The organism is Adlercreutzia sp. ZJ154, assembly GCF_011039055.1.
Lineage (GTDB): Bacteria > Actinomycetota > Coriobacteriia > Coriobacteriales > Eggerthellaceae > Adlercreutzia_A.
On record NZ_JAAKEF010000015.1, the window covers coordinates 1 to 52,764 of the forward strand.

At 46.2% G+C, this 52,764-nt stretch carries 47 protein-coding genes and 1 tRNA gene; 42 read left to right on the plus strand and 6 right to left on the minus strand.

Features of this window, described 5'->3' with window-relative positions; all coding sequences use genetic code 11:
- The first annotated feature begins 204 nt into the window (after positions 1–204).
- Genes G7Y37_RS06590 through G7Y37_RS06600 form a run of 3 tightly spaced genes read left to right on the plus strand, consistent with a single transcriptional unit; the run spans position 205 to position 1,709 of the window.
- Positions 205–633 (plus strand): hypothetical protein, encoded by a 429-nt coding sequence (locus tag G7Y37_RS06590; protein ID WP_241156044.1) that lies wholly within the window; start codon positions 205–207, stop codon positions 631–633.
- Positions 626–1,069, plus strand: coding sequence for a DUF4405 domain-containing protein (locus G7Y37_RS06595; protein ID WP_165062683.1), 444 nt, complete (start codon positions 626–628; stop codon positions 1,067–1,069). Before G7Y37_RS06590 ends, G7Y37_RS06595 begins: the two co-directional genes overlap by 8 nt.
- Positions 1,062–1,709: a molecular chaperone gene (locus G7Y37_RS06600; protein ID WP_165062684.1), complete on the plus strand. Its 648-nt coding sequence runs from the start codon at positions 1,062–1,064 to the stop codon at positions 1,707–1,709. The genes G7Y37_RS06595 and G7Y37_RS06600 overlap by 8 nt, the downstream gene beginning before the upstream one ends.
- Positions 1,710–1,808: 99 nt before the next feature.
- Here G7Y37_RS06600 and G7Y37_RS06605 read toward each other — a convergent pair whose 3' ends face one another.
- Positions 1,809–3,191 carry a sodium-dependent transporter gene (locus G7Y37_RS06605; protein ID WP_165062685.1) on the minus strand — a complete coding sequence of 461 codons (1,383 nt, stop codon included), beginning with the start codon at positions 3,189–3,191 and terminating at the stop codon, positions 1,809–1,811.
- Between the two features lie 237 nt (positions 3,192–3,428).
- Here G7Y37_RS06605 and G7Y37_RS06610 point away from each other — a divergent pair, with 237 nt between their 5' ends.
- The 7 genes from G7Y37_RS06610 to G7Y37_RS06640 all read left to right on the plus strand — a co-directional run bounded on the left by G7Y37_RS06610 (position 3,429) and on the right by G7Y37_RS06640 (position 11,727).
- Entirely contained in the window at positions 3,429–4,355 is a 927-nt protein-coding gene (locus G7Y37_RS06610) for a LysR family transcriptional regulator (RefSeq protein WP_165062686.1), read from the plus strand.
- On the plus strand, positions 4,336–6,582 hold the full coding sequence (locus G7Y37_RS06615; RefSeq protein ID WP_241156045.1) for a UvrD-helicase domain-containing protein: 2,247 nt from the start codon (positions 4,336–4,338) through the stop codon (positions 6,580–6,582). The genes G7Y37_RS06610 and G7Y37_RS06615 overlap by 20 nt, the downstream gene beginning before the upstream one ends.
- A 108-nt stretch (positions 6,583–6,690) precedes the next feature.
- Positions 6,691–7,629, plus strand: a complete 939-nt coding sequence (cysK, locus tag G7Y37_RS06620) for a cysteine synthase A (RefSeq protein WP_277424174.1) — start codon at positions 6,691–6,693, stop codon at positions 7,627–7,629.
- Positions 7,630–7,640: 11 nt separating this feature from the next.
- Entirely contained in the window at positions 7,641–8,885 is a 1,245-nt protein-coding gene (rlmD, locus tag G7Y37_RS06625; protein ID WP_165062688.1) for a 23S rRNA (uracil(1939)-C(5))-methyltransferase RlmD, read from the plus strand.
- Positions 8,886–9,014: 129 nt separating this feature from the next.
- Positions 9,015–9,836, plus strand: coding sequence for a hypothetical protein (locus G7Y37_RS06630; protein ID WP_165062689.1), 822 nt, complete (start codon positions 9,015–9,017; stop codon positions 9,834–9,836).
- A 306-nt stretch (positions 9,837–10,142) separates the two neighbouring features.
- Positions 10,143–10,568, plus strand: coding sequence for a Fic family protein (locus G7Y37_RS06635; RefSeq protein ID WP_255463962.1), 426 nt, complete (start codon positions 10,143–10,145; stop codon positions 10,566–10,568).
- A gap of 601 nt (positions 10,569–11,169) precedes the next feature.
- The gene (locus tag G7Y37_RS06640; protein ID WP_165062690.1) at positions 11,170–11,727 is read left to right on the plus strand and encodes a GNAT family N-acetyltransferase; all 558 of its coding nucleotides are present in this window, start codon (positions 11,170–11,172) and stop codon (positions 11,725–11,727) included.
- A 519-nt stretch (positions 11,728–12,246) separates the two neighbouring features.
- Here G7Y37_RS06640 and G7Y37_RS06645 read toward each other — a convergent pair.
- Positions 12,247–12,333: transfer RNA gene (locus G7Y37_RS06645), tRNA-Leu, on the minus strand.
- A gap of 147 nt (positions 12,334–12,480) precedes the next feature.
- Between G7Y37_RS06645 and G7Y37_RS06650 the strand changes: the two genes are divergently transcribed.
- The 5 genes from G7Y37_RS06650 to rhaD are packed head-to-tail and all read left to right on the plus strand — an operon-like array spanning position 12,481 to position 16,800.
- Positions 12,481–13,614: an alanine:cation symporter family protein gene (locus G7Y37_RS06650; protein WP_165062691.1), complete on the plus strand. Its 1,134-nt coding sequence runs from the start codon at positions 12,481–12,483 to the stop codon at positions 13,612–13,614.
- The gene (gene larE / locus G7Y37_RS06655; RefSeq protein WP_165062692.1) at positions 13,607–14,521 is read left to right on the plus strand and encodes an ATP-dependent sacrificial sulfur transferase LarE; all 915 of its coding nucleotides are present in this window, start codon (positions 13,607–13,609) and stop codon (positions 14,519–14,521) included. Before G7Y37_RS06650 ends, larE begins: the two co-directional genes overlap by 8 nt.
- Positions 14,502–15,284, plus strand: coding sequence for a nickel pincer cofactor biosynthesis protein LarB (gene larB, locus G7Y37_RS06660; protein ID WP_206214124.1), 783 nt, complete (start codon positions 14,502–14,504; stop codon positions 15,282–15,284). Before larE ends, larB begins: the two co-directional genes overlap by 20 nt.
- A gap of 2 nt (positions 15,285–15,286) precedes the next feature.
- Positions 15,287–15,979 (plus strand): nickel insertion protein, encoded by a 693-nt coding sequence (larC, locus tag G7Y37_RS06665; protein WP_165062694.1) that lies wholly within the window; start codon positions 15,287–15,289, stop codon positions 15,977–15,979.
- Positions 15,973–16,800 (plus strand): rhamnulose-1-phosphate aldolase, encoded by an 828-nt coding sequence (gene rhaD, locus G7Y37_RS06670; protein WP_165062695.1) that lies wholly within the window; start codon positions 15,973–15,975, stop codon positions 16,798–16,800. The genes larC and rhaD overlap by 7 nt, the downstream gene beginning before the upstream one ends.
- On the opposite strand, the gene cydC is transcribed toward rhaD, so the two are convergent.
- Together cydC and cydD are read right to left on the minus strand one after the other, a co-directional pair.
- On the minus strand, positions 16,783–18,600 hold the full coding sequence (cydC, locus tag G7Y37_RS06675) for a thiol reductant ABC exporter subunit CydC (RefSeq protein WP_206214125.1): 1,818 nt from the start codon (positions 18,598–18,600) through the stop codon (positions 16,783–16,785). The two genes, rhaD and cydC, sit on opposite strands and share 18 nt — an antisense overlap.
- A complete protein-coding gene (gene cydD / locus G7Y37_RS06680) occupies positions 18,578–20,134 on the minus strand; it encodes a thiol reductant ABC exporter subunit CydD (RefSeq protein ID WP_165062697.1) in 1,557 nt (518 codons plus the stop codon). Before cydD ends, cydC begins: the two co-directional genes overlap by 23 nt.
- Positions 20,135–20,334: 200 nt before the next feature.
- On the opposite strand from cydD, the gene G7Y37_RS06685 reads away from it, so the two are divergent.
- The 22 genes from G7Y37_RS06685 to G7Y37_RS06790 all read left to right on the plus strand — a co-directional run bounded on the left by G7Y37_RS06685 (position 20,335) and on the right by G7Y37_RS06790 (position 44,665).
- Complete coding sequence (locus tag G7Y37_RS06685; RefSeq protein WP_165062698.1) at positions 20,335–21,837, plus strand: cytochrome ubiquinol oxidase subunit I; 1,503 nt, start codon at positions 20,335–20,337, stop codon at positions 21,835–21,837.
- Positions 21,838–21,839: 2 nt separating this feature from the next.
- The gene (gene cydB / locus G7Y37_RS06690) at positions 21,840–22,883 is read left to right on the plus strand and encodes a cytochrome d ubiquinol oxidase subunit II (RefSeq protein WP_165062699.1); all 1,044 of its coding nucleotides are present in this window, start codon (positions 21,840–21,842) and stop codon (positions 22,881–22,883) included.
- Between the two features lie 24 nt (positions 22,884–22,907).
- Positions 22,908–24,953 carry an ABC transporter ATP-binding protein gene (locus G7Y37_RS06695; RefSeq protein WP_165062700.1) on the plus strand — a complete coding sequence of 682 codons (2,046 nt, stop codon included), beginning with the start codon at positions 22,908–22,910 and terminating at the stop codon, positions 24,951–24,953.
- A 17-nt stretch (positions 24,954–24,970) separates the two neighbouring features.
- Positions 24,971–26,836, plus strand: coding sequence for an ABC transporter ATP-binding protein (locus G7Y37_RS06700; RefSeq protein WP_206214126.1), 1,866 nt, complete (start codon positions 24,971–24,973; stop codon positions 26,834–26,836).
- 1 nt (position 26,837) lies between these two features.
- Complete coding sequence (locus tag G7Y37_RS06705) at positions 26,838–27,692, plus strand: HAD family phosphatase (RefSeq protein ID WP_165062702.1); 855 nt, start codon at positions 26,838–26,840, stop codon at positions 27,690–27,692.
- A gap of 134 nt (positions 27,693–27,826) precedes the next feature.
- Positions 27,827–28,171, plus strand: a complete 345-nt coding sequence (locus tag G7Y37_RS06710; RefSeq protein WP_165062703.1) for a Veg family protein — start codon at positions 27,827–27,829, stop codon at positions 28,169–28,171.
- A 198-nt stretch (positions 28,172–28,369) separates the two neighbouring features.
- On the plus strand, positions 28,370–28,987 hold the full coding sequence (locus tag G7Y37_RS06715) for a hypothetical protein (RefSeq protein WP_165062704.1): 618 nt from the start codon (positions 28,370–28,372) through the stop codon (positions 28,985–28,987).
- Between the two features lie 272 nt (positions 28,988–29,259).
- Complete coding sequence (locus G7Y37_RS06720) at positions 29,260–30,138, plus strand: class B sortase (protein WP_165062705.1); 879 nt, start codon at positions 29,260–29,262, stop codon at positions 30,136–30,138.
- Complete coding sequence (locus G7Y37_RS06725) at positions 30,119–31,324, plus strand: LCP family protein (RefSeq protein WP_165062706.1); 1,206 nt, start codon at positions 30,119–30,121, stop codon at positions 31,322–31,324. Before G7Y37_RS06720 ends, G7Y37_RS06725 begins: the two co-directional genes overlap by 20 nt.
- 38 nt (positions 31,325–31,362) lie before the next feature.
- Positions 31,363–32,028 (plus strand): YveK family protein, encoded by a 666-nt coding sequence (locus tag G7Y37_RS06730; protein WP_165062707.1) that lies wholly within the window; start codon positions 31,363–31,365, stop codon positions 32,026–32,028.
- Positions 32,028–33,137 (plus strand): CpsD/CapB family tyrosine-protein kinase, encoded by a 1,110-nt coding sequence (locus tag G7Y37_RS09150; protein ID WP_206214127.1) that lies wholly within the window; start codon positions 32,028–32,030, stop codon positions 33,135–33,137. The genes G7Y37_RS06730 and G7Y37_RS09150 overlap by 1 nt, the downstream gene beginning before the upstream one ends.
- A gap of 2 nt (positions 33,138–33,139) precedes the next feature.
- Positions 33,140–33,772, plus strand: coding sequence for a tyrosine-protein phosphatase (locus G7Y37_RS06740; protein ID WP_165062708.1), 633 nt, complete (start codon positions 33,140–33,142; stop codon positions 33,770–33,772).
- Positions 33,773–34,070: 298 nt separating this feature from the next.
- Positions 34,071–34,610 carry an antiterminator LoaP gene (gene loaP, locus G7Y37_RS06745; protein ID WP_241156046.1) on the plus strand — a complete coding sequence of 180 codons (540 nt, stop codon included), beginning with the start codon at positions 34,071–34,073 and terminating at the stop codon, positions 34,608–34,610.
- 111 nt (positions 34,611–34,721) lie between these two features.
- Positions 34,722–36,632: a nucleoside-diphosphate sugar epimerase/dehydratase gene (locus G7Y37_RS06750; RefSeq protein ID WP_241156047.1), complete on the plus strand. Its 1,911-nt coding sequence runs from the start codon at positions 34,722–34,724 to the stop codon at positions 36,630–36,632.
- Between the two features lie 20 nt (positions 36,633–36,652).
- Complete coding sequence (locus tag G7Y37_RS06755) at positions 36,653–37,867, plus strand: DegT/DnrJ/EryC1/StrS aminotransferase family protein (RefSeq protein WP_165062710.1); 1,215 nt, start codon at positions 36,653–36,655, stop codon at positions 37,865–37,867.
- On the plus strand, positions 37,864–38,580 hold the full coding sequence (locus tag G7Y37_RS06760; protein ID WP_165062711.1) for a sugar transferase: 717 nt from the start codon (positions 37,864–37,866) through the stop codon (positions 38,578–38,580). The genes G7Y37_RS06755 and G7Y37_RS06760 overlap by 4 nt, the downstream gene beginning before the upstream one ends.
- Positions 38,573–39,187: an N-acetyltransferase gene (locus G7Y37_RS06765; RefSeq protein WP_165062712.1), complete on the plus strand. Its 615-nt coding sequence runs from the start codon at positions 38,573–38,575 to the stop codon at positions 39,185–39,187. The genes G7Y37_RS06760 and G7Y37_RS06765 overlap by 8 nt, the downstream gene beginning before the upstream one ends.
- Positions 39,188–39,302: 115 nt before the next feature.
- On the plus strand, positions 39,303–40,334 hold the full coding sequence (locus G7Y37_RS06770) for a glycosyltransferase family 4 protein (RefSeq protein ID WP_165062713.1): 1,032 nt from the start codon (positions 39,303–39,305) through the stop codon (positions 40,332–40,334).
- Between the two features lie 28 nt (positions 40,335–40,362).
- On the plus strand, positions 40,363–41,490 hold the full coding sequence (locus tag G7Y37_RS06775) for a glycosyltransferase (protein ID WP_165062714.1): 1,128 nt from the start codon (positions 40,363–40,365) through the stop codon (positions 41,488–41,490).
- Entirely contained in the window at positions 41,435–42,673 is a 1,239-nt protein-coding gene (locus tag G7Y37_RS06780) for a hypothetical protein (RefSeq protein ID WP_165062715.1), read from the plus strand. The genes G7Y37_RS06775 and G7Y37_RS06780 overlap by 56 nt, the downstream gene beginning before the upstream one ends.
- The gene (locus G7Y37_RS06785) at positions 42,670–43,971 is read left to right on the plus strand and encodes a glycosyltransferase (RefSeq protein WP_206214128.1); all 1,302 of its coding nucleotides are present in this window, start codon (positions 42,670–42,672) and stop codon (positions 43,969–43,971) included. The genes G7Y37_RS06780 and G7Y37_RS06785 overlap by 4 nt, the downstream gene beginning before the upstream one ends.
- 217 nt (positions 43,972–44,188) lie before the next feature.
- Complete coding sequence (locus G7Y37_RS06790) at positions 44,189–44,665, plus strand: acyltransferase (protein ID WP_241156048.1); 477 nt, start codon at positions 44,189–44,191, stop codon at positions 44,663–44,665.
- 310 nt (positions 44,666–44,975) lie between these two features.
- Here the strand turns inward: G7Y37_RS06790 and G7Y37_RS06795 are convergent, their stop codons facing one another.
- Positions 44,976–45,455 carry a transposase gene (locus tag G7Y37_RS06795; protein WP_165062718.1) on the minus strand — a complete coding sequence of 160 codons (480 nt, stop codon included), beginning with the start codon at positions 45,453–45,455 and terminating at the stop codon, positions 44,976–44,978.
- A 106-nt stretch (positions 45,456–45,561) separates the two neighbouring features.
- On the opposite strand from G7Y37_RS06795, the gene G7Y37_RS06800 reads away from it, so the two are divergent.
- From G7Y37_RS06800 to G7Y37_RS06815, 4 genes are read left to right on the plus strand one after another with little or no spacing between them, the layout of a single operon-like run.
- Positions 45,562–46,782, plus strand: a complete 1,221-nt coding sequence (locus G7Y37_RS06800) for a nucleotide sugar dehydrogenase (protein ID WP_165062725.1) — start codon at positions 45,562–45,564, stop codon at positions 46,780–46,782.
- A gap of 49 nt (positions 46,783–46,831) precedes the next feature.
- Positions 46,832–48,280, plus strand: coding sequence for an oligosaccharide flippase family protein (locus G7Y37_RS06805; RefSeq protein ID WP_165062719.1), 1,449 nt, complete (start codon positions 46,832–46,834; stop codon positions 48,278–48,280).
- Between the two features lie 13 nt (positions 48,281–48,293).
- Positions 48,294–49,007 (plus strand): DUF2334 domain-containing protein, encoded by a 714-nt coding sequence (locus tag G7Y37_RS06810; protein WP_165062720.1) that lies wholly within the window; start codon positions 48,294–48,296, stop codon positions 49,005–49,007.
- 5 nt (positions 49,008–49,012) lie between these two features.
- A complete protein-coding gene (locus G7Y37_RS06815; RefSeq protein WP_165062721.1) occupies positions 49,013–50,146 on the plus strand; it encodes a biotin carboxylase in 1,134 nt (377 codons plus the stop codon).
- Between the two features lie 156 nt (positions 50,147–50,302).
- On the opposite strand, the gene G7Y37_RS06820 is transcribed toward G7Y37_RS06815, so the two are convergent.
- Positions 50,303–50,788, minus strand: coding sequence for a transposase (locus tag G7Y37_RS06820; RefSeq protein WP_165062722.1), 486 nt, complete (start codon positions 50,786–50,788; stop codon positions 50,303–50,305).
- A gap of 429 nt (positions 50,789–51,217) precedes the next feature.
- On the opposite strand from G7Y37_RS06820, the gene wecB reads away from it, so the two are divergent.
- Positions 51,218–52,354, plus strand: coding sequence for a non-hydrolyzing UDP-N-acetylglucosamine 2-epimerase (wecB, locus tag G7Y37_RS06825; RefSeq protein ID WP_241156049.1), 1,137 nt, complete (start codon positions 51,218–51,220; stop codon positions 52,352–52,354).
- Positions 52,355–52,764: the final 410 nt, after the last annotated feature.

The window sequence follows — 52,764 nt, forward strand, 5'->3', positions numbered from 1 at the left end:
GCAATTCTTATATTCCTTTTAGGTGTGAAGTATCTGCCCTTAAAAGATAAGACTGAATAGGCACTATATAACTGACAACTTTCTCTCTCCTGTCATCCCGGCTGCCTACCCCTCTAGGGCAGCCGGGGTGTGCATATTCAATATATACGCAATTGAAATAAGCAACAAAAGTCATACGCTTTCTAAATTTAAGGAACAATGCAGATGAAGAAGACTCTTATTACAGTTGTCGTGCTGCTTGTTTTTGGCATGGGCGTGTTGGGTGTTAGCTTTGCTGTGGAACCCGAGAGTGGCATCTATCCCATAACTGAAACGTCTCCATGTCCTGTTGTCGGATGTGCCTCGGGCACTTGTCATGGTTTTGCAGACGTGCCGCAACCGGACGGCGTGCATGAAATGGTTTGTCCCGAGGCGGCATGTGCTTCGCTAGAATGCCATGCTTGGGATACCCTTTTTACGCGATATCACCAAGCAAGTGATGCGTCTCTTAACATATGGATACTAATGCCTGTAGTACTTGTTGTAGTTTTGGTAGCTATTACGCGCTTGCTATCGAAGAGCAACGGCTTACAGCATCAAAATGCGCAAGATGTGCGCGTTTCGTCAAATAGAGAAGAGGATACCCATGAATAGGTGGTTTATTGTATTGGATGTATTTCTTCTCGCGCTCTATGTGCTTTCGGCATTTCCTGCAATTTTCGGCATTCCGGCTCATGAATGGATAGGGATTTTTGCAACTTTAGCTCTTGTGGTGCATTGTGCTGCACATAATATAACTGCTAAAGGAATGCTGAAAAGCGGGATAAAAACAGCCAGATTTGCTTTAAATATCATCATTTTGGCAAGTCTTGCTATTTGTGCGGTGTCGGGAATTATGGTTTCGGGCACAGTCCTGCCAACATTTGGGTTTTATGCTGGCGGATATTATTTCTGGGATCCGCTGCATGCCATATCAGCTAAGGTTCTTATGGCGGTATTGTTTGTGCATATAGTATTGAATATTAAGGTGGCGTATTGTTCTTGGAAGGCGGAGCCTCACGCATCAAAAAGGGAGGAATCAAATGCCTAACACAACTAAGATGTGGCATGTGCGTGCTGCACTATATGAACTTCTTGCATTTAGTTTTCGCTATCCCGATACGGCGCTTTCGCAAGCAGTTGTAAGCGGGGAATGGCTTGATGCTGCTAAAGAGATAACAAAAGCACTAGACCTAGATTGGGAATGTGCTACCTGTTCGGAAAACAGCAATGATGCTGAAGCTTTTCTGCATGCGTTGCGCGCAGAAGCTACTTATTTGTTTATTGGAGCACCCGATCCAGCTGTGTCTCCATATGAGGGAATATGGCGGGCAGAAGACGACGGCGTACAAGGGCTTTTGTTTGTGAATCCGCATTCTATGGATGTGGAGCGGTTTTGCAACGCATGTGGGCTTGGTCAACCCGAAGGCACGAACGAGCCGCTAGACTATGTAGCAACCGAGCTGGAACTTCTCCAATATCTTGCCATGCTTGCATCTGGTGTTGATGCAAGCCAAACGGCTGTTTCGCTTGAGGATTTGCCGGGTGGCACGCCTGAAGCTGCTTTCCAGCAGTTCATGGATAATCATGTTCAAACTTGGATGCCTCGTTTTGCAGATAAGGTATGCGAACAAGCTCGCATTCCTTTCTACAGAAACGCAGCATCACTTTTGAAGTGCACGCTAAGTTAGCGCCTTGCCTTTGAAGCGCGTGCTAAGTGCATAGCCGCTATGCAGCGCGCGAAGTGCATAGTCGCTATGTAGCGCGCGAAGTGCTAGGTAAGCGAAGTGCTAGGTAAACCAGCTTTGAACAATTGGGATGTATCCAGCAACCATTACTATCAGAACAAGGATAGGCAGCACATATTTTAAATAAGGTTTAATTGCTTTGGGGTAATGGATTCCTTTACCTGTGTTTGCCTCGCTAAGAAATGCATCCCAGCCCCAGCCTTGTTTACGTGTGCAGAATAGCAAAAATACAAGTGCGCCCAGTGGAAGCAGATTATTCGACACTATAAAGTCTTCAATTGCCTGAATGTTGCCAATACCCGGTATTTGAACGCCCGACCATACGCTAAATCCAAGCACGCAGGGCATAGATAGTATGGCTAGCGCCACTCCATTTATGGTGCAAGATTTCTTTCTTGACCATCCCCACTGGTCCATTCCAAAACTCATGATGTTTTCAAAAACCGCTATAACTGTAGAAAGTGCGGCGAAACTCATAAATACAAAAAATAATGCACCCCAAAGATTACCTAGTGGTATCTGGTTAAACACGCTGGGTAGGGTTATGAATACAAGACCGGGTCCGCTGCCGGGTTCTACTCCGAATGCGAAACAGGCTGGAAATATTATCAGACCAGCCATAATGGCTACAAGCGTATCTAGTCCAGCAATGCGCAGCGCTTCTCCGGTAAGGGTGTAGCTTTTGTTTATATAGCTGCCAAATATCGACATAGAGCCAATACCAACCGACACTGTAAAAAACGCTTGTCCCATGGCGGCTAGCATAGCGTCAAAGAAAGTGCTGGGCTCTGCGAACAGTCTGCCGAAATCGGGCATAAGGTAAAACATCAATCCATCGGCTGCGCCCGGCAGCGTTACGGCGCGTATAACTAGCACAAGAAGCACCACGAACAAAGCGCCCATCATAAATTTCGTGATACGCTCTACTCCATTGCGAACGCCCGCGCGCGTTACAAGCACGCCAATTAGAACAGTTATTAGTGTGTATGCGCTCATTTCAAGCGGATTTCCCATAAGCGCATTGAAAACGCCTCCAACTTGTGTGGCATCCATTCCGCTGAATGTGCCCATAGCGCTTTTCACCATGAAAGCCAACATCCAACCACATACGGCTGTATAAAACATCATAAGCAGGTAGTTACCGCATAGTGCCACCCATTTGAACCGGTGCCATTTTGTGCCGGGCGGTTCTAGCTTATCGAAGCTGCGCGCCACGCCAAGTTGACTTGCGCGCCCAACGGCAAATTCCATAACCAAAATGGGCAGCGCAAATATAACAAGAAACACCAAAAACATAACCACAAACGCAGCGCCGCCGTATTGACCGGTTATATAAGGAAAACGCCATACATTTCCAAGACCTATGGCACAGCCTGCACTAATTAGAATGAATCCCAATCGGCTTTTGAACTGCTCGCGCTCCATGTAGTAGCCTTTCATTGGGATGCTTAGTGCTCCCGAATAGGGGATATGTTGTCTTTCCTGAATTATATCTACATATAAGCTAGGCAAAAAGACTGGTTTCGGGCAACGTGGAGGATATAATTACGTTCTCTTGGATTTGATTAAAAGTGCGCATTGGGAGCATGTGCCAAAAATGCGTACTCAAGCGCGAAATTGTAGTTTGTTTTATACGGCGAATTTGCAAGGTGAAGGTGAATTGTGACTCTTCAACAATTGAGGTACCTTATAGAGATAGCTGCATGCGGTTCAATTAGTCAAGCAGCACATAACCTATATACTTCGCAAAGTAGTTTATCGGTTGCCGTGAAAGATGTAGAAGCGGAAATGGGCGTTACTATTTTTGAGCGCTCAAATAGGGGCATTACTGTTACGCGCGAAGGGATGGAATTTTTAGGTTATGCGCGCCAAGTTGTAGAACAAGCGAATTTGCTAGAACAGCGCTACGCCCGCGATGCCGAGCCAGCAGAGCAGCATTTATCGGTTAGCAGCCAGCATTACACGTTTTGCGTAGAGTCGTTTTTGGAGTTTGTTGACGAATACGAAGGATCGGGTTACACATTCACGCTGCGCGAGTGTAGAACGTCCGAAATAATTAACGACGTGCGCGACTTCCGCAGCGATGTGGGCATTTTATTTATGTCGTCGTTTAACCAGCAAGTAATAGGGCGTGCACTAGAAGATGCTAACTGTGCGTTTGCAAAGCTGTTTACTGCAAAGCCGCACATTTTCGTAAATTCGAACCATCCGTTGGCTGCGCAAAAAATAGTAACGCTAGACGATTTGACCGAATATCCGCGCTATACATTCGAGCAGGGCAATTCCAATTCGTTCTATTATTCGGAAGAGCCATTTGCCGAGCTGCCTGCGTCTAAGCGCGTAATAATAAGCGATCGCGGAACGCTTTCTAATTTGCTTACGCATCATATGGGCTATATCGTGTCCACTGGCGTTATGTCAAGCGAAATGAGTAGCGGTGTGGTGGCGGTGCCCATAGACACAAAAGAAATAATGACAGTGGGATATATCGTTCATAACGAACGCCAGCTTTCCAGTTTGGCGGCAAGATACATAGAGAAGTTACAACTATTTATAGAGGAGTATCAGGTTGGTTATTCCGGACTCTAATGATGCAGGTATCAATAACACTAGCAATGTGGGTAATGTAAACAGTGTAAATAATGTGAGCGATCCTGTTTTTAGTGCGGAACAGGCACATTTAAGTGAAGTTTATTCCGATCTTTTACGTATGCAAGATGGTTTAGCGCACAAGATAAGCCAGATAGACTTTAATGCGGCGGCAGATAAAGATGCAATGGCAGAAGAACTTACTCTGAACGCCACATCGTTTGATGAAGCGCTTGAGACATATGCTGCTTTTGCTACAGCTAACAGTGTTATCGACAGTTACAACATTGCCTCCGAAGCGGCAGTACGTAAATTACGCGATGTGCAGCTACTGTTGAAGCAGCCATATTTTGCGAAGATAGAACTGCAATATGGTTTTGCGGTGGCTTCGTCTGCTGCGGATAACGCGAATGCGGGTGTAGGTGCTGATGGCGTTGCCGACGGTGTGCGCGAGCTCTACATTGGTGCGGCGGGAGTTTCCGATGAAGACTACAAACGCTTAGTGGTTGACTGGCGAAGTCCTGTTGCCGAGGTGTATTACAACCAGCAAATGGGCGATACGTCTTATGTGGCGAATGGTCGCAAGATAAATGTCAATTTGAAGCTGCGGCGGCAATTCGATATAGAACGCGATTGCTTGCGTGCGTATTTCGACACTTCGGTTGCCATAGAAGATCCGCTTTTATTGCGATCGCTTTCAGATGCGCGTACACCACATATGAAAGCGATAACCACCACCATACAACGGGAACAGAATACGGTTATTCGTCATGAAGATGTTCCGGCGCTGCTTGTGTCGGGTGTGGCTGGTAGTGGCAAGACATCGGTTTTGCTGCAGCGTATAGCGTATTTGTTCTATCGGCATCGCGAAGATTTGCGCCCCGATCAGGTGTATTTGATAACTCCAAATTCTGTATTTCGTACATATATAGAAAACGTGCTGCCAGAGATGGGGGAAAGCAATCCGCAGGCGCAAACTTGGGATGAATTGGCTGCGCGCTTGCTTCCGCACGATATGAAGCCGGGCAAGGGTGTATGCGATATTGAGCGCTTGCAAACAATAGAGCGCGGAATTGCGAACCTGCACCTAACCCAAGCCGATTTTCGCGAAATACGCAGTGGGAAAGTGCGTTTTATTTCCACGAATCAGATAGACGGGCTTATGCATAAGCATAGCAATGTAGCAATGGGACCAAGGCGCATAACGCTTGTCCGCGAGGGAATACTGAAGCGTGCGGAGCAGCGTTTGCGTCGCATGGCGGCAAGCGATGATGCGCTAGATGAGCTTGATGCTCTTAGCGTAGAGGAGCAACTGCGCATATTCCGCGAAACTATTAGCCCGCAGACCGAGGCTGAGGCGCGCGAGCTTGCTTTGCGCATGTTGCGCGACAAGCATGCCGCGGCGCTTGATGCTATAGAAAATGACGAATGGCTGCGAATTGATCGCATAGGTATGCGTCTGCTTGATGCTAGTGGTGTGGCACCTGTTGAATGGTTGTATACGAAGATGGCTTTGTGCGGTTTATCGCAACCTGATGCGCGGTATGTGATGATTGATGAAGTGCAGGATTATTCGGCGGCGCAGCTTATGGTGATGGCGAAATATTTTCGTCGGGCGCACTTTATGTTGTTGGGCGATGAAAATCAGTCTATTGGCGAGACGGCAACATCTTTTGCCTGCGTGCAGCATATATTTGAACAAGCATGCGGCAGTTGTTGTAGATGCGATCTTATGATTAGCTACAGGTCTACTCCGCAGATAACACATGTGTTTGCAAAGTTGGCAACCTTAAATAACATGCAGATAGAGTCGGTACATCCCAATGGCAGCGAACCGCATATTGAGGAATACGCAAGCGAGGAAGAGTACATATCGGCGCTTCGCCAAGCTGTTAAACAAAAAGCCGATAGCGATGAGTTGACCGCCATAATTGTGCCGTGGAAAGCACAATTGCGCCTAGTGCAAAATCTTATTGGAGATAGTCTTTTAGTAGTGAATGCGCGCGATAGTTTGCCAGCAAATGGAGTGTTTGCAACAACGTTAAAACTAGCGAAGGGGCTTGAATTCGATAATGTAATCATTCCCGATGCTAGTGCGAAGACGTTTCCCGAAAATGATGTATCGCGGCGCAGGTTGTATACTGCTATTTCGCGTGCTACCTGCAATATTGATATTCTTTCGCGCGGACCAATAAGCCCGTGGCTATCGGAAAAATATATGGCATGAGCAGCTATCGAAAATCGCTATAACTCAGTTTCTAGATTATTTCCTCTTTGATGGATAGGATGCAAGCTATTAACTAAAGACATCGTTGCGCTACTGACTCGGGAGGAAATGATGGCTATTTATAAAAATACAGCAGAGCTTATAGGCAATACTCCACTTGTAGAGTTGACTAACTATGAGAAAAATCATCAGCTGAAAGCAAGGCTAATAGGGAAAGTGGAATACTTCAATCCTGCCGGCTCGGTGAAGGACAGGGTTGCCAAAGCCATGATAGAAGATGCTGTTGCCTCTGGAAAAATAAATGATGAAACTGTGCTAATAGAACCCACTTCGGGAAATACCGGGATTGGGCTTGCTGCAATAGCAGCTGTGCGTGGGAATCGCCTGATAATAACTATGCCAGAAACTATGTCAGTAGAGCGTCGTAATTTAATGCGCGCATACGGTGCTGAACTGGTGCTGACCGATGGCACGAAAGGCATGAAGGGTGCCATTGCTCGCGCTGAAGAACTGGCTGCAGAAATTCCGAATTCTTTCATTCCGTCGCAGTTTACAAATCTTGCAAATCCGGCTATTCACTATAAAACTACCGGTCCTGAAATATGGAATGCCACAGATGGTAAGGTGGATATTTTAGTAGCGGGTGTTGGAACCGGAGGCACTGTGTCGGGTGCTGGCGCGTATTTGAAGGAGCAGAATGCGAACATACAGGTAATTGCTGTAGAGCCTGCTGGGTCGCCGGTGTTGTCTAGTGGGTGCGCTGGCTCGCATAAGATTCAAGGCATTGGTGCAGGTTTTGTTCCCGATACGCTTGATACTGAAGTTTACGACGAAGTTATAACCATTCAAGATGAAGAAGCGTTTGAAGTTGGTCGTGAACTTGCTGCTAATGATGGGCTTTTGGTAGGCATATCTTCGGGCGCTGCTGTTGCCGCCGCCACAAGTGTGGCTAAGCGACCTCAGAATGCGGGTAAGAATATTGTGGTAATTCTTCCCGATACTGGAGAGCGCTATTTGACCACTGCAATGTTTGCCTTCTCGGAGTAAATGCTTCGCTTGTGAATAAATCTAGGAAACAAAAATACCCACAGAAGCACCCCGCATCGGACGTTTCTGCATGTGCGGTTAGTGCGCGCTGCGGTGCCTGCACCATGATAGACATTCCCTATGATGAGCAATTAGCTAAAAAGCAGGCTTACATTGAGGAATTGTTTGCCGGATTGGCTAGCCCAAAGTGCGTGCGTCCCATAATAGGCATGCAGACCCCGTATCATTATCGCAACAAAGTTGTGTCGCCGTTTGCGCCTGCGCGCGGTGCAAGACCGGGTGCGTTTGCGGTTGCCACTGGAATGTATGCGCAGGGTACGCATAAGCTTGTGCCAACGGATGGCTGTCTTATTGAAAACGAAACCGGCAAGCGCGTGGTACAGGCTGTGCGCAGTCTTATGTTGAAGTGGAAAATTGCGCCTTACAACGAAGATACAGGAGAGGGTTTTCTTCGCCATGCTGTTGTGCGGGTGGGTCAATTTAGTGGAGAAGTTCTGGTAACGCTTGTAACCAACAGCGATCAATTTCCATTTTCAAAATCGTTTTGTCGCGAATTAGTGCGGCGTGTTCCTGAAATAACAACTGTGGTACAGAACGTGAATACGCGTCAGACGAATGTGATACTAGGTGAAACTGAGCGCGTGCTTTACGGACCGGGTTTTATACTGGACGGGCTTTGTGGGCTTACTTTTCGCATATCGTCGCAGTCTTTCTATCAGGTAAATGTATGTCAAACTGAAGCGTTGTATACCGCGGCCATTGATGCTGCGAAGCTGAACGGCACGCAAACCGTAATAGATGCATATTGCGGAACCGGAACTATAGGGCTTGTGGCGGCTGCGCGTGGTGCTGCGCGCGTGCTTGGGCTAGACTGCGTAGAGTCTGCTATACGCGATGCGCGCCAAAACGCTAAGCACAACGGCATAACAAATGCGGAATTTTTCGTCGAAGATGCAACCGATTTTCTTGTTAGGGCTGCACGGTGCGGCATAGATGGGGCAAAAAGCGAAAATATGGTGCTTATGATGGATCCGCCACGAAGTGGGTCTACGCCACAATTTCTAAATGCGGCTTGTGCGCTGGCGCCGTCGCGCATCGTCTACATTTCATGTAACCCTAAAACCCAAGTGCGCGATGCGGAAAATCTTCTGCAAAGTGGTTATACTATAGAAAGCATCCAACCTGTTGACATGTTCCCCCATACCGACCACGTGGAGTGCGTGGTGTTGATGTCAAGGGAAAAGCTTGATTTATAATGTATTAGGGGCATTAACAGCAGCGTTCACTCAATCTTATTGGCAGTTTTTTGATGAAGGAAGCATATTCGTATTGCTTTCGATGGCGTTTGCTGAGTAGATAAGATTTATGAAAATGGAGAAGAAATTATGTTTAAAAACAAAAAAATAAAATCCAATGGCTTTGAACCAGATTCTTCCATTGAAGCGTGGAAACATTATAAAAAATATTATTTGGAATCAAATTCAGAATTCAGCATCAGAAAAAATTATAATTTTAAAAATCTGCATTTTTACACATACTACACAAAATTAAATCGTGGATGCGGCGAAAAATTTGATGGGTACAACTATGCTAATTTAAAGATTGCGTCAAACGTGGCAAATAGATTATATGCGCTACACAACTCTGCGGAGAGAAAAACTAATAACTGCAATGTTGAATGGTGTTGCGCAACACGTAGAGTAGGCGGTGAATGCGATTTTAATTTCAATGAAGAGAAATGCAAACTATTCCAAAAACTTATTGGAGAAAATGAAGAAGCACTGCTGCAATTAAAAAAATGCAAAGAGATGCATCATACCCTTTTGAACTTTTCTTTAATGGAGGCAATGGGGAGTATGCAAGGATTTAAAGGAAGTAATAAGTTTGATAGGTTTGACCTCTTTATCTATGAACTTGATCGATATTTCCAAAAATCATCAGAAGCTGTTTTGAGTAAATCATCATCTAGTAATAAAAGTGGTTTAGAAGATTATCTCAGTTCTTTTAAGAACATTTATGAATATTGCCATGAAGTGTATTTCATAGAAAGCGAACAACTTATTGATAAGATTATTAAAAACGGATCGCTGTCTATAGAGACATGTGATGATGTAATAAGGTACATGAATTTAGCTGAAATGTTTTGGGGAGAAAAAGAATTTGCTTTTTTAAAAAAAAGAGTTTCTAACGGTGGGAGGTTATTTTAATGAAGGCGGAGAAACGTATACGCTTGATGAGCTGTTATGCAAAATTGAAGATGATTTAGGATATGGGTCGTCGGACGCCAAAATACTTATCGAAAAATGTATTGAACGAGGTTATATTATAGATTGCGGTAACGATACATTTACTCGTTAAATAATATTTAGCGTTTTTAATATACGAAATCGCAGTAAAAATGTTCTCAGGATGGTCGAAGTGGCAAAGACATTCAGCCTGTCTGCTTAGACCATGCAGAAAACGCAACAGTGTTTAAGCGTTAGCGTAGATATGCCATTAGGAGTTTTTTACCAATAAAATGGTCAAAACTTCCGACTTTCCACGGTCGCGCCACATTAGACTATGATTTTTCTAAAGAAAAGAATTTTTCATATCGTAATCTTTCGATGGATGAAATTATTCATCATTTAGCAGTTTTTATCTCTCGTTTGTGGCAGATTCATGTGTTTGGTGAGGGTAATACTAGAACAACAGCTGTGTTCTTCATTAAATACCTTCGCACGTTGGGTTTTGATGTAACGAATGATATTTTTGCCGAAAATGCATGGTATTTTCGTAATGCGTTAGTTAGAGCTAACTATAACGATTTGAAAAATGGAATTCACGAAACGACAGAATATCTCGAGATGTTCCTGCGTAATCTGTTGATGGACGAAAATCATCCGCTGCATAACCGCGCACTACATATTAGCGATAAGCTCAAAACGTCTGAAAACTAAAGGGCGGAAAGATTTTTACGCAAAAATGGTCAGAAAGTTCGACTTTCCACAGTCGAAGATGTTGAAATAGTCGCGCAAGAGTACGTTTGCCCAGTATCCTCCACATTTCAAGCAAATAAAGCGTCTAAAAACCGTGGAAAGTCGGAAGTTTTGACCATTTTCTAGCAACAAATTTCCCAGCGCAATTGCGTTTGAGGCGGAAGCAGAGAACGCGGTCATTTCGCAATCGGCACACAACCCAGTTAAGCGCTAATGTCGAAACCGCAGGCGCAGAAAGCAACAATTCCAATAGCGCAGCGCCAGCTATCACAAACGAAACGGTGAAACTTGAAAGCTCAAGTTCTTCAACCCTAAAACCCAAGTGCGCGATGCGGAAAATCTTCTGCAAGGTGGCTATGCTATAGAAAGCATCCAACCTGTTGACATGTTCCCCCACACCGATCATGTGGAGTGCGTGGTGTTGATGTCAAAAGCTGATAAATGAGAATATCGCTCCATCTGTGGAGTAAGAAATAATTGAAGTTTATAGTGGGACAAAGTTACGTTGGTATAAATTAGTGAGGTTCACATAAGTACCAAGAAAAGCTGAGTGAGAAGAGTAATGGAGATAAGAATAGCTACTATTGAGGATGCAGAAACCATTAGAGAAATATATATGCCATATGTTCTAAATACTGCGGTATCTTTTGAATGTGAGGTTCCGAGCATAGATGAATTTCAAAATAGAATAAGAAATACACTGATAGAGTATCCTTATCTTGTTGCTGTGGAAAATGACACAATTGTTGGATATGCATATGCAAGTTCTTTCCATTCAAGAGAAGCATATAAGCATTCTGCAGAATTATCTGTATATGTAAAACAAGATTGCAGAGGTCAAGGCATAGGTAGTAGTTTATATTTGAAACTCGAAGAATTGTTGATTAAGCAGAATATATGCACAGTTCACGCATGTATTGCAAGTCCTGATGGAAAAGATGAACATCTTACAGATGCCAGTGAAAAATTTCATAAGAAAATGGGCTTTGAAATTGTGGGGAGGCATAGTCTGGTCGGATACAAATTTAGAAAATGGTATAGCATTGTTTGGATGGACAAAGTTATAAGTGAGAGGTTAGATAATCCCATTGCTTTTATTCCATTTAGCCAAACGGTGTAAAAGCAATAGGATTGAAAATTTCAGTTGTGAATATGTTGCCAAGAACGGAGTAAGAACAAAAATGTCGTGGATTTGTTCCCTTGATTGCAAAATTGGCAAAGACATTCATCCTGTCCGCTTAGACCATGCAGAAAGCGCAACAGTGTTTAAGCGTTAGCGTAGATATGCCATTAGGAGTTTTTTACCAATAAAATGGTCAAAACTTCCGACTTTCCACGGTCGAAACGGCAATTTACGCCTGTTAATGCAACAATAATTTCTGTTTGCCCAGTGTTCTCCATAATTCAAGTTGCTTATCAGACAACTTGGCTGTGGAAAGCTGGAAGTTTTGACCACAATTCGGTTGAATTTGCTCCGGATTTGAGGTGGGGTTCCAGCTAAGGTGATGTTGCCATAGTCATGATCGCGGTTGAATTTGCTCCGGATTTGAGGTGGGGTTCCAGCTCTCGGACTTGCTCCACCTTGTTAAAACAACAGAACAGGTCAGCTGCTTTATGCGTGCTGGTCTGTGGTTTCTTATGGTGCGGGTGAAAGGACTTGAACCTTCATGGGGTTGCCCCCATACGGACCTGAACCGTACGCGTCTGCCAATTCCGCCACACCCGCACAAAGATAATGCTCGGAAACAGAGCGCTGTTAATAATAACCCACCTATACGCTGCCGGCAAGGGAATTTTTCGATACTTCTTTGCTTTCCTGTACGTGGTTATATGGGTTAGACTTCACAGTTATCTATTAAAGATGCGGAGGAATATGGGACTAGGCGAAACATTTAGTTTGAAAAAGGCTTTGGTGCTGGCGGGTGCAATAATAGCTATGGTTATCGGTACGGGTTTCGCCACGGGACAAGAGCTAATTCAATACTACACATCGTATGGAATATGGGTATTAGGCGCTGTTGCAGTATTTGCTGTGGTTTTCATTTTCTACAATATTTGCTTTGCAAAAGTGGGCGCCGAGCAGCACTTTGAGCGCGGCACTGATGTGTATCGTTATTACTGCGGTAGATATTTAGGTACATTTTTCGACTATTACGCTACAGCATTTTGCTATATGTCATTTTTTGTTATGGCAGGTGGCGTTTCGTCTACGCTTAGTCAGGGCTTCGGTCTGCCTACATGGGTAGGTGGTGCCCTGCTTGCCTGCGTGGTTATAAGTGTGGTGTGTTTAGGGCTGCGGCGGCTGGTTGATGTAATAGGCATTATTGGTCCTGCGAATATAGTGTTTTTCATAACCGTAGGTGTAATAGTGCTTGTTATTGATTGGCAGCAGCTTGCTGGTGGCTTGGATGCTATTAACACCGGTTCTCTAAATGGAGACACATCGGGCGAAGGCATGGTGCAGGCGGGCGGTAACTGGTTTATGGCGGGGCTCTCTTACGCCGGATTTGTGCTTCTGTGGTTCGCAAGTTTCACTACTTTGCTGGGCGCGCAGAATACCCGCGCGAATATGAAAGTGGGCATCGTTATTGCCGCGGTGGCAATATCTGTGGCAATAATTATTGTATCGTTGGCGCAGATTGCGAATATCAATACAGGTAGTGAAGGTCTGTTTGTGTGGAATGCCCCTATTCCGAACTTGATATTGGCTGACAGAATATGGGCTGGACTGCCTGTTATCTATGCTGTCGTGGTGTTTATTGGCGGCTGTGGCACGTCTATACCGCTTCTTTATAATTCGGTGTCGCGGCTTGCGAAAGAAGGCACTGTGCGTTTTCGTGTGCTTGCTGTGGTTGGTGGCATTGCGGGTGTGTGTATCGGGCTGTTTTTCCCGTATAGCACGCTGGTAAACGTTGTTTATGGATTAAACGGTTACGTGGGTGCCGTGCTTCTAGTATTTATGATTGTACGTAGCATACGTGATGCTTTGGAGCGCAGACATGGATAAGGGCACGCATGAAACGCTTGGTTTGGAATACTTGAAACGCAATTTATCTTGCGAAGATGAAGACGCGCACCGGTATTTCGCGCTGTATCAGCAACTGCTTTCGCAGCTTCGCACAATTAAGCGTGTGGCTGTGGCTTTTTCGGGCGGAGTTGATTCTGCACTTTTGCTGTTTGCCGCCCACGATGCGCTTGGCGAAAATGCTATGGCGCTAACGGCACATTCAGTATTCTTTTCTGAACAAGAGGCGCGTGATGCTGCTAATTTTTGCAGTCAATACGGCATAAGGCAACAAATAGTTCATGTTGACAGCTTGGGTGCACGTGGTGTTGCGGAAAACGGTCCAGATAGGTGCTATAAGTGCAAGTTGGCTCTTATGCAACAATTGAAGCAGGAAGCGCACGGGGCGGGCATGCAGCTGGTCGAGGGGTCGAACGCTAGCGATGCGCATGCGTATAGACCGGGCTCTAAGGCGCTGCGCGAACTTGATGTGGCTAGTCCTTTGGCGGATGTGGACATGATGAAGGCAGATGTGCGCGCCATATCGCGTGCATTGGGGTTGCCTCAGTGGAATAAGCCTTCGCTTGCGTGTTTGGCTACGCGCTTTCCTTATGGGCAGCGCATTACGTTGCGGGGTTTACGTGCAGTTGATCAGGCGGAAAAAATATTGCGGGATGCCGGGTTTACTCAAGTTCGCGTTCGCGTTCATGATAATGTTGCGCGAGTAGAATTATTGCCTAGCGAAATGCCTAAATTGTTGTGCAATTCTTCGCAAGCGCAAAATGGGCTTGCGAAGCGCATATACGATGCTTTTCGCGAACTGGGATTTAACTATACGGCTATTGATTTATTGGGTTATAGAACCGGCAGCGCCGATGAAATTTTAGAGGATGCTAATGAACGAAACTAAGCAGATTTTGCAAGCGGTTCAGGCTGGTACTTTGTCTGTAGACGATGCGCTTCATAGGCTAAAAGTGAAGCCGTATGAAGATTTAGGATTTGCGAAAGTTGACTTGCATAGACCTATACAGCAAGGCACCTCGGAGGTTATATATGGTGCAGGCAAAACGCCTCAACAAATAATTGAAATTGTGCGGGCGCTGCAGAATAGCGGGCAAGAACGCATTCTTATAACGCGAATGGACGCGCAAAAAGCCGATGCGGTTTGTGCGGCGGTGCCTCTGAATTACGACGAAGTGTCAAGCGTTGGGCGTGTGGGCTCAACTCTTAAACCCAGCGGAATAGGCACGGTACTTGTTGCAACAGGTGGCACAAGCGATATTCCGGTTGCTGAAGAAGCTGCGCTTACGGCAGAATTTCTTGGTAACAAGGTGCAGCGTGCCTACGATATGGGTGTGGCTGGTCTGCATAGAACGCTGGCGAATATGGATGCCATAACAGACGCGGCGGTAATAATAGCTGTGGCAGGTATGGAGGGCGCGCTTGCAAGCGTTGTGGGCGGACTGGCTGACAGCCCGGTTATAGCTGTGCCTACAAGTGTGGGCTACGGTGCGGCTTTTGATGGCATGGCGGCATTGCTGTCAATGCTAAATTCGTGCGCAAGCGGCGTGGCGGTGGTCAATATCGACAACGGTTTTGGCGCGGGCTATATGGCAAGCATGATTAATCATATGGAAGTGCGCAATACTCAGGCGCAAAATATGGAGGTATGAAAATGACAACTCTTTATTTAGATTGTTCGCAGGGCGTGCAAAAAGATACGTTTGCCATGTGTGTAGGTGCTTTGCTTCCTCGCGAAAAATGCAATGCGATAGCGCAGGCTTCGGGTGTTGCCGATGTGGTTAGTGCGGGGGAAGTGGTGAATGCGGGCGGAGGCGGCAATGTAGGTGCAGGCGGCAATGCAGGCGGGGGCGGCAATGCCAATGATGCCAATGCCAGTGCGCACCATCATCACAGCATGACCGAAGTTCGTGCAAAAATAGAGGCTAAGCCGCTATCGCAGGCAGCTATAGCGGCAGCTTTAGGTGTTTACGATATTTTGGCGGAGGCTGAGGCGCGTGTGCATGGAGCGTCTACAGAAGATGTGCATCTTCACGAAGTGGGCTCTGATGAAGCTATTGCTTGGGTATGCGCGGCGGCGGCATCAATGGTCGAGCTAGCTGCAGACAATGTGGTGGCAGGTCCTGTGTGTACAGGATTTGGATTTGTGGATTGCAGCCATGGTCGCCTGTCTATACCCGCACCGGCAACAGCGGATATTTTGGAGGGCATTCCTACATTTGTAGGCGATGTAGAAGGTGAATTAACAACACCTACAGGTGCTGCTTTGGTGCGTTATTTCGCCGAACAGTTTGTTAGCGGTGAGCCTGCTGGTTGCGAATTGGTGGCGCAGGTGGGTTCATGGTAGGGTGTGTAGAACAGACACCCTTCATGCGCGCTTTCGTGCGCATGGCAACCGATTCGTGGAACCAAGGATGGCACGAGCGCAACGGTGGCAATCTTTCGTATCGCATTCCCGAAGACGAAATAGATAGCATTTTGGGGCAAATTGAATATGGCGAATGGAAGCCGCTTGGTATAACTGCTCCTAATGTGGCAGGCGAGTTCTTTTTGATAACGGCTGCAGGCAGCTACTTTCGCAATATTGCCGATGATATTTCGCGATGTGCAGGCATTATTCAGATTGACGGAAGCGGCGCTAGTTACAGGCAATGTTGGGGCTTTGCAGGCGGCGGGCACCCGACAAGCGAACTTCCAACCCACATAATGAACCACGAGGTGAAAAAGCTGGCTACATGTGGTGCTAATCGCGTTATTCATCATGCGCATCCAGCTAATATAGTGGCGCTAACTTTTGTACTTCCGCTTACGTCAGAGGCTTTCACGCACAAGCTATGGCAAATGATAAGTGAATGCGCCATGGTGTTTCCGGAAGGCGTTGGCGTGCTTAGCTGGGGAGTACCCGGCAGTATGCAGCTGGCTGAAAACTCGGCAGAGCTAATGAAGCGTGTGAATGCTGTGGTGTGGGCGCATCACGGACTATTTTGCGCGGGGAACACTTTTGATGAAGCCTTTGGGTTAATGCACACCATAGAAAAGGCGGCAAGCATTTTGGTGAAAGTGCTAAGCATGGTTGGTTGTGGTGGACAATTTCGCCAGACTATAACCGATGCAAACTTGCATTCTTTGGCTGATGCTTATAACTTAGACCTAGCTGATTTCGCCTAAGTTGTTTAGCTCGCTTAGATTTATGGTTTGGTCGAATGCGGCTAAGCTGGCTTCACTATGAGTTATCGCAATAAGCGTTTTGCCGGCTAGAGTGCGCATTACGGTGTCTAGTACTTGCTGTTCAGTTTGCGCATCTAGCGATGCGAATGGTTCATCTAGTACTACGATAGATTGGTTAGCTAGCAGAATGCGTGCTAGCGCTATGCGATGAGCTTCACCACCGGAAAAATTAAAGGCGCTTTCTTGAACAATAGAGTCTAGACCATGAGGCAGCTTGTCAAACCGCGCGCGCAGTCCAACATTTTCAAGCACTTGTAGCATTTGCGCATTGCTAGCATTAGGGTTGCCTATTGCCAAGTTTTCACGCAGCGTCATATTGAACAATTTTGGATGCTGGTGAAGGATGCCTATGGTGTGCCATATATCGTCTTGGTGGGTAGCGGGGTTTATGCCGCCTATCGTAACTTCGCCGCGTGTTGGCTGCAAAGCGCCAAGAATTAGCTTTGCGAGCGTAGTTTTGCCTGCACCGCTGCGTCCCGTTATGGCAAGTTTTTCGCCGAATGGGATACTAAGATTTACGCCGTGGATAATCTCTTCGCAATTTGGATACGCAAAACTTACGTTGCTTAGGCGTATGTCTGGCGTGGAAGATATTTGGCAGTAGGCTGTGTCTTCACGCGCGGGTGTTGCCGCGGGCGCTGCTGTACGTGCTGCTTTGCGTGTGGGTTTCACTGCGTCATCTTTTGAGGCGCTTTTGGGGTTAAAGCTGTTAAGCCGGCTTAGGGCATCAATTTGTTCGGTGTATTCCATTGCTGCACTTGGTAGGGGTGCAAATGCCTCCATTAGCGGAAACAGGCACAAAATAAAAGCTGCTATCCAATTAGGAGCATATGCCGGTGCATTTTCAGAACCCGAGGCAGCTATTGCGCCCAATATGCCTTGCAGTTCTTGCGGGTTGCAGAAAACGGCATAAGCCCAAAGTAAAACCGCCACTATGCATATGCAGTAAATTATTTGTGATACAAGCGCTATGTTGCGTTCAAATTTAGCGATAGCATGTTTTGCGCGGGCACGCTTTTCTAAAGATGCGTCTATGCGATGCAGGTAATCGTTTTGTCTGCCTGAAAGTATCCAGTCGCTTATTCCTAGTACATCGTCTGTAAGGTCGTCGTAAATATTCTTCTGCGCGGCTTTTATTGCTGCTGTGCGTGCGGAATTTGCAGCTGCGGAATATAGCGGCACAACAACGCTAAGCAACAATAGCACCGCAAGCATTATTGCGGCTAGGTGCCACGACAAAACACCGCACATACCTGTAATTACAAGCGCGAATACCCATGTGGACAAAAGGGGAAGCATGCTGCGCATTATTAGGTTTTGCACATTGCCTATGTCGTCGTTTAGAAGTGCTAGCACGCTGCCTAAAGTTGTGTTTTTGCTGCGACCATCGAGGTTATTTGCGCGCCGCTCAAGTACCACGAAAAGTTTGCGGCGCATTTCGCTTGTCATGCGCAATACCCAGTCGTGGCTAACCAGTTTCTCTCCATAGCGTAAAAGTGGTTTTCCTATGCCAAATATTCGAACAAACAGCGACGGTACGTGTAGCGCTAACACAGTTAATGGCACCGCCGCTGCAAGCGATATCATGTAGCCCGACGTAAACATAAGCGCACACGCGAAAACTGAAGTAGCAACGCTTAAAAAAATAGCAAGCGCTAGCGCTTTACCGTACTTTCGCAAATACGGCTGCACCCATTCGTCATGGCGCAATGTAGGCTTATTTGGCATATTGCGACTCATTTCGACCACAGCTGCCTTCCAGAGTAATTATGCGGTCCATGTGACCAAGCCACGCATCGCCATGGATTGCCATAATTACGGTTTTGCCTTGCATTAAAGGCAGCACGCATTCGATAAGATTAGCTTCTGTTTGCGCGTCAAGATGCGCAGTAGGCTCGTCTAGCAGCCATATATCGCGCTTCTGATCGAGCAGCGCTCGCGCTACAGCTACGCGCTGAGCTTGTCCACCCGATAAGTTGCGTCCACCATCCCCAATGCGCGTTTCTATGCCATCGGCTAAACTTCTGATGAATTCATCTAGTCCTACAGCAGCAAGTGCGTCTAAAACCTCGCTTTCGGTAGCGCGGGGCGCATAAAACGCTACATTTTCAAAAAGGCTGGCGTGGAAAATATACGGGTCTTGCGGAATGTAGGCTATGCGAGAAGTCCAGCTGTTGTCTCGCTTGCCAGAAAGTTTGGCAATTTGATTTAGTAGTGTAGTTTTTCCAGAACCGCTAGGTCCAACAATACCAATTTTCACGGTTTGCCCGGGCTTCATGTTTTCCAAATGCAACTCCGCCATAAACGGGTTTTCTGCATGAGGCACCTTTGGTTTGCCTTCAGTAATTTCCACAATAGCATTCAGCGCCGATTTTCCGTTAAGCGTGGCGTGGTAATCTTCGCCATATTCACGCACGGGTTTGAAATATTCAGGCACCATCATTAGTACGCAAAGTGCTGGGAAAAACTGGATGCTGCCGTCCACCAAGCGAAAGCCAAGCATTATGGCTACCGCCGCTAAACATAATGTGGCGAACAGGTCTAGCACGGTTGTAGACAACATGGCTATGCGCAGCGTTTTCATGGTTAGCTCTCGGAAGCGTTCCGACATGGCAAATATTTTGTCGGCAAATCGTTTTCCCATTCCAAACGATTTCAGCGTTTCTACGCCTGACGTTACATCCATAAAACCGCTTGATAGCGTTTCAAATTCTGCATAGCGTTTTGCAGCCTCGCTGCCGGCGCTTTGTCCGATTAATCTCATAAACAAAATTATGAACGGGTAGCATACAAGCGCGATAAGCCCGCTAACCCAATCTAGTGCAAACATTGCTATTAGCAAAATTAGTGCAATGAATAAAACATTTACCGTTTTGGGAATCATGGTGTGTATGTATTCTTCTACGGCATCTATACCGTCTATAGCATTAGCGGCTAGTGCTGCGCTTCCGTATTCGCGCGTTAGTGTAGGACCTTTTTCCCATAGAGTATCTAGCATTTTTGCGCGTAGTGCGCTTGCCTCTTTGTGCGCGTATTTTTCAAGCATGGCATCTTCAAAATTAAGAACTATACGCCGCGCTATGAAGCACGCGCAAAACAGCAGTATCCACACCATTTGCGCTTGAAGTGAATTGCCTTCCCAAATTCCCACAATAGCGCGCGCAAGCCCGAATGCCTGAGCGGCGCAAAGAATGCCCAAAATAACAGCAAATGCTATTGCTGCCGCAATAATGCGACGCGCGCCATGTAATTGCAATAATTGCTTGTCTAGCATGGCAATATCCGGTATGTTGAATTAATGCTTTGCATCATGCTTACTTTACAGCATGAATTCGATTTTCTTGCAAAGCGGCAGGCGCAATTTAGCAAATAGGTACTCACATAGTATCTACGTGTGCGCCAATCACTATTGGCAGAGATACCGCATAGATATAAATTTGCGGCTATCAAATGCGACAAGAAGAGGGGGTAGAAATGGATCTATTCGCTGATCAGGTGCTGATGTCGCGTATACAATTCGCGCTGACAGCCAGCTACCACTTCATCTTCGTGCCGATAACCATCGGTATAGGGCTATTAATGGCTATTTTTGTAACGCGGGCATATCGCTCGCGCAAGCCAGAAGATGATGCGATAGCTAGAATGTGGGTGCGAATTTTTACTGCTACATTCGCCATAGGTGTTGCTACTGGTATAACAATGGAGTTCTCGTTCGGTACGAACTGGGCGAATTACTCACGATTTGTGGGTGATATATTTGGTGCTCCTTTGGCAGCCGAGGCGCTGTTTGCATTTTTCCTAGAATCAATTTTTCTGGGAATTCTTATATTTGGGCGCAACAAGATAAAGCCCATTTTGTATGCAGTATCGGCTTGGCTTACATTTGCAGGTTCGGCTCTGTCGGCTCTGTGGATTCTTATTGCGAATTCATGGATGCAAACTCCTGCGGGTGCTGAAATTTCCGCCGACGGAACGCAGGCGGTTATAACCGATTTCTTTGCGGCAGCATTCAACCCATCTACGCTGGTTCGCTATGGGCACACGGTGCTTGCAGTTCTGGTTATGGGAGCATTTGTTGCTATAGCTGTTTCAGCTTGGTACATGCATAAAAAGCAGCACGAAAGTGCCGCACGCAAGATTCTTCGCACATCTAGCATTGTGGGAATAATCGCTGTAGTTGCGCTTCTTGGTTCGGCGCATGCTTCAGCTGTTGTGGTGTGGGAAGAGCAACCTACAAAGCTGGCTATGATGGAAGGTATGTATGAAACAGAAGTGCCTGAACTGTCGGTAGTTGGCATAGTTGATGAAGAGGCGCAGCAGGCAAATACGCTTGCTATACCTGGCGGTACCAGTTTCTTGGCTACCGGCACGTGGGATACCGAATATCCGGGTTTGAACGATTTAGCAAAAACTGATCAGTTTGCCGACGTAGATGTTGACACGATGCCCGTTAACTTTGTTTATCAGGTTTATCACCTAATGGTAGCCTGTTTCGGGCTTATTTTTGTCTGCGTTTTGCTGGCGCTTATCTTTAACCGCAAAGCCGCCAATCGCAATGTTACGAATATGAAGTGGCTGCAATGGCTGCTTATAATATCGCCAATATTTCCTTTCTTGGCTATACAGTCGGGTTGGCTTACTGCTGAAGTAGGTCGCCAGCCTTATGTGGTGTATCCCAGCATGTCTGGTCCCGATGGCGTATACATGCTTACTCAGGCGGGAACTAGTGTTTCTGTACAGCCTTTCGAACTTGTTATAACGCTTGTGCTGTTCTTCTTGGTGTACCTAATGCTATTTGTTGGCTGGGTACGCGTTGTGGGGAAATTTATAAAGGCAGGTCCAGTGTATGATTCTGCTTCTGCTGAAGCGGGCTCTGCTGAAGCGGGCGAGGCTAATAACATTGCGAATGCTGGTTCAGCCGATGAACTAAAGGCATCAACGCCTGCGGAAACTTCGGTTGAGAGAGGAGGCGAATAGCCATGAGTACACTTGCGATCCTCTGGTATTTTTTGGTGTTTTTGCTTATCGCTGGCTACTTTGTATTAGATGGTTTCGACTTGGGTGCGGGTGTGCTGTATCCGTTTGTTGCAAAAGACGAGCGCGATCAAGCTATTGTACGGCGGGCGCTTGGTCCTGTGTGGGATGGCAATGAAGTATGGCTATTAACCGCAGGAGGCGCGCTATTCGCCGCTTTCCCCGATGCCTATGCCACAACATTTAGCGGTTTTTATCTGGCAATAATGCTTGTACTGTTTGCGCTTATTGTTCGAGCGGTTTCGTTTGAATTTTGGGCGGCTGACACTAAATGGCGTCCGGTATGGAATGCGTGCTTTTTCCTAGGTTCGCTTCTTCCGGCGCTGCTGTTTGGCGTGGCTGTCGGCAATGTTGTGCAGGGTATTCCAATGGATGTAGCTGGCAACTATACAGGTGTTCCGCTGCTTGGTCTTATAACGCCGTTTACGCTTCTGTGTGGCTTGTTCGGGCTTGCTATGTTTATAGCAGCAGGTGCGTGCTGGCTGGCTTTGAAAGCGCCGCTTGGCTCTGCACTAGAGCAGAAGGTAGCGCGCCTACGTATGCCGTTTCAGATAATTGCATTCGCTTTATTTGCCCTGCTTACCATAATGATATTTGTCGCAATGGGCGGCACGAATGGCATGGTGGCAGAATTTGGTATAGTGCGCTGGTTGCTAGTGCTGCTGTTTGTGGTGTGCATGATAATGTCGCTGGTAATGGGCATTAACCGCAAAGAGGGCTCTAGTCTTTGGGTGTTCATATACCAAAGTATTGCAGCTGTAGCTTCGGTATTCCTTGTGGCGTGCAGTATGTTTCCTGTACTGGTGGCCGCAAGTCCGGAAAGCGTTGGACCTGCCATAACGTTGATGTCGGCTGGTGCTAGCGATCTTTCGCTGTTCTGCATGACTGTTATTTTGTGCATAGGACTTCCGTTTGTGTTGGTTTATCACGTTATTATTTACCGCACATTCCGCGGAAGAGTGAAAGAGGAAGACGTAGCTGCACACTAAATGAGCGCTCGTTAAGGAGTTAGCTTGCGAGTTTTTCGCTATTTGTTAGAACATAAGGCAGCAGTACTTCTAGTGCTGCTGCTTCTTATTGCGCAGGCTTTTTGCGAACTAGCCATACCTAACCTTACGTCCAATATTGTCGATGTAGGAATTCAGCAATCGGGTGTAGAGCATGTGGCTACAGAAGAGATGTCTGCGCAAACATACGATGCCATATCGGACGATTTATCGGGCGACTCTTTAGCTGCATTCCAAGAGGCATACGAGCAAAATGACAACGGTAGATATGAGCTAACGCAGACCGGGCGCGCCAATTTGGCGCAACTTGATTCCATAATAGCGAAGCCGCTTGCGAAAATTTATGGGCTTACTAGTGGTGCAGACGATTCTATGGCAGCACAGGCTGGCATTTCGGCTGCTTTGAAGGAATACTCAAATTTGGGCTACGATTTACCAGCCATGCAGATGGGTTATCTTGTAAAAACAGGTGCCATTATGCTGGGAATTGTGGCATTGGGTGTTGTATTTTCAGTGATTATTGGGCTGATCAGCGCTCGCACCGGTGGCAAAATAGGGCGCGATTTGCGCAAACGCCTATTTGCGAAGGTGGTAAATTTTTCAGATGCTGAAATATCGCAATTTTCAGCAGCTTCGCTTATAACGCGCGGAACGAACGACATACAGCTAATCCAAAATGTATCTTTCATGCTGTTGCGCATGGTGCTATATGCGCCAATACTGGCTATAGGCGGCATAATAATGGTGGTTGCAACCAATCTTGAAATGGGTTGGATAATTGCTGTTGCCGTAGTGCTTGTTTTATTGCTTGTTGTGGTTTTGCTTCGCATAACAATGCCAAAATTCAAAGCGATGCAAAAACTTATTGACCGCGTAAACCTTGTGGCGCGTGAAATCCTTACAGGATTGCCGGTGGTGCGCGCTTTTAACCGCCAAGACTTTGAACAGCAGCGTTTTACGTATGCTTCAGAAAAATTAATGCGCACACAATTGTTCACGAACCGCGCTATGTCTTTTATGATGCCCGCAATGATGCTAATTATGAACGGTGTCAGCATTGTAATAGTGTGGTTTGGTGGTCTGTCTATTAATGCGGGGCAATTGCAAACAGGCGATTTAATTGCGTTCATAACATATTCTATGGTAATAATCATGGGATTTTTAATGCTTGGAATGATAGCGATAATGTTGCCGCGTGCCGATGTGGCAGCCGAGCGCGTTAACGAGGTTTTAGAAACCAAACCAAGTGTAGTTGATGTGGCTAATCCTGTGTCTGTTTCTAGTAGCAATGGCGTGAAGATAGAGTTTCGGGATGTATCGTTTAGGTATGCCGAAGATGGCGAATATGCACTAAAGCACATTTCCTTTGTGGCAAAACCCGGCTCTACGCTGGCAATAGTTGGTGGAACTGGGTCGGGTAAATCTACCATATTGAAATTGATTGAGCGCTTTTACGACACAACAGAAGGTAGCGTGCTTGTAAATGACGTAGATGTGCGCAATATGCGCCAATCCGATTTGCGGGCGATGTTTGGATATGTGCCGCAAAGGGCATTCCTATTTAGCGGCACTGTAAAGACAAATGTTGCATATGCGAATGAGGATATGTTGCCTTCGCATATAGCGGATGCGCTTAATGTGGCGCAGGCTGCTAAATTTGTGTCTGAGATGCCTGAAGGTGTTGATTCGTCCATAGCTCAGGGGGGCACAAATGTGTCGGGAGGTCAGCGGCAAAGACTTGCCATTGCGCGCGCTTTGGCGGCCGATGCTGGGGCACTTTTGCTGGACGATTCTTTTAGCGCGCTAGATTTCAAGACCGATGCGGCGCTGCGTGGGGCGCTTAAACAACACCAGCAGAACACAACCTGCGTAATAGTTGCGCAGCGGATCAGCACAGTTATGAACGCCGACTGCATTGTTGTTTTAGATGACGGATGCATGGTCGGCTTAGGCACGCACGAACATTTAATGGCATCGTGTGCAGAGTATCGCGAAATTGCGCTTTCGCAGCTTAGTCAGGCTGAATTAGCAGGACAGGGGTTGGCATCATGAGCGGGCAAGGAAGCACAATGTCGCCGCGCACCGCTAGGCGCGCACGCCCGCATGGTCCGCATGGTCCCGGTGCTCGTATGATGCCGGGCGAAAAAGCTCGCGACTTCAAGGGCACCATGAAGAAAATGCTGGCATTTATGGGTCAGTTTAAGTGGCATTTGCTGTTAATTCTGGCTTTTGCGGTGGGTTCTGTGGTGTTCAGCATAATTGGACCTAAGGTGCTATCGGAAGCTACTACTGTTATTTTCAATGGTGTGGTTGAGCGCATTGAAGGTACCGGCGGAATTAACTTCGACACTGTTGGGCGCATTCTTCTAACCACACTTGCGCTGTATGCTTTTTCGGCTGTATGTAACTGGGTTCAAATGTGGACTATGTCTTATGTTAGCCAGCAAACATGCTACAGGCTTCGCAACGCTATAGCGGAAAAGATAAATCGGCTGCCGTTTGGTTACTTTGACGGTAATTCCACAGGCGACACGCTTTCGCGCATAACAAATGATGTAGATACACTGGGGCAAAGCTTGAACCAAGGCATAACGCAAATGATAACGTCTATCGTTCAAGTTGTAGGCGTGCTTGTTATGATGCTAATTATAAATTGGGCTATGACACTTATTGCTCTTATTACGGTGCCTATTTCACTTCTGCTAGTTATGTTAATAGTGAAGCGCTCGCAGAAACATTTTTATGCGCAGCAAGAACTTCTGGGCAAAGTGAATGCTCAGGCAGAGGAAACGTTTAGCGGGCATGCTGTAGTGCGCGCATTCGGCAAAGAGGACGAAACCGCCAAGCGCTATAACGATGCCAACGACGAGCTATTTGAGGCGGGGTGGAAAGCGCAATTTTTATCTAGCTTAATGAAGCCGGCAATGGATTTCGTGGGAAATTTAGGATATGTTGCTGTGGCTATATCGGGTGCAATGTTTGCCGTGCGCGGTGTTATAACTGTAGGCGATATTCAGGCGTTCATTCAGTATGTAAAGAATTTTACGCAACCAATAACACAATTGGCGCAAGTTAGTAATGTATTGCAGCAATTAGCTGCAGCGGCTGAGCGCATTTTTGAATTTCTGGCACTACCGGAATTGCCTGCGGAAGATGCCGACGCAGGAATTTCTGGTGAAAATAAGCCAACATGCAATGTTGAGTTTGATCATGTGCGGTTTGGATATAAGCCAGACGAGCCCGTAATTAAAGACTTCTCTGCTCAAATAGGTTGCGGTCAGACGGTGGCTATAGTTGGTCCTACGGGTGCCGGAAAAACCACTATAGTGAAGCTGCTAATGCGCTTCTACGATGTGGATTCTGGCAGCATAACAATAGATGGGCTTAATATAGGCGCAATGAAACGCACCGAACTTCGCCAGCTTTTCTCTATGGTGTTGCAGGATACATGGCTGTTCAAGGGCACAATACGTGAAAATATACGCTATGGGCGACTTGAGGCTAGCGACGAAGAAGTGCAAAAAGCGGCTCGGGCTACAGGGGCTCATCATTTTATAAGCACGCTTCCCGGTGGTTACGATTTTGAAATAAGCGAAGATGGTTCCAACTTAAGCCAAGGTCAGCGGCAGTTGCTTACCATAGCTCGTGCGCTTTTGGCTGACCGGCAGATGCTTATATTAGATGAAGCTACAAGTTCGGTGGATACTCGAACTGAAGCACGCATTCAACAGGCTATGGATAAGCTGATGCAGGGTCGTACATCGTTTGTAATAGCGCATAGGCTATCCACAATTAAGAATGCCGATTTAATACTTGTTATGGACCATGGCGACATAATTGAGCAAGGTACACATGAACAGCTACTTGAGCTTGGTGGATTCTACGCCGAGCTGTATAATTCACAGTTCGCAGACTTTGACGACACAGGAGAGTGAGATGCCAAACGACGGCATCAATCAAATAGAAGAAATGACTGAATTTGCTGTGCCAAATACAGACGATGTGCCATTGTGCAACAGGGAAACGTTATTGCCGGCGGGCATAGTGCGTGTTACAGAAGAAGCCATAGCGGCGCAGCGCTTAGTGCCAGAGAATCTGCAAAACTTGCACGGTAACGCACCGCAGCGTGTAACGATAGCGGCGTTCGATTTTGATGGCACTTGTATAAGTGGCTCGTCGCCCAAGAAATTAGTAGATGCGTGTGCACGGGCGCGCCGCATTCCTCCATATAAACTTTTACGCATAGCTTTGTGGGGTTTGGCTTATAAGCTGAATTTGCCGAAAGATGGGGAAGGCGTGCGCACGCGTGTGTTTAGTGCGTTCAAGGGTTTATCTGCCGCCACTACAAACGACTATCTGTGCAAGTTTTATAAAAACAAAATAGCGCCGATGTATCGCACAGATGCCGATGCCGCTATGCATGCGCACTTGCAGGCTGGGCATGTGGTTGTTCTTGTGTCGGCATCGTTTGAGCCGATAATAGCAGCTGCTATGCTAGATCATCCCATAGAATTTGCGCTTGCTAGTCGCATGAAAATAGATGAACAGGGTTGCTATACCGATCAGGTAAATGGTTTAACCACTGAAGGTCCAGATAAGATAATCGTGCTTGAGCAGTTTGCCAACAAGTATTTTGGGCAAGGCAATTGGGAATTAGGCTGGGCATATGGCGATCATTTTAGCGATGTGGCAATGCTAGAGGCAGCAACTCATCCTTGCGCAGTAACCCCAGATGGCAAGTTAAGGCGATTTGCACAGCAGCGCGGTTGGGAAATATTAGATTGGCAGTAATTTCTTAAATAAACCTTAAAAGTGGCGCCATGAAAATGCCGTTCACCCTCGCCAATTGTCATTTCGCGTCCTAGGCTGTATTATTCTGCGCTGAGAATTTTGAATAAAAGCATATATGAGCCGAAGAGGACAAAATGGACTTAACGAAACAAGCGAAAATAGTCGATTCTATTCATGATACGCTTCGCGATTTTGTGGGTCAGCGTATTAAAGTGCGTGCCAATATGGGGCGTTCAAAAATTGTGGAAAGCGAAGGAATTTTGACGCAAGTTCATCCGCGCTTATTCATTATGGAGGTTGAGAGAAAGCGCGGTCGTAAAGCGCGCCAATCATATCAGTATGCCGATGTGCTTACTGGTACGGTGGAACTTTCTCAGGGTGGAGAGCCTCTGTTTGGTCAGTTTATAGACGATTCTTTGCCGGAACCCGAGCCTGCAAATTTAGAGCTTTTTGAAGATGAAGAGCGTGTTTTAGCTTAAGCAGGCAAATACTTAATTCTGGCATAAGTTAGTTTTTATTTAGTTTTGTGGCGAGTACGTTTTGTACTCGCTTTTTTGTTGCCTATTTGTAAATCGCTGTTTACAGATTTTTCCTTGCAAAAATGTAAATGCCCATTTACACTTTATTGTTGTATGTAATTAACCCAACAAAACGGAAGCAGAGAAAAAGGGGTTTAAATGAAAAAGATAGTATCAGCGTTGTTTGCAGCTGCACTTGTTGCAGGTCTGCCAACACTTGCATTTGCTGCGCCTAGCCCGGCAAATGAAGGAAACGAAAATACAGTTGAAGATGTGGAAATTAAAGTTAGTATCCCCGGTCAGACTGCTGATGATAAGATCTACATTGAAGAGGCTACTAAGGTTGCAGAGGGAACCCCTGAAGGTGTTGAGCCGCTTGCTAATATCGAAGTTACCGACAACAATGGTTGGACAAATGGTAAGAGTGTTACCCTGTCTTTCGATCTTTCTTCTAAGGGCAAGGCAGAAGGCAACAAAGTTACTGTTTACATTCAGCATGGCAATGGCACAAAAGATGTACAGTATGTAAAAGTTGGCGCTAACGGCATGCTTAACTTCACCGTTAAGGGTCTGTCTACATTTACTATTGTTGATGGTTGGCCGGAAGGTGTTACCGAGGCTGACAGCACTTTCAACAATGTTGTAAAGGCTACGCTTGACAAGAGCGACAAGTCTCCGAAAACTGGCATTGACATGAGCTTTGTTGGTGGCGTGGGCGTTGCTGCTGCAGTTTCTGCTTGCGGTGTTGCTGTTCTTCGCAAAAAGGTAAGCGAATAAATAATCGCCGAAAATTGCGTTTCGATTAATCTGACTGCAATTATGAGATGGAGGCTTGTTTGTTCGAGTCTCCATCTTGTGTGGTGGGGTCAATTAATCGGTGTTCACAAGAGCATTCCTTAATTGAGGCATTGGGTTGGCGTAATGCGCTTGTTTCTTAATTGCGGTATTTAATTGGCGCAATGCGCTTGTGAAGACTGGTGTTCGCAGGTTTTGTATGCGGGTTTTATATCTAAGAAGGCGACCGGATAACATAGGAGACAAATTGTCGCATGGCAGACGAGAGAGACAACAAAGTGAATCTGCGCAAAGACGCTTCTTCACGTCTTTCGTCAGACCATGATTTGAAGCCTAGGCATGTTAAGGGTGCCTCGGCAAGCCTGTCTAAACGCGGTCTGCGGCGTGTGCTAACAGTAGCGCTGGTTGTTCTTGTTGCTGTGGTAGTTTGCGTGGCAGGTTTCTTAATATGGCAAACTATAGAAATACAGAACGCTTCTAACCGTAGCGTAAATGCGCCCGTGCCTGCAACTACGAGCAGTGCAGAGCAGGGCGAATTGCCCGACAATCCTATAAATTTCGCCGAGCTTCAATCTGAAAATGAAGACGCATATGCTTGGATATATATACCCGGTACAAGTATTAATTTGGCTGTTTATCAAAGCTCTACTGACGATACTTATTATCTCAAGCACGATAGGTACGGCAATTATGCCGATGCGGGCGAAGTTTTTTCGCAAAGCATAAATGGTCGCGATTTTTCCGATCCGGTTACGGTGCTGTATGGGCATAACTATAGCGGCGACATAATGTTTACGCAGCTTCATTATTTTGAAGATAAGGAATTTTTTGACACTCACGAGAATTTCTATATTTACACGCCCGGGCATATTCTTACCTATGAAGTGGTGTCGGCGTATCAGTATGACGATCGCCACATAATGAATTCTTTTGATTTTAGCGACGATGCTGTTAAACGAAGCTACTTTGACTATGTTATGAATCCAGATTCGCTTGTTTGCAATGTTCGAGAGGGCGCCACGCTGGCTGACGATGACAAGGTTGTTCAGCTTAGCACATGCACAAGCGATGGGAATAATAGCAAGCGCTATATTGTGACGGGAGTTCTAGTAGATGACCAGCTCACTAAATAGCGATAAAAACAAAAGAAACCCCTTTAAGCGCGCAGAAATACATGTACCGCGCGGTGGACAAGAGGTTGCGGGCGCTACAGGGCATGGGGGTGTTGCTGTGGGCACAGCGGGCGCTACAGGGGCCTCTGACGCTGCAGAAACCATGCAGGAAGAAGTGCTAATAAGGCGCAGGCGCAAGCATCATAAGCGGCGCAACAGGCGCATTCGTATTGCCGTTATAGTGGCTGTTGCTCTTGTTCTGATAATTGGTGGTGTCGCTTTCGCATATAACGCACTTATTGCTGCTGGCGAAAACAATTTGGTGCAAGAAGCGCAAGACATTAATACTGAAGGCGTTTCCTATGATGAAGGAAAAACAGTTACTTACAACGGTCATACTTATCAGCTGAAAGAGAATATGACCAGTGTGTGCCTTATTGGGTATGACTCGACAGAATCCAGAGAAGCCAAAGGTCAGGTGGGTCAGGCTGACACAATTATGGTTCTGGCGATGGATACCAGTACGGGCGAAACGTCAATAATAGCTATTCCGCGCGATTCAATGGTAGATGTGGCTGAATATCTTAGCGGTTCATATTCCGGTATGGACCAGATGCAAATTTGCTTGGCGTTTAGCTATGGCAATTCCAAAGAAGAAGGTTGCGAACTAACCACAAAAGCTGCTGCGCGCGTTTTATACAACATGCCTATCAATTATTACATGGCGCTAGATATGAGCGGTGTGGGCGCACTCTCCGATGCGATAGGAGGTGTGTCTATTGTGCCTTCTGCATCAATTCCGAATACTAAGATAGCTGAAGGCAAGCCAATTGTGCTGTTTGGCGAAAACGCTTTGGCATATGTGCGCTGGCGTTCGCACAGCAATGTAGATGCGTCGCTTCAACGCCAAGAGCGTCAGATTCAATTTGCACAGGCATTCGCAAGCCAAGTAATTACGGCTGCTAAGGGCGATGCTGGCTTGATTGTGCAACTGTATAACACCTTGTCTGAGTATTCCATAACAAATTTGGGCTTAAGCGAATTTACTTACCTTGCTAATTGCGTTTTGAACAATGGGGTATCTGCGGTGGATTTCAAGTCGCTTTCGGGCACGATGAAACAAGGGGATACCTACGCCGAGTTTTATTTGGACAAAGATAGCGTTTATCAGACGGTATTGGATGTGTATTACACGCAAGTGGATTAGCTTCGCGGATGCCGCGGGAAAGTTAGGGGAAATAGGCTATGACTCTGCTGGAGCTTCTTGGGCTTATTCGAAAAAAGTGGTACTTGGTGGTAATTTTTCCGCTTTTGTGTGGCTTGGGAACGGCGGCATATTGTTGGGGTTTTATGGCGGATGAATATACATCTACCATGTCGCTTTACGTGCTTACAAAAAGCGATGATGCGTCGGGGCAATCTAGTTTGTCCAGCGCCGATATGGCGGCATCGCAGCAGTTGGCTAACGACCTTGCGGTGCTTGTGGAATCGGATGGCGTTTTGGAAGACACCGCAAACGCCATAGGCATGAGCAATTTAGACGATTTCGAAATAGAAGTGCAGTCTGAAACCACAAACCGCGTTATTACGCTGCTGGTTACGGGCAAGCGACCGGAAGCTGTTGCCATGGTGGCAAACGAACTTGCCGAGAAAACAGCCGATGCCGCGGTGGAAATTATGGACTTGCGCGCGGTGAATATTATCGACGAGGCTAAGGTGCCTACTGCGCCTTCCGGACCAAACCGTATTTTGTATACGTTGGTTGGCGCGCTGGCCGGTCTGTTTTTGGCTGTGGCAATAATTGTGTTGCAAGACCTTTTGGATACTACGGTGAAATCGGATGAGGAATTCGAGCAACTGTTCAGTATTCCAGTGCTTGGCAATATGCCTACTGTTAAGAAGGGTCGCTGATGGGTAAGAAAAACCGTAAAAAGATTGGGCAATTTGAAATTTCAGGCTTGCGCAATGCGGCTAAAACATTGCTTGCTAATGTGCGCTTTTCATCGGTGGACGAGCCTGTAAAAACCATTGTTGTAACGTCGTCTACGCCGGACGAGGGTAAATCTACCGTGTCTTCTAACTTGGCGTGTGCGATGGCTAGTTCTGGTAGGCGCGTTTTAATAATGGATTGCGATATGCGCCGCCGCAGCCTTGGGGCTATGCTAGATCTTCATCCGAAAAATGGCATTTATGCGGTTATATCGGGTAGTGTTTCGATAGATTCGGCTATTTCGGCTACGAAGTATAAGAATCTGTTCTTTATGGATGGCGAGCCGAATATTCCCTCGCCGCCAGATATTTTGTCTACTAGGCGCTTCGATGCGTTGCTTGAGTCGCTTAGAGAACGCTTCGATTATGTGATTATAGATACGCCGCCGCTTGGCGCATTTGTAGATGCGGCTATTATTTCCAGCTTGGCGGACGGGGTGCTTTTGGTGGTGCGGCAGAATAGCACCAAGAAGAAGGCAATTAACGACAGCATACAGCAGCTGCGCGCGGCGAACGCACGCATTCTTGGTGCCGTGATGACTTTTACGAAAGACGCTGAAAGCGATTACTACTACGCGTATTACAACCAAGAGGGTAAGCGCGTGAACAAGAGCAAGATGGAGCAGCAGCCGCTTGCCACGGCATCGCGCGATTTGGTTAGTGATGATATTGACGTTTGGGCGCGTAAAGCTGGAATTAGCAGCAAAGATTCTAACCCGCGGAAGAAGCGTGCGTCGGGCGGTAAGCGCGGCGGCGGTGGAGGTGGAGGTGCCGGCGGCGACCGTGGCGGTGGCGACCGCAGTGCTGGCGACCGTGGCGGTGGCAAGCAGTCGGCTGACAACAGAGCCGCTAACAGGCGGGCTTACGAACCTGAATTCGACGCTGTATCGCAGGGAAGTGACGGGTATGATAGCGAGCAGATTCCGCCGCAGCGCGGCTCTGTTAATTCGAATCCATTCCCGCCCGGGGCATTCAGACCGCCCGGAAGCGTGCCCGGGTCAAAGAATCCTCGGCTTAGAATGAGGCGATAATCTTGTTCGATTTGCACTGTCATATTTTACCGGGCGTGGACGATGGCGCCCGGGATATGCGCGAGTCTTTGGCTATGTTAGCCGAGGCTAAGCGCAGCGGGATCAACCATATAGTCTGCACACCGCATTGTAAGTCTTCGTCGTTTAATTACGACATGATATGCGCGCGATACGACGAGTTGCGTCCACAGGCTGAACGGCAGGGAATTCGCCTAGATCTTGGGTTTGAAGTGCATTGGCAAAAGCTGATGGAGCTTGGGCTGGATTGTGCGCCAGATTTGTGCTTTGAGGGCACGAATTTAATGCTGCTGGAATTTTCGGTGGGCAAGATGCCGGCAAATTGGCAGCGCATAATATACGAGCTGCAAGGTCAGGGAATTCAAGTAATAATTGCGCATCCAGAGCGCTATCAGCCAATTCAACACAACATTGATATAGCTTACGAGTTGAAAGAGCTTGGTTGTTTGTTGCAGCTTTCCGGTAATTTCATTTCTGCGGGTCGATTAAAAGCCAGCAGAAAGACAGCCATAAATTTGTTGAAAGAGGGGCTTGTCGATTATGTTGCATCGGATGCGCACTGTGCCGAAGACTACGCCGACTACCGCGAGGCAATGTCGGAAGCAAGGATGTATTAGGCGATAAAAGCCACTAACAAAGAAGGGGATAGCCATTTATCAAAACCGCATTGTGAAGTGTGGTATGGTGCGCAATTTTGCAATAAAATGTAAACGTTCATTTACACTTTTTATAGGCAAGACGATGCCGCGTGTGCGTCTTGCTAATGAATATTGTGCTTTATCTGGTCTTAAGCCCTGCGGGGAAATGGCGAAGCCTTGCCTTTGTTTGTGATGTTGTGATGGTGGTGCGCCGATGGGTGCTGCAAAGTATCGGCAATGTGCCGCATTGGTATTGTGCCGCAAAGGAGACATTTGCGTGAAGATAGAAAACAAATGGTATGTGGTTCAAGTTCGAGCTGGGTTTGAAGAGCAGGCTTGCAAGCTTATAGAGCGCACGGAAGGTGTGGCTGAGCTGCTGCACGAGTGCTTTGTGCCGCGCTACGAGACAATGATTCACTTTCGCGGGCAATGGGTTAGACGAATGCGGGTGTTGTTTCCGGGGTATTTAATTGTTGTAACGGCGAATGTTGCTGAGTTGAAGACGGTGCTTTATAAAGTGCCAGCTTTCACGCGGTTGCTTGGTGGTTGCGAAGACTGCGAAGGCATTATGCCTCTTACCAACGGCGAAGTGGCATGGATGAGTGCATTCACAGAAGAGGGTGAGCGTGTAATTGGCATGTCTGAGGGCGTAATAGAGGGAGACAAGATAGTAATTCTTAAAGGACCTTTAATGAATCATGTGGGCTGGATAAAGAGCATAAACAGGAGAAAGCGTCTGGCATATCTGGAAATGCAAATGTTCGGACGAACAATAGAAACAAAGGTTGGACTTGGCATTATTGGGCGAAAGCCTTAACAAATTGAATAGAGTTGAAGCAGTGTAAGTCTTAAAACGTGTGGGCAGGCAAGGGATGGCAAAAACCGTGCTAAATCCCACACGTTTTAAGACTTACCCAAAGAAACGCAAATGAGCGAAGCAACAGAACGTGACAACAAAATAAAAAAGAGCCTTATGTTCTCCGGCACGGGTAAGGCACGCGCCCTGATAAAGGCGCTGCCTCTCGTGCTTCTTGATGTTGTAGCAACAGCAGTTGCCTACATCGTTGCAGCGTGGGGAACCGGTGTGTTCGATGTCATTTTAGGCTTAGGTGACTTCGCACAGGTTGTAGCGGTTATTGCTGGAATCAATGTAGTCGTGTTCGCCTTTGGGCGGATGTATAGTTCGCTTTGGGAATATGCCAGTGTAGATGAACTGGCACGAGTTGTCCTTGTTACCCTTCTAGCTTCTGTGGTGGCAGATGTTGCTTCTGCTTTTGTGTTTGGTCAGCGCCTGCCTCTTCGCGTATATGCGGTTGCTTGGCTTGTCTTACTTGTTGTTTGCGGTGCAAGCCGGTTTGCCATCCGTCTGTATTCAGGACGTAAAGGCTGGTCGTTTTTTGGTGTTAGTGAGAAAAGCGGACTACCACGCTCACTTGTAGTAGGCGCAGGTGAAACAGGAGCGCTTACTGTAAGGCGTATGCTTGCCGGAAGTCCCGATATCCCCGGTGTTCCGGTGGCTTTGGTAGATGATGACCTGTCAAAGATTGGTCACTACGTCCATGGTGTGAAGATAACAGGGGCTTGTGACTGCATACCTGATATTTGTGCTTCTGGTCGCATTGATCAGATTGTCTTAGCCATACCAAGTTCCACGAAAGCTCAGCGTGATCGCATCTATCAGCTGTGTGCCCAAACAGGTGTACGCACGCTTACCTTACCGCTTATCCAAGACATGCCGAAGGACCTAAGTGAGCGAATCTCTTTGCGTGAAGTGGAGGTTTCTGACCTTCTTGCTCGTGATGAAGTGGAATTTGATCTTGGTCAGATGGGTTATGTGGCTGGCAAGCGTGTACTCGTTACAGGCGGGGGAGGTTCCATCGGAAGTGAACTGGTACGTCAGCTTATACCGGCACACCCAAAAAGAATTGTGCTTTTTGATGTGTATGAGAACACCACCTATGAGCTCTACCATGAAGTGAAGGATTACTGTGAGAGTGAAGGCATTGATCTTAAGGTAGAGATAGGTTCTATTACCCATATGCCTGCACTTGAGAAGTGTTTTGATGAACATGTCCCCGAGGTTGTTTTTCATGCAGCTGCTCACAAGCACGTGCCGCTTATGGAAGCAAACGCTCGTGAAGCTGTTGAAAACAACGTGTTTGGCACGCTGAATTTGGCACGGCTTGCTCATGAGCGGGGATGCACGCACTTCATCCTCATATCAACTGACAAGGCAGTAAACTCCACAAATGTGATGGGTGCCACCAAGCGTATGTGCGAAATGATCGTGCAGTGCTATGCAAGCATGAGTGACACGATATTTGCGGCTGTACGTTTTGGCAATGTGTTAGGTAGCCATGGCAGCGTGATTCCGCTATTCAAGCGCCAGTTGCGTAAAGGTGGACCTATTACCGTCACGCACAAAGACATTACTCGCTACTTCATGACTATACCTGAAGCATCACGACTTGTTATTGCGGCCGGAGCACTAGCTCGCGGGGGCGAGATCTTCATCTTAGACATGGGAGAACCCGTGCACATTTGGGATTTGGCAGAAAACCTAGTGCGCCTTTCGGGACTCGAACTAGGACGTGACGTTGAGATCAAAGAGACAGGCCTTCGTCCCGGCGAGAAGATGTTCGAAGAACTTCTTATGGATGAAGACGAGCCACTTGCCACTAACAACCCAAGCATCACCATAAGCCGAGCAGCCGCACCTGAACCCGATGACGTACGAGCATGTATCGCACTACTTGAAAGCCACCTAGATGACACAAACGACTCCATCAAGTGTGTCCTTGCTAAAGCTGTGCCGACGTATAGACCTGAGTTTCGATAAGTAATCTGAGATCCATTTATATGCCTGTGAAAATAAACGTCCCCTTCTCGTCACCTGACATCACCGAAGCAGAGATTGCGGAAGTGGCAGACGCCCTGCGGTCGGGCTGGATCACCACTGGCCCGCGGGTAAAGGAACTTGAAAGACTACTTCAAGACTACTTGGGTGCTGCCGGTTGCTGTTGTTTGAGCTCGCAGACTGCCTGTGCCGAGATGGTGCTTCGCGTGTTGGGCGTTGGCTTTGGCGATGAGGTGATTGTACCGGTCTATACTTATACGGCAACTGCCTCGGTGGTCTGCCACGTAGGTGCGACACTTGTGCTCATAGATTGCCAGCCTGATTCTTTCGAGATGGACTACGACGCAGTGGAGGCGGTAGTCAATGAGAAGACAAAGGCAATTATTCCCGTTGACTTGGGTGGCGTACCGTGCGACTATGATACGATCTTTCGGATTGTGGAGCAAAAGAAGCATCTCTTCCGTCCTGCCAACCCCATTCAGGAGGCCATGGGAAGGGTGGCGGTTTGTGCCGATACTGCTCATGCGCTAGGTGCGATGTGGCATGGACGGCCGGTTGGCTCCATTGCGGACTTCAGCTCGTTTAGCTTCCATGCGGTAAAAAACCTCACCACCGCCGAGGGAGGTTGCCTTGCGTGGCGTAGTGTTCCTGGTGTAGATGACGGCGAGATCTATCGCAACTTGCAGCTTTTGAGTTTACACGGCCAGTCGAAGGATGCTCTTGCTAAGACGAAGCTTGGCGCTTGGGAATACGACGTCGTGGGTCCTTGGTATAAGTGCAATATGACCGACGTTATGGCAGCGATCGGGCTAGCGCAGCTCGACCGTTACCCGACCATGTTGACTCGCCGTCGCGAGATCGTCGAGCGCTACAACAAGGCTTTCAAGCCGCTTGGCGTCGAGCCGCTGCCGCACTATACGGAAGACAGCTCGTCGTCGGGACACCTCTACATTTGTCGAGTTTCCGGCATCAATGCGGAGCAAAGAAACAGTCTTATTGCTAACATGGCCGGACGCGGGGTTGCCTGCAATGTTCATTACAAGCCTTTGCCCATGATGACGGCTTACAAGAACTTGGGGTTTGATATAGCCGACTATCCCAATGCCTACGCGCGCTTCGCGAACGAAGTGACTCTTCCTTTACATACGTGTCTTACCAATGAGCAGGTGGAATACGTTATTGAATGCTTCACTGAAGAGGTTAAGAGTCTTCGATGAAGTGGCTTTCTTGGGACGAGCTGCCTGAAAGCATGCGTTGCGATGAGGTGCGGCCATACTACGATTCGCTTTCTCGAAAGCGCGGTCAGCTCGCTGCCAAGCGAGCATTTGATATCGTTGGTTCCTTGGTGATATTCGCCCTAACCTGGTGGTTGTTCATCGTTTTAGCAATTGCCATCAAGCTGGATTCTCCTGGTCCGGTGTTCTACCGTCAGACCCGCGTGACCCAGTATGGAAAGGAATTTCGTATCTTTAAGTTCCGAACCATGGTGCAGAATGCCGACCAAATTGGCGGCGCGGTGACCACAGGCGGGGACAGTCGCATCACACGTGTGGGAGCGGTCATAAGGAAATACAGGCTTGACGAGTTCAGTCAGCTCATAGACGTATTCCGCGGAACAATGAGCTTCGTAGGTACAAGGCCAGAGGTTCCCAAATACGTTACATCCTACACGCCGGAAATGATGGCGACTTTATTGCTTCCTGCCGGAATTACCAGTGAGGCTAGCATACGATTTAAGGATGAGGCCTATCTTCTTGAGTCGACTAGCGATGTGGATAAGGCTTATGTCGAAGTCGCCCTTCCTCAGAAAATGAATTACAACCTTAATAGCATGCTAAATTTCAGTCTTATTAGTGACTTGTCGACAATGCTTAGTACCGTTTCAGCAGTTTTATGCAAACGTACGGTCGATGAGGAGAATAATGGTTGAAGTTAGAGAGATTCGCTCAGATGAAAGGGGCAAAATCGGTGAGATAGTGGCTATTCATCTCGAAGCGTTTCCGGGTTTTTTTCTGACATTTATGGGTAATGGTTTTCTACGGCAACTGTATTCATCCTATTGCGATCACGCTGATTCAGGTTTGCTTGTTGCGGAAAAGGATGGAAAACTATTGGGATTTCTTGCGTTTTCGACTAATTACAGCGAGTTTTTTAAATATATGATTCGAACTCGATTGGTTGCATTTGCGTGGTACAGTGTCGGCGCGCTTATTAGGAGGCCTTCTGCTTTTGCGCGGATCGCGGCAGCCTTTCTAAAGCCGAGCGAGGTAAAGCGAGAGGAAAAATATGTAGAGTTGTCGTCAATTGGGGTGAGTCCAGCATTCAATTCAAGGGGTATCGGATCTCGATTGATTGACGAATTAAAGAATCGCACAGATTTCAATCTTTATGACTATATTACATTGGAGACTGACTCCATTGATAACGATGCGGCAATCCATTTTTACGAGAAGAACGGATTCGTAAAACACAGAGAATTTTACTCAAACAAGAATCGAAAGATGATTGAGTTTCGGTTCTACAACGCGAATAGTTAGTTAGTTCTCGAGCAGTTGGTCAATGATAAACGTTGCAATAATGTGTAATACTAATAGCTCAGAATACCCAAATCGTCCTGAGTTAATTGAGTCTTTTTGCCGTCAGGGCGTCCAAGTGTATTTCGCTACAATCTTTGATGGGACAATCAATGAATACTATGCGGATAACAAGATGGCTCGGTGTCTTCTCGTGCATGCATCCAGGAACAATACTAATCCGCTTAAAGAACTCTTGTCTCTATGGAATGTGAAGACTCAGATAATGCGAAATAGTATTGATTCGGCGATTGTGTATGGCATAAAGAATCATGCTTCTATGGCAATAGGCGCTTACCTTGGCGGGGCAAAAAGAATAATATGCGTCGTCAACGGAAGGGGAAATCTGTTCTCCGTAAAGGGGTGGAAAGGTCGCATAGTACGGAGACTGGCAATTCCCATGCTGAGAATTGCATATTTGCTTTCTTTTCGTGTTTGCTTCCAGAACGAGGATGATGCTGACTATTTCATCAAACGAGGTCTAGTGAGTGAAAAGAAGGTTATTCTCACAAATGGATCAGGTGTCAACACGTCGGTATTCGAGGAAATGCCGCTGCCTGAAGGTGATATATTCTTGTATATGGCCAGGATTACACCGAGTAAAGGCGTATTGGAGTATATCGAAGCTGCTAAGGTGGTAAAAGAAAAGTACCCAAATGCAGAATTTCATGTTGTTGGTCCAGTAGATGATCTGATTGAGGGGTCATGTATGGATCAAATCAAAGAAGCTGACCGATTAGGATACATACAGTACCATGGCAGGACTGATGACGTCAAATACTGGCTAAAGAATAGTAAGTACTTTGTTTACCCGTCATATTATCCCGAGGGGGTTCCAAGGTGCATTCTCCAAGCTTTGTCTTGTGGAAGACCCATTATCACATGCAATACAGCTGGCTGTAAAAAGACGGTAGAAAATAAAAAGAACGGATTTCTCGTTGAAAAAGAAGATGTTGAGGGTCTAGTTGAGAAGATGTGCTGGTTAGTTGAGCACAAAGAAGAAAGCTTGCAAATGGGACGATGCTCACGTCAGTTGGCTGTTGAGTCGTTCGATGTCAACAATGTTAACAGCATCTTGGTGAATGCAGTATTGGGGGGCGGGGTTGTTTAACGAGACGCAGCCCGTCCGGGTCCTTCATATGATTGGCGGGCTAAATGCCGGAGGCTCGCAGTCATTTGTCATGAGCATTTACAGATCTATTGATCGCGATAAGGTGCAATTCGACTTTGTCCTCGATCATCCAGACGAAACGTTATTCGTTGAAGAAGTAGAGAGTCTAGGTGGTAAGGTCTACTGTCTTCCGAGCTTGGCTGACTCTGGTTTGAAAACAGTTCAAAAAGAATGGGATGGTTTTCTTGCTGCTCACTCTGAGTATGCGATCCTTCATTCCCATATCAGGAGCTATGCTTCTGTGTATATTCCAATAGCGAAAAAGTATGGTCTAGTTGTCATTATTCATAGTCACAGCACATCAAATGGATCTGGGATAACAGCACTGGTGAAGGCTATTCTGCAATTCCCTCTAAGATATCAGGCGGATTACCTTATGGCCTGTTCGATTGAGGCAGGGCAATGGCTGTTTGGTAAGCGAAGATGCAAAGCTAATAGCTATATGCAGATTAACAATGCTATAGATTCCAGACTATTCACGTTCAGTGAAAAAAATAGAGCTAGCATTAGGGAAGAGTTTGGTGTTCGAGACGACGAGTTTCTGGTTGGTTTTATCGGACGCGTATCCGAGCCGAAGAACCCTAAATTTATCATTGAAGTATTTAACGAGTTGTTGAAGATAAACTCTAATTCGAGGCTGCTGTTTGTTGGAGATGGATGTTTATTATCTGAAACAAAGGAGTATGTCGCGCAGTTACAAATAAGTGACAATGTTGTGTTTACTGGAACTAGAGGGGATAGCTATAAGTTGCTCTCGGGGATGGATTTGTTTTTGTTTCCCTCGATATGGGAAGGATTTGGAATGTCGCTCATCGAAGCTCAAAGCACTGATTTGATGTCCGTTTGTTCCGACAGAGTTCCTAAGTCAGCAATAGTTATTTCTGATTTGGTAAAAGTTATTTCACTGGAAAAAGAACCTGCTTACTGGGCAAGATATATTGCGACGGTTCGCAATGATAGGAGTCGCAGAAGTCGATTTGCAGAAATAAGTTTGAGCGGCTTCAACATCGATGAAAATGCAAAGACTATGGAAGACTTTTATGTCAGGTGCGCAGGAGAAGCGGAAAATCGATTGGGCGTATGCGGGCGTGAGTAATACGAACAAGTGTTTTACGATATTGGTGGCAGTATTCCCGATTGTTTCGATTTATTCCGCAGGCATTCAGCAGTTGTCCGTAGGGGATTTCCTTCTGGCTATCACGTTTGTTTTGATGCTTGTCAAGAGGAGGAAGAGCCTGAAGGAGTCAGAGCTAACCCGCGGTGTATTGAGCTTGCGTGCTTTCGGCGCGTATATCATTGTGACGTTTCTCTTTCAGTTGATATTATCAACAAACGTTGGCGTACTGTCGACGTTAAGATACTGCCTTTATATTTTTGCTGTAGTTCTATTTTATCGAAAATGCGATTTTGAGTTTGGAATAAAGATTCTTGGCGGCTTAACCATGGCGATTTCGCTCTATGTTGTCGTTCAGTATTTTTACTTCAAGGCTCTGGGATCAATTCTCCCATGGAGAATTCCGTTTTTAGGTGTGGTGGATGATGCATTTGTTTTAAAAGAACAAGGCGCGTTCTATCATCAATACTATAGGCCAACAGGTATTTTTTACGAGCCGACCCATTATGCTCAATACTGCTTAATTTATTTCTCATACCTTCTTTTTTGTGAGAAAAAAATACAAAAAAAATGGGCAAAGGTGTTACTGATTGTTGCTGGAATTGTTTGCAGCGGATCCTCAGCAGGCTTGTTCATCGTATGCGCAGCGTTTGCAATTTACTTTATTTCAAAGCCAACTGCCAACAAAAAGAGTATCGACTATCTGATATTGCTTTCCGTAGTATCTGTTGGTTGCTTTGTTCTTCTCAGCGATTCAAGCCTTGCCGGCATTTGGACAAAGTTGGTAGGAACTGACGGTGAAATGAGCGCTTCAGTAGGTTATAGGTTTAATTCAGCCAATGATTTTTTGTCGGACGAACGAGGACTGCTAGCGTTTCTTTTTGGTACTGGCAGAGGTAGTTCATCTGCATATTACACAGCATTTTTTTACGTTTTGTTCTCGCATGGAGTAATAGGTCTGCTCTTTTTTTTGAGGATATTTCTTTCGTCATTCACGTCATTGAAGACTGTGTTTCAACGTGCGACCGTGATTCTTGTTCTCATTATTTCGTTTGGAAGTGAAATGGTAGTCAACTTTGGAATTCTGACGTATTTCATTTTTATATTCTCATATCCAAGCATCTTTGAGGGTCGTGAAGAGATCAGGGGTTTGATTGAAAAGTGAAAAAGATAGTTATCGTTTCGTATTTTTTCGCACCAGCAAACATTATTGGGTCAATCCGAATGACAAAGATTGCGAAATATCTTCAGAAAGACGGGTATGAAGTTGAGGTAGTAACGAGTCAGAACAACTCCCTTCTCTTTCAAAAAGAAAACAATGGATATGACCAAATTCTGGTCGATGACGTGAAGGATATTAATGTAGTACGTGTGGAACATGGAACACTGTATAGACATCTTGCTGGTTTTTTGCGAAAGGAAATGTACGCAAAAGTGGCTCTAAGCGGCAATAATGGGTCATCTACTGGACGAAAACCTTCGTTGAAGAAGAAAGTGTTGCGTTACGCTCTGTACTGTATGTTGTGGCTACAGGATTTGGATTTCGCGTCAAGGGCTTATCGTGAAATCGATGGAAAAAATCGAAGAGATTGCATAGTGATATCTTCTTATGGCCCGCTTGCAAGCCATTTGCTCGCGAGGAAGCTCAGGGGGAGAAATAAGTGGATTGCAGACTTTCGTGATCCGATTGCGCAGTCAGAGAACTATCCCCTTGAATATCGTATTAATAGACGAGTGGAGAAACGAATTGTTGAGGAATGTGACGAAGTGGTCGGGGTTTCGAGCGATTATCTGAAAACCATCCTTGCTGATTGCCAAAAGAAGGCTAATGTGGTCACAAATGGCTACGATTCCGATGAATTAAAATACTTGTCAAGCAGTTCTTCTAGTAAAAAGCTATCAATTTGTTATACGGGAACGCTGTATTCTGGAATGAGAGATATTGCGCCGCTGTTCTCTTCCATCAGTGAACTGATATCGGAAGGGTTAGTACCTCGTCATGGCATTGAGGTTGTATATGCCGGTGTTCAAGGTGACTATGTGAAGTCCTTGGCAAAGCGCTACGAAATTGATGACATTGTGCTGGATAGGGGGCTTGTAACGAGAGTTGAGGCGCTGCAAATTCAGCAAGATGCAGATGTGATTTTGTGTCTTACGTGGAATGTTGCGGAGAATGTAGGCTATTTGCCTGGAAAGTTTCTTGAACATCTAATGTTCAAGAAAGAAATTATTGGCTGGGTGTCAGGTCAATACCAGGGATCTGAGATGAAACGAATGATTTATGAATTGAACATCGGCGAATGCTACGAGGAGTCTCAAGAAAACAGTATAGAATTGTTGAAGTCGTACGTATTCAATTTATATAAAAGAGAGCGCCATGAAGCGAGGGAAAGCCTCATTGCTTCATATGACTATCGAAATATTACAAAAACATATGAGGAGATAATCGAAGAGCTAGCGTAATGTCGCAGCCTTGCTGTGATGGGGTTCTCGTTCTGTGGGAATTTCGTATGAGTTCGAAAGTCCAAAAAGAAAGAGAGCCCTTTTGTTGGTTCTCAAAAAGTCAGAAGTCGTATGGGAGGTGTGACGAATACTGGTTCTGATGAACAAGTTGTTTAATAGAAGAGCCGTGTCTGGCGCTTTTCGCATGTTTTTTAGTTTGTTTTATAAAAAGGAGTATTTGTCGGGGTATTACTTTGACGACAGGATCGTTGGATGGAAATGGGCTTGGTTGGGGTTAAAGGGTCGGAGGTTGGGGCACAATAATGGCGTCCCTTGGCCGGTTAGTCCGTTGACTGTGGTAAATGGGGCAAATAACATTCTCTTTAATGTAAACGATTTGCATATTTTTCAAACTCCGGGGTGTTATTGGCAGGCTAGCGATGCGAAGATTTCGATTGGTAGCGGTTGCTATATAGCTCCTAACGTAGGAATCATTACAACGAATCATGACCCCGCTGATCCGAGCAGGCACCTACCTGGCAAGGATGTCTCAATTGGAGATAATTCATGGGTGGGGATGAATTCGGTGATACTGCCCGGTGTTGTACTTGGTGAGAACACTGTTGTCGCTGCAGGAGCGGTGGTGACAAAGAGTTTCCCAGAGGGTCGGTGTACGATAGGTGGTGTTCCGGCCAAGGTGTTAAGCCGAAGATGAGGTTCTGGTAAACAAGTTGGGTAGAAAATCGCAATAATCAACTCGGGTTCTAGTCAAAAAGTTGGGTAGAAAATCGCAGTAATCAACTCGCCATCAGGCAAAACTCTCTGAATTGAACATTTCTTTGACAACTAAAACTCCTGTTCAAACCCAAATTTTGGCACAACGACCTACGCCCTTGGCAGGGCATTTTTTCGCAGATTCAGTTTTCGGCGTCCTATGGACGCAGATCATCCAAGGGCATCACTACCTTTTTGCGCAGCAGCGCAGCTTGGGTCAAGAACATCACCTCCTGTCTGCTGCGATCACGCTAACTCCTTGGATCCTCGAACTTCACACCGTTGATCTTGATGCCGCGCTTGATGATTCTCATGTAGCCCAAAGACAAAAGACAACGTCTACGCATGCGCTCAAAGCTCTTAAACCCATAACTCATGCGTTTCATCACCTTGATCGAGTTATTGAGTCCTTCAGCTGTGGCATTGGTTTTATTGAACTTGTATCCGGCAAGCACACCTTCTCGGTTGCGCTTTATGCTCTTAGCAGCTCGCTTCATTTCAGGAATACCGCTTTTGATGGCAAGGCTCATCCAAGAGATAAGCGAGTCACGCTTTTTAGCACACCATGTCATATCCAACCAATCACGAAACAGATGCATGAGCTTGTAGGCACATTTAAGGTCAGGATCTGCCTCAAGCAGGCGCTCAACTTTAGTGGTTCGTCCCCTTAAGTCTTTGAACTTATCTGTTGGTGTCATCTCGTGTCTCGTAGCATTGCTCCTAACTGCCACAGGCACGGGTTGCCATAGGGGTGAAGGGGGAGGCTCTAGCTCCCTTTTCATCTTGTCTTTTCGGCGTACGGGTCTGCCCATACCGAAGGTAGTGAAAGGGAGAATGATGGTAAACGTGATCGGTCTTGGATACATCGGACTTCCAACAGCTTTGATGCTAGCTTCGCATGGTGTTGAGGTTGTTGGAACTGATTATAATGCGAGACTGGTGGAGACTCTTCTTGCTGGGCGAACGACGTTCAAAGAGGATGGTCTTGATAAGCTTTTTCAGGAAGCAGCAGAGAAAGGTATCAGGTTCAGTACGGAATACCAGGTTACTGATACCTATATTATTTCGGTGCCTACTCCATATGACAAGAGCAGCAAAAAAGTGGACCCGTGCTATGTAGTTAGTGCGGTAAGAAGCGTCTTAGAAGTCGCTCCTAAGGGTGCCATTATTGTTGTGGAGTCAACAGTGTCTCCTGGTACCATGGATAAATTCATCCGTCCAGTCGTAGAAGGCGCTGGGTTTACTATTGGCGATGACATTAATTTGGTACACGCGCCGGAACGAATTATTCCTGGAAATATGGTTTTTGAGTTGCTACATAATAGTCGCACGATTGGTGCTGATAACAGGGAAATAGGCTATAAAGTCAAAGCTCTCTATGAGTCATTCTGTGAGGGGGAAATAGTAGTAACGGATATCAAAACAGCGGAAATGACAAAAGTTGTTGAGAATACTTTTCGAGCGGTCAATATTGCGTTTGCAAATGAACTGTCGAGGATTTGCAGATCTGACGATATGGATGTGTATGAAATCATTCGTATTTGCAATATGCATCCACGCGTGAACATCCTTCAGCCTGGTCCAGGTGTCGGTGGTCATTGTATTTCCGTAGATCCTTGGTTTTTGGTGGGTGATTATCCCACTCTGGCTAATGTGATTAACGAGTCGATGAAGACCAACGATACTCAGCCGGTGTTTGTTCTAAGTAGAATCCATCAGATTATGAAAGATAATGGAATTGTCGATGTCAATCGCGTGGGGCTGTACGGTCTAACATACAAGGAGAACGTCGATGATATGCGCGAGTCACCAACTCTTCAGCTCCTTGAATTCCAGGAGCGTTGTTTGGCGCCTGCCCTAAAGGTGTATGATCCTTATATTAAGGATGATGTTGTGCCGAATCAGTATCATAGTCTCGATTCCTTTTTGAACGCTGTTGATTTAGTTGTTGTCATGGTGAAACATGAGGAAATAATTCAACGTACCGAGAGCCTTTGTGACAAGGTTGTGTTGGATTGCCATAATGTCATTGATGTTCCAGGCGTTTATCATATTTAAAACGCGCTCTGATTACCAAGCTCACTGGGCATGTTGCTAGAGGATTGGTATGCAGGGAAGCGTTGGAAAAAGTGCAGTTCAATTAACAGTTGCAAGGGTGCTGACTCTGCTGATTACGCTCGTATCGGCAATGCTTTTGTCGCGATTTCGATCCTTATTTGAGTACGGCACCTATTCGCAGCTTCTAATAGTAATTCAATTGGCAATCTCTTTATTTACGATGGGTTTGCCGAACTCTACAAACTTTTTTCTTGCACGAGCCGAAAACAAGGAGCAGCGAGTCGACTTCCTGTCGTCATTTTATGGCCTATGTACCATTCTTTCTGTTGCAACGGCGATAGTGCTATTTTTTGGCGTTCCTGTTTTCGAATCTTTTTTTGAAAATACAACAATTTCAGACTATGCATTCTTTCTGGTTGTTTTTCCTTGGACCCAAATAATCATCAATAGCATTAGCAACGTGCTTGTCGTGTATGGAAGAATCAAAAGGCTATTTGTGATAACTGTAGTGAATGCGTTTGTTTCCGTTCTTGCAATACTGGTTGCTCAGTGGATGGGATTGGGGTTCAAAGAGTATCTGGCCATTTATCTTGTCGGCGAGGTCGTGGTGTCGGTTTGGATCTATCTGGAGATATTTCTTCTTGAGAGGAAATGGACTTTCAAGATTAATGCTGAATTGATAAAAAGCATCATTGCATATTCTGTACCTATTGGAGTTGCTACATTGGTTGGGACTGCCAACATTGAGGTTGACAAGCTGGTTATTGGCTACTTCTTTGATACGGATGTTCTTGCGATATATACGAATGCAGCAAAAGAGCTACCTCTCTATATTTTCTCAACATCATTAACGGCGGTAATAATGCCGAAAATGACTAAGTACTTTAAGGACGGTAACGCGGAAGAAGCTATTGCACTATGGAAAAGGGCAGTAAAACTGGGGTTCTATCTCACGTCTTATCTCACGATGATTTGCATAGTGTTTGCTCCTCAAATAATTGCGGTTTTGTATTCTGAAAAATATCTTCCAGGGTCAAGCATTTTTCAAGTTTATTCCCTTGTCCTTCTTTTTAGGACAACGTACTTTGGAATAGTTCTCAATACCACGGGGAAAACGCGCTTCGTCTTGTATTCCTCGCTTCTAGCTTTGATGTTGAATCTAGGCTTTAGCTTTGTGTTGTGCGTGTTGTTTGGCCCAATTGGACCAGCGTGGGCAACGGTTATTAGTATGGCAGTAGTTGCTTTTGCGCAGCTGAATTACTCAACAAAGATTGTCGGGATAAATGTGAGGCACATTTTCCCATGGTCGGATCTTATGCGTATTTCGATATTCAATGCGATACTCGGTGCTTTGATTTTTGCTTGGACTCATTTCATTAATTTGGGGGTTGATGTTGCCGGATTTGCGATTACGGTTGTGGCTGTTGGGGTGAGTTTAGGCGCTTGTGCTCTCTGCTTTTACAGGGACGCGAAGAAAGAATGGAATGAGTTAAAATAGCAAGAGGGTTACTATGTCGCAGTATATTATTAGACTCGATGATGCTTCTGAGTATATGAATCTAGAAAAATGGCGACGCATAGAGCATGTGCTTGATAACTATGGAATAAAGCCGATTTTTGGCGTCATTCCAAACAATTGTGATTCGGATTTGATTTCGTATGGGCATCACGAGGGTTTTTGGGAACTTGCAACTATGTGGTGCAAAAAGGGCTGGACCCCCGCTCTTCATGGATACTGTCATCAATTTGTGACGAATGATGGCGGCATAAACCCGGTAAATATGAAAAGCGAGTTTGCTGGCCTTTCATATCAAGAACAGGCAGAAAAAATAAAAAAAGGTTATCAAATCTTGACCGATCATGGGATAGTGCCCGAAATATTTTTTGCGCCAGCTCACACGTTCGATAATGTAACGCTTGACGCAATAAGAAAGAATAGTGACATCAGAGTAATAAGTGATACGATCGCGAACGATACGTATTACATGGATGGTTTCTATTTTATCCCTCAGCAATCTGGTCGATGCCGCAAGCTGCCTTTTCAAGTTGTTACGTTTTGCTATCACCCGAATACGATGAAGGAAGAGGATTTCGCATCACTAGACTCTTTTTGTGCTGCTAATAATGAGCAGTTCTGTTCTTTTGGCGAGGTTGAACTCAAGAAAAGAAAGCCGAATATTTTTGATGCTCTTCTAAAGCGAATGTATTTTGGACGGAGACGTTAGGGGTAATGAGCTTGCGTGATCATTTGTTTATTGTATTTGCTGAGGAGCACTATAATCCGCTCGGTGTGATTAGAAGTCTGGGCGAGGAGGGTATCTCTCCTGTTGCGATTATCATAAAAGGTAAAGCACCTTGGGCTTCAAAAAGTAAATACCTTTCTGAAGTACATTATGTGAATAGCCGAGAAGAGGGATTGGAACTATTATTGAGACGCTTTTCTAATCCAACGTTTCCTCCCTTCGTCTTTTCATGTGATGACACAACTGCATGCTTTTTCGATAAGCATTTCGACGAGTTAAAGGATAACTTCTACTTTTTCAATGCGGGGTCAGTTGGTCGTATAAGCGAATACTTAAACAAACAGACAATTGGCATGCTGGCCAAAAAGCATGGTTTGATGTTTCTTGATTCGGTTGTCGTAGAGCGGGGGACGATTCCTGATGACATCACTTACCCAATCATTACGAAAGCCATAGATTCGACAGTTAGTGGCTGGAAAGATGATATGTTTATTTGCGAGAGCAAGGATGATTTGGAGGCTGCGTTTTTAAAGATCTCAAGTCAGGTAGTAATGCTTCAACGTTACATAACCAAGGAAAATGAGTATTGTCTGGAGGGATATAGCTGTAACCATGGAAGCGATGTGTTTCTTTCGATTGAATCCACATATGACTATAAATTACCAATAAGTTATAGTCCGCTTATGACGGTTAGAAGCTTCAGTAATAAGGGTAATGTGTATCCGAGTCTAAAATCAATGCTTCAAGACATAGGGTTTGAAGGCATTTTTGAAATTGAGTTTCTTGAGAGCGATACCGGAGAATTATATTTTGGCGAGATTAATTTCAGAAACTCAACCTGGAGCTATGCTTCTACCTGCGCAGGAATGAATCTGCCGCTTCTTTGGGCGAGGTCTATGATCCAGGGACATCTGGATGAAAATAGCTACAAAAAGGTTGAGAGCCCTGGATTTACAGCGATGGTTGAACCGTCTGATTTTAAGGAGCGCGTTCTGAAGGGAGGTTGTTCTCTTTTCAGGTGGATTGGAGACTTGCGCGCGGCGAAATGCAAGTATTATCTGGGAAGAAGCGACCTCAAACCTGTGTTGTATATGTTTCTGTCTCGGCTAAAGAGAAGATAGCTATGGGGATGTGATTACGATTCCAAGCTAGGCCAATTTTAGGGCACCTCTACCCAGACCCCTTATAGGGGTTTTTCAAAAAAGTTGATGTCAAACCTTAAAAACCTATACCAAGTGCCTCACCTCCAAGTAGCCGGAGGATCAACTTTTTGCGGTCTACTTGTTGTGATTGGGAAGGGATACACCTCCCTTGTTCATTGGCGGATACCCGAATGCGAGCAAAAGGCGTCGTCTCATACTCTTGAAGTTTGTAAACCCACACACGCGCCGTTTCATGTCCTTGATCTTGCGATTGATGCTTCCAGCGTAGGCGTTGGTCCTGTCCGTTCTGTAGGCGTTCAGGATGTATTTCTTTACATTCTTGATGCTTCCCGCCGCTGTGGCAATCTCTTTGGTCCCACTGTTTTGTGTCTGGCTTATCCAGTTATCAAGGAATCTTTTCATCTCCTGCTCGCTGAAAAAGTCTGCGTCTGTCCACTCGTAGAAGACCTGAAACATGAGGTATGCTCGGCGCAGTTCACGATGGTTATCGTCATCTCCTATAAGTGCGCAGGCTATTTCTTCAAAGGCTGTGTCTCGCTTGGCTGTTGCAGCCGCATCGAGTATCTCTTGGTCTTGCCAGGGTCTGGCTTTGGGTGCCAAGATAAGCTTTGTGCGGTCAGCTACAAGCAGCTTCCAGATGGCCTTAGCACGCCGGGGTTGCCGACCTCCATTCTTTCTAGCGCAAGTAACTCTCGTGATATTGTTTCCCGCGGGTTCTACCCTGCCAGTTCATTATTGACGGTTTCTTTGCATCCCCATACAGGGCTCCTATTTTGGGGTGCAGGTTGCCAGCCTGCGGCGGCGGATTGTGCCCGCTGCCACAGGATCAATCGAAGGACGCGGGCCTGTGGTTTCTTATACCCCTTGTTCTTTGATGTTGTTGTGCTGTCCGTATCCCTTACCTCATGGTAGGGGGCATGGCGGGATGATGCATCCACTAAATCCAGGAGGATTCAGCGGCGTACACATAAAACCTCATGGGAAAGCTGTGTACGGCTTAGGAAAGGTCAGAAATGAGGACGGAATCACATGAAATCCAGAACATCCAAAAAGAAGATCATGCTTGTTTTTGGTACGAGGCCGGAGGCGATCAAGATGTGTCCGTTGGTAAATGAATTGAAATCTAGGCACGATGCGTTTGAGGTAGTTGTTTGCGTAACCGGACAGCATAGAGAAATGCTCGACCAGGTACTTCGCGTATTTGGTGTTAGTCCGGACTATGATCTTTCGATCATGAAGCCAAGCCAGACTCTTTTTGATATCACATGCGACATTTTGACGCGATTAAGGACGGTGCTTGAGGCGGAGCAGCCTGACTGCGTGCTTGTACATGGTGACACTTCGACAAGTTTTGCTGCTGCTTTGGCTTGCTTCTATTTGCATATTCCAGTCGGACATGTTGAGGCCGGGCTGAGAACCTACGACCTTGATAGTCCTTGGCCGGAAGAGTTCAACAGGCAAGCAGTAGATATTGTTAGCGAGTATTATTTCGCTCCAACTTTGTTGTCGAAACGTAATCTTGAGAATGAGCAAAAAAAGGTTAGCAACGTATATGTGACGGGAAATACGGGGATAGATGCATTGGCAACAACCGTAAAGCAGGATTATGAAAACGAATACCTTGAATGGGCGCAAGATAGTCATCTGATATTGATTACGGCACATAGAAGAGAGAACTTAGGTGCTCCTATGCACGACATGTTTAGGGCGATTAGGCGGGTAATGGAGGAGCATCCTCACACGAAAGCTCTCTATCCTATTCATATGAATCCCGCTGTTCGGGAGGCTGCGCATTCAGTGCTTGATGGTTTTGACAGATTGCGCATCATTGAGCCTTTAGGGGTTCTTGATTTTCATAATTTTCTTGCCAGAAGCTATCTAATTCTAACAGACAGTGGCGGAATCCAAGAGGAAGCATCAGGTCTTGGAAAGCCAGTTTTGGTAATGAGGGACACGACCGAAAGGTCCGAGGGCCTTGCGGCTGGGACTCTCAGACTGGTTGGTACGAGCGAGAATAAGATATACGATGCCTTTACGGAGCTGTTAGACAATACGCAATCATATAATGCTATGTCCAAGGCGAGTAATCCATATGGAGACGGTAGAGCATGCAGGAGAATTGCAGATATTCTTGAAGGAAAAGAAATCCAAGAGTGGATCGTTTAGTTTTTCTACGGGTATAGGGGTTTTGGTAAACAAGTTGGCCACTAATGTTCGACCAGGTAGGGTAAGTCTTAAAACGTGTGGGATAAATAGCCAAAACTTATGCCTGACCAGGTAAAACAAAGAGAATCTAACCTCTAATCAACACTTGAGGGCAAAAAGAGGGCACACAAACCTAAGCCCTCCTTAGAGCGGCTTTAAAAAAGATGACCAAAAGCCAAAAAATCGAATATGTTACGACTTGCGTGGGGGAGGCATCGAGCCCATCTCAATTGACCTGTTGTTCGCTAGTTAGCATCCTCCTTTCTCTTGTCACTGCTTGTAAACAGCGGGATGGGCTTGTTGGGTTCTCGTTTGTGTCCAAGCACCAGCAAGCAGCGACGTCTCAGCGCCTCAAAGCTCATAAAGCCCCG

What these genes read in the sequence shown, in the direction of transcription:
- G7Y37_RS06590 (WP_241156044.1), top strand. Translation starts at nt 205, where the DNA reads ATGAAGAAGACTCTTATTACAGTTGTCGTGCTGCTTGTTTTTGGCATG.
- G7Y37_RS06685 (WP_165062698.1), top strand. Translation starts at nt 20,335, where the DNA reads ATGGATCTATTCGCTGATCAGGTGCTGATGTCGCGTATACAATTCGCG.
- G7Y37_RS06650 (WP_165062691.1), top strand. Translation starts at nt 12,481, where the DNA reads ATGGGACTAGGCGAAACATTTAGTTTGAAAAAGGCTTTGGTGCTGGCG.
- cysK (WP_277424174.1), top strand. Translation starts at nt 6,691, where the DNA reads ATGATGGCTATTTATAAAAATACAGCAGAGCTTATAGGCAATACTCCA.
- G7Y37_RS06760 (WP_165062711.1), top strand. Translation starts at nt 37,864, where the DNA reads ATGAAGTGGCTTTCTTGGGACGAGCTGCCTGAAAGCATGCGTTGCGAT.
- G7Y37_RS09150 (WP_206214127.1), top strand. Translation starts at nt 32,028, where the DNA reads ATGGGTAAGAAAAACCGTAAAAAGATTGGGCAATTTGAAATTTCAGGC.
- G7Y37_RS06710 (WP_165062703.1), top strand. Translation starts at nt 27,827, where the DNA reads ATGGACTTAACGAAACAAGCGAAAATAGTCGATTCTATTCATGATACG.
- larE (WP_165062692.1), top strand. Translation starts at nt 13,607, where the DNA reads ATGGATAAGGGCACGCATGAAACGCTTGGTTTGGAATACTTGAAACGC.
- G7Y37_RS06810 (WP_165062720.1), top strand. Translation starts at nt 48,294, where the DNA reads ATGTCGCAGTATATTATTAGACTCGATGATGCTTCTGAGTATATGAAT.
- larB (WP_206214124.1), top strand. Translation starts at nt 14,502, where the DNA reads ATGCTAATGAACGAAACTAAGCAGATTTTGCAAGCGGTTCAGGCTGGT.
- G7Y37_RS06700 (WP_206214126.1), top strand. Translation starts at nt 24,971, where the DNA reads ATGTCGCCGCGCACCGCTAGGCGCGCACGCCCGCATGGTCCGCATGGT.
- cydB (WP_165062699.1), top strand. Translation starts at nt 21,840, where the DNA reads ATGAGTACACTTGCGATCCTCTGGTATTTTTTGGTGTTTTTGCTTATC.
- wecB (WP_241156049.1), top strand. Translation starts at nt 51,218, where the DNA reads ATGAAATCCAGAACATCCAAAAAGAAGATCATGCTTGTTTTTGGTACG.
- G7Y37_RS06815 (WP_165062721.1), top strand. Translation starts at nt 49,013, where the DNA reads ATGAGCTTGCGTGATCATTTGTTTATTGTATTTGCTGAGGAGCACTAT.
- G7Y37_RS06720 (WP_165062705.1), top strand. Translation starts at nt 29,260, where the DNA reads ATGGCAGACGAGAGAGACAACAAAGTGAATCTGCGCAAAGACGCTTCT.
- G7Y37_RS06605 (WP_165062685.1), bottom strand. Translation starts at nt 3,191, where the DNA reads ATGGAGCGCGAGCAGTTCAAAAGCCGATTGGGATTCATTCTAATTAGT.
- G7Y37_RS06595 (WP_165062683.1), top strand. Translation starts at nt 626, where the DNA reads ATGAATAGGTGGTTTATTGTATTGGATGTATTTCTTCTCGCGCTCTAT.
- rhaD (WP_165062695.1), top strand. Translation starts at nt 15,973, where the DNA reads ATGGTAGGGTGTGTAGAACAGACACCCTTCATGCGCGCTTTCGTGCGC.
- G7Y37_RS06730 (WP_165062707.1), top strand. Translation starts at nt 31,363, where the DNA reads ATGACTCTGCTGGAGCTTCTTGGGCTTATTCGAAAAAAGTGGTACTTG.
- G7Y37_RS06800 (WP_165062725.1), top strand. Translation starts at nt 45,562, where the DNA reads ATGGTAAACGTGATCGGTCTTGGATACATCGGACTTCCAACAGCTTTG.
- G7Y37_RS06725 (WP_165062706.1), top strand. Translation starts at nt 30,119, where the DNA reads ATGACCAGCTCACTAAATAGCGATAAAAACAAAAGAAACCCCTTTAAG.
- cydD (WP_165062697.1), bottom strand. Translation starts at nt 20,134, where the DNA reads ATGCTAGACAAGCAATTATTGCAATTACATGGCGCGCGTCGCATTATT.
- G7Y37_RS06805 (WP_165062719.1), top strand. Translation starts at nt 46,832, where the DNA reads ATGCAGGGAAGCGTTGGAAAAAGTGCAGTTCAATTAACAGTTGCAAGG.
- cydC (WP_206214125.1), bottom strand. Translation starts at nt 18,600, where the DNA reads ATGAGTCGCAATATGCCAAATAAGCCTACATTGCGCCATGACGAATGG.
- G7Y37_RS06640 (WP_165062690.1), top strand. Translation starts at nt 11,170, where the DNA reads ATGGAGATAAGAATAGCTACTATTGAGGATGCAGAAACCATTAGAGAA.
- G7Y37_RS06765 (WP_165062712.1), top strand. Translation starts at nt 38,573, where the DNA reads ATGGTTGAAGTTAGAGAGATTCGCTCAGATGAAAGGGGCAAAATCGGT.
- G7Y37_RS06600 (WP_165062684.1), top strand. Translation starts at nt 1,062, where the DNA reads ATGCCTAACACAACTAAGATGTGGCATGTGCGTGCTGCACTATATGAA.
- G7Y37_RS06715 (WP_165062704.1), top strand. Translation starts at nt 28,370, where the DNA reads ATGAAAAAGATAGTATCAGCGTTGTTTGCAGCTGCACTTGTTGCAGGT.
- G7Y37_RS06630 (WP_165062689.1), top strand. Translation starts at nt 9,015, where the DNA reads ATGTTTAAAAACAAAAAAATAAAATCCAATGGCTTTGAACCAGATTCT.
- G7Y37_RS06705 (WP_165062702.1), top strand. Translation starts at nt 26,838, where the DNA reads ATGCCAAACGACGGCATCAATCAAATAGAAGAAATGACTGAATTTGCT.
- G7Y37_RS06775 (WP_165062714.1), top strand. Translation starts at nt 40,363, where the DNA reads ATGATTGGCGGGCTAAATGCCGGAGGCTCGCAGTCATTTGTCATGAGC.
- G7Y37_RS06750 (WP_241156047.1), top strand. Translation starts at nt 34,722, where the DNA reads ATGAGCGAAGCAACAGAACGTGACAACAAAATAAAAAAGAGCCTTATG.
- larC (WP_165062694.1), top strand. Translation starts at nt 15,287, where the DNA reads ATGACAACTCTTTATTTAGATTGTTCGCAGGGCGTGCAAAAAGATACG.
- G7Y37_RS06755 (WP_165062710.1), top strand. Translation starts at nt 36,653, where the DNA reads ATGCCTGTGAAAATAAACGTCCCCTTCTCGTCACCTGACATCACCGAA.
- G7Y37_RS06780 (WP_165062715.1), top strand. Translation starts at nt 41,435, where the DNA reads ATGTCAGGTGCGCAGGAGAAGCGGAAAATCGATTGGGCGTATGCGGGC.